Below are 56,616 nucleotides of genomic sequence, written 5' to 3' on the forward strand. Positions count from 1 at the left end.
AAACAACTGCCGCACCTCCTTGGCCAAGGCGACGCCGTTCATCTTGCCCGGCATGACGATGTCGGTGAACAGAAGGTCCACCCCATCCGGCCCTTTGAGATAATCGAGGGCCGCCGAAGCGTTTTCGCGCGCCACCACCTCATAGCCATCGGCCTCCAGTATCGCGCAGGCCAGTTCGCGCACTTCGCGATTATCCTCGACCAAAAGCACGCGCTCGCCCTTGCCCCGCGTCTGAGAGGTGCGCTCAGGCACCAGAGCCTTGTCATCGGCGCCCGACACCACCGGGAAATAGAGGTGGATCGTGGCGCCCTGACCCGGCGTGCTATCGACCTCAAAGCCGCCATCAGATTGCTTCACGAAGCCATAGACCTGAGCCAGCCCCAACCCCGTCCCCTTGCCCACCTCCTTGGTGGTGAAAAAGGGTTCGGTGATGCGGCTCAACACTTCCGGCGGCATCCCTTCGCCGGTGTCGCTGACCGACAATTCGACCTGATCGCCCTCCGGTCCGGAGCGGTTGGCGGTGCGAATCGTCACGCGCCCCCCTTCGGGCATGGCGTCGCGAGCATTGGCGAGAATATTGATCAGCGCCATTTCAAGCTGCACCGTATCAATACGGGCATTGGCCAGATCAGGATCCAGATCAAGCTCGATCTCGATAAAGCTGCCCAGGGTACGCGACAGCAGGTCGTTCAACTCACTAACCACGCGGTTGAGGTTGACGACGCGCGCCTCCAGCGGCTGCTTGCGCGAAAAGGCCAGCAATTGCTGAGTCAGGACGCGCGCCTTTTGCGCCGCCTGCATCACCGCCTCGTGGTAGCGATTGAGCTTGTCCGGCTGCTCCGTGACGGTGCGCGCCATCTGAAGATTGCCGATGATCACCTGAAGCAGGTTGTTGAAATCGTGGGCAATACCGCCGGTCAGTTGGCCGATGGCCTCCATCTTCTGCGCCCGGCGCAGCGCCATTTCCGCTTCACGCCGACGGGTGACATCGAGCTGCGAGCCGAAATAATAGAGCAGCTTGCCGTCGCGGTCGAAGATCGGACTGACGAACAGCGCGTTCCAGAAGGCCGTGCCGTCCTTGCGGAAATTCTGGATTTCCACCGCAATGTCGGTGCGGTCGCGGATGGCGCGGCTGAGGTTGGCGATCATTTGGGGGTCGGTCCCCTCGCCCTGGAGAAAGCGACAGTTACGCCCCAGCACCTCATCCATCTGGTAGCCTGTGGTGTTGAGGAAGGCCTGATTGGCAAAGACGATGGGGTTGTCGGGCCGGTTGGGATCGGTGACGATCATCGGCATCCGCGTCATTTCGATCGCGGCAAAAAACAGGTCGTGGCGGTCGCTCGACCCCACGACGCCGTGGCGGGCCGCTATGCGTACAGGCGAATCCGAAATATCGCCTTCGGTGTCGCGCCTATCCGCATGTGCCAGCTTTTCGAACACAAAGCTCTGAACGTTTTCCAGACTTTGCAACGCTGTCTCGGCAATACGCAGGCTTTTCGGGTCGTCCTTGTGCCGCATCTGCATCAGTTGCAGGCTGCCCTTGGCCGCACCGAACATATTGTTCAGATCATGCAGGGTCTGACGGTCTAAACCGGCGTGGGGCGCGTTTTTGGGGGTATGATCGTCCGACATATATCCATCCGCCGGACTCCAAACAAATCCGGGCGTTACACTTCTTCCAGTGTTCCGTTCTGACCGGATGGAGATAAGGAAAAAATATGAGTCGCGGCTGCTGAGATGTGGATCAGGGCAGAGGACGACGGCTTCGTTCCACTGCCCACAACACACCACTGACCAGAAGCCACCCGAGGAACCATGGCCAGGCGGTACCACGACGGCCCTCGCCGTTTGTCTCTGCCGGTCGCGCGTCGTCAGCCACCAGCGCCTGAGTGGCTTCGCGCGCCTCCAGCGCCTGCACGCCCGGCAAGGCCTTGTCCGAAAGGACGTGGAAAGGCACGGCCTGCACCGTATCCGAGGTCGTCACACGCAGCACATGCCAGCCGGCCTGTGTGGACCAGACGGCCGCGCAACGCGCCTCCCCCGTGGCCGTATCGACGACGGGGTGGCTAACGCCGCCTTGCGGGTCCAGCACCTCAGCCGCGCCGCTCAGGCCGCACAGGCTGACGCGCTGATGCACACGGGCATGGCTCACGGTCGGCAGGGCCGCGGTTGAACGGCGAACCAGAGTCGAGAAAAGACCGCTCCACAGGGCCTGATGCCGCCCGGCCTCGCCGCTGAGCGTCAGGGCGAAACTGTCGGTCACGCTCCACAGGCCGACCCGCCCACGCCCTTCGGCCCGCCACAATCCCAACGACTGCCCTTTATTGTCCACGGCCAGTGGCACCGCATCGGCGCTGTCGAGGCGCAGGTTGAGCCGCGTCACGGTGGGGGCCTTGTCCTTACTGCCCGAGGGCACGGGCAGGGTCACCGTCTCCGGATCACCGGTGCCGCTGAGCCGCAGGCCCAGCGCGGCCCACTGGGCGCGCGTCGCCTCCGACGGCAGGGCTGTGGGCCGCAGCAACAGGCCCATACCGCCGCGCACAGCGCTGATCACCGCCGCCCGCCCGCCATCGCCCAATCCGTCCCACCCACGCTCATCTATGACCAGCAGATCGGTCTGGCTCAGCGTGGCGGCATTCAGGGGCTGCGGCGCATCGCCCGCCGCCACACCGCCGCCCAGCGCGAATTGCGCCTGCATGTCGATACCGGCATCGGCGGCCCAGCGGCGCAGATATTTGATCTCCGGCCCCGGCGCGCCGCCAATCACCCGCACCCGCGCCGTCAGCGCCTCATCGACCCACACCGGCGCTTCGGCGGTTTCCACCACAGCTTTTGTGGCATCACGCACCCGCACAGAGAAAGACACCGGCCCTGCCGCCTTGGCCGTGCCCGTGAGGACGGCCAGACCGCTGGCATCCGGCGTTTGCGTATCGACCACCGCGCCCGCCGGATCGAGCAGTTCGACCAAGCCCCCCTTCACCCCATTGACCGTCACGCCGATCTGAAACGCGCCACCGGGGGCCACCCGCTCCGGCGTATCGAGGCGCACCACGCCGCGCGGCAGGGCTGATGGCACAAAACGCAAGGCTCGCCCTTCGACTGCCGGGCGGTCGCGCGGCGTCAGCCCTTCACCGACTACGGTCAGCCGCGTCGCTTCGGGGTGCAGACGCAACGCTGTGGCCAGATCGGGCACGCGCTCAGCCCCCGGCACATGCGCTTCCGGCAAGGCGACGACGCGGTCGCCCGCCTGCGCATCGACGGCCTGCGCCCCGCGCGTGGCAACGATCAGCGTGCCGGGCGCAGCGGCCAGACGCGGCGGAAACAGGGTCAGATACAGCAACAGCGCCGACAGCGGCGTCAGGGCCAGAAGGATCACAAGCCGCGGCAGGGAGCGTTCGGCCGCCTCGGCCTTTCGCCACCACAGACCCAGCCGTGCCGTGGATAAAACCACGGCAGCCAGAAGCATCAAAGCCACGATCACAGACGGGGTCATCTCGGTCGCTCCAGGGCATCCAGATAACGGCCACCGGACGCCGTCACCGCTGGGCTGCGCGTGACACCGGCGGGCGGGCGGGTCAGGACGCGCCACAACTGCCCCCGCAGCGTCTGACGGCACGCGGCACAGCCGGGATCGGCGCGCACCGCCTCGACCGCCGCCAGCAGCGACAGCGGATCGCTGACCCGGCCTTCATTGGCACGCAGCCAGCGATCGAGCGCCTCCAGCGGCAGATCGGTCTTTGCCCCCGGTGCCTCGCCCAGAGCCGTCCACAGGGCCACGACGGGGGCATCGGGCGACGGGGCCGCCGTCACCGCGAAGGGCACGGGCGCAATGCCCTCACGCTTGCCCGTCATGCGGCGGTTGTTGTCGATGGGCGGCAGTTCCGGCCCGACGCGCGACAGGAAGATGCGCGTCGCCTGCTGCACCTCCTTGATGTAGCCCAGCGCCTTGTAGGCGTGCGGTAGGGCGGTTTGCGGATTCCCCTGTCGCAAATGCAGTTCCGACTGCCACATCTCATCCAGCGCCTTTTTCAGCGTGGCGCGCGTTTCCGGATCGAGGAGGGTCGCCGCTTCGGGCTCATCGTGCGTATGGCCGTACTCCGCCGTCACATTGCCACCATCGCCAAACACCGGTGCGGCATCGGGTTTGGCGGCCTGCCCCCCATGATCATGTCCCCCATGATCGTGGCCGTCGTTTTCGGAATGCCCCTCTTCAAGGCCCGGCGGGGCTTCGCGTTCGCCCTCGGCCTCTTCGCCCAGAAACTGCCCGTAGCGCAGGCGCAGCAGGCGCTGATCGACGCCTATGGAGTCCGAGCGGCTGAGGAAGGTATCGGGTTTGAGGCGCGGCTTCTCCTTCAGCAGGGCTTCGATGTCGATAATGATCTGCCTCTGGCTGCGGAAATAGGCCGGCAGGGTCTGGCGCGCCAGCGCCTCCAGCCCCGTGCTTTCGGCCCCCAGATCGGACGGCCAGCGCAGGATCAGGCTGGGGGAGCGCGCCTCCTGCGGCGACGGGGCGCGATTGTCGTGCACGGTCAGTTGCACGATCAGGTCGTCGCCCACGGCAAAACCGAGTGATTTGAGGTCGAGCCGCGTGGCAAAGCGCTTATCCGCCGCGCCGCCCGTGCCGCTTAGGGACATCGTCCGCTCGCGGAAGGTAATGTTTTCGCCCTGCCCCTGCGCCTGAATGATGCGCAGTTCGGCGGTGGGGGCTACGCCGTAATCATCGCTGGCGGCAAAGACCAGCGGCCACTGGGTCTGGCCCGGCGTGACCAGAGTCAGGGCGCGATCGGGCAGCACGGCCTCGACCTTTGGCGGCGCATCGGGGGTGACTTCCAGCCGGTGCAGCGGTTGCGGCGGCATACCATCGGCAGCAAGGCGATAGAGCCGCGACCGCTCCGCGCTCAGGGTAGCGGTCCATGCGCTGCCATCGCGGCGCAGGGCCACGCTCTGACCATCGTGGAAGACCAGCCGCACATTGGCAGCGTCCGGCGCAAAGCGCAGTCGCCAAGTCAGCCGGGTGTTTTGCGGCACCTTGAGATCGAGTGTCGTTTCCTTATGCGCCGCCTGCCGGGTATAGGCGGGTGGGGTGACGGTGACCTCGGCGGAGATCAGTTTGGGCGCGCCCGCTTCAGCGTGTCTGGACGCATCCGGCGTCACGCGAATTTGCGGCCACCAGACAAGCGTCGCCGTCAGGGCAGCGATGGACAGCCCCGCCGCCAGTGAAAACCCCAGCGGCTTCCAGCGCCAGGGGGGCGTCAGCACCGCCGGAGACGGCAGACGCTCAATCAGGCGTTGCCGTTGCAGGGCCTGCAAGGGATTGAGGTCTTCGGCGGGCGCAAATAACAGATCGGCACTGTCTTCCATATCCACGCGGCGAGCATTGAGCGCCGCAATCACCCACGCGCGGTCAAAGCGCTGCAATCGCCAGACCGCCAGCCCGAAGGCGACGAACAGGCCGAGGCACAGGGCCATCAAAAGCCCCACCTCTGCGCCTACGGCCCAACCCGCAAAGGCCGCCGCAGCGATCAGCGGCAGGGCCGTCAGCCCGTCGTTCAACAGGCTGCGCAAACGCGCCGGGCCGGTAAAGCGCTGAGGCGTCATGGCGCGGCCCTCCTTCGGGCGGCGGTGGCCAGCAGGCGCTCAACCCCGAACAAAATAGCCACCAACAGGGCCAGCCACGGCGTCAATTCCTCAGACGGGCGGGTGAAAATAGAGCGCCCCACGACCGGGATCAGGTCGCGCGCCTCGACACGCGCCGGTGACGGCGGCGGACTAAGGACGGCGGCCAGTTGATCCGGAAAGGTCGGCTCTAGCAATTCCGGAAAAACCGCCGGATTCAGAGGCCGCGTCAGGCGCAGCCACTGTCCCCGCCCCTCGCCCTGCGCCTCCATCAACGGTGCGCCGGTGGCATCGCGCCACACGACACGCCGCTGCGGTGACGCGGGCAAGACCGTCTGCGCCCCCACGAGGACCGTTCCGCCGGATTTAACGCGCGCCGTAACCGGAGGCGGGACGTCACCTCTGCCCAGCCACACCAAAACCCGATCTTTCGGCGGCAGGGCAGCATCCGCACCGGCGGCTTCGAACGGCGTCTGCCAAGCGGCAGACACGGCGCGGAACCAGCGCACATCGGCGGCGCGGTCCGGCGCATAGCGCACGCTGAGAACGGGCAGTTTCGTCGCCGTCGCCTGAGCGGCGGGCATGGCCCCGGCCACGATGCGCCAATCGACGGTGCGGCTGAGTATCGGACGCTCGGCGTCCACCCCTTGCAGGGTTTGCGGCACCACCACGGTCAGCTTTACCCCTTGCGGCAGTTGCGCATCCAGTTCACGCAGCAGGCTGTTGAACGATGCGGTCGTTTGCGGTGCCGGACGCTCGGTCGATGGGAAACCGGGTGCCAGCCAGTGCAGTTGCACCTCATCATCGCCTTCGCGCACCGTCGCCAGATCGAGACCCGGCGTCACGGCAATGAAAGGCCGCTCGCTCATCTGCGCGGTCAGAACCGGCCGCGCCAACAGCAGGGCCAGCATCGCGATCAGCAGCAGCCGCACCAGCAACAGCGGCCATTCGCTGAACCGAATACGCTGGCGCGGTTTGGGGCGCGGATCGAGCCAGCGCAGGGCGGCGAAGACCACCGGACGCAGCTCGTCACGCCGCATCAGGTGGATGACCAGCGGCATGACCACGGCCAGCAGGGCCGCCAAACCTAACGGGAACAGAAGCGCGGGCATCAGGCCGTCTCCTTTCCTGATGGCTTTTGGCCAAAGAGTCGCCACAACGGTGCATCCACCGGCTCATCCAGCCAGTAGTGCGTGTGCCGCACCCCCGCCGCGAACAGCCGCGCCTCAAAGGCCTGACGGGCGGCGGCAAAGCGCTTGAGGAAATCAGCACGCAGGGCCTTGCCGTCGCCCAGCACCTCAGCCCCGCCTTCCGGATCATCGAAACGATAACCGCCCTGAAACGAAAAATCGCGCTCCTCTACGGTCAGGGTCTGCACCATCAGCACATCGCGCCCGGCCGCCGACAGGCGCGTCATCAACTCAGCGCAGCCCTCGTCAAAGCCGTCGCTGAACACCATAACCATGTCCTGCGCGCGGATGCGGCCCCACACCGGCGACAACTGCGCCAGCGACGGAAACCCGCCCTCGGGCTTCAATTTGAATAGCTCCAGCCGCAGCCGGTCGCGCGCCTTCAGCCCCGCCGCAGCCTCGACCACCGCCACGCCGCGATCGCTGAGGGCGATCAGGCCAAAGGCATCCCCCTGACGCAGGGCCAGTTCGCCGACACAGGCCGCCATAGTCTTCGCCGCCTCAAGGCGGCTCCAACCGGGTTTGAGGGCTTTTTGAGTGGTCGCATTTCCGGGCGAAAAACCGGTACCCACTTTTTCTGGAAATGCGCCGTCGGTCTGTCCCATCGAGGCCGACAGGTCGAGGACCATCCATACCCGCAGTGGGCTTTCGCGCTCGGATTCACGCACGAAAAACTTGTCAGAGCGCGCATAGAGCTTCCAGTCGATCTGACGCAGTTCGTCGCCCGGCTCATAGGCGCGGTATTGCGCAAACTCCAGCCCCGCCCCGCGCGAACGCGACGCGTGCAGCCCGATCCCCGACGCCCCGGACGCGCGGCGCGCGAACAGGCGCAGGCCTTTCAGCCTGTGGCGCACCTCCGGAGGGATCGGGTCATACACCATGTGCTCAGAGCTTTACGGCGCTCAGAATAGCGGCCACGACCGTATCGGGGGCCACGCCCTCGGCCTCAGCCGCAAACGACATCAGCAGGCGGTGGCGCATGACGGGGGCCGCCAGCGCCATAACGTCTTCGCGCGTCGCCGCCAGTCGCCCCTGCAACAGGGCGCGCGCCTTGGCCGCCAGCACCAGAGATTGCCCGGCGCGCGGCCCTGCGCCCCATTTGATATAGGTGTTGACGGCCTGAGGGGCGCCCTCACCCGGCCGCGTGGCGCGCACCAGCCGCGTGATCCAGCGCAGCAGGTCTTCGCCCACATGCACATCGCGCACCAGCTTTTGCAGCACCAGCACGTCCTCGGCCCCCATCACCTTGGGCACGGCCCCGCCGCCCGCGCCTGTGGTCTGGCGCAGGATATCGTGTTCTTCGGATTCCGTCGGGTAATCGACGCGGATATGCAGCAGGAAGCGGTCAAGCTGCGCTTCGGGCAGCGGATAGGTCCCGGCCTGCTCCAGCGGGTTCTGCGTCGCCAGCACAAAGAAGGGCGACGGCAGGGTGTGCGTCACCCCGGCATAGGACACGGTGCGCTCCTGCATGGCCTCCAGCAGGGCGGCCTGCGTCTTGGGCGGCGTGCGGTTCAGTTCGTCGGCCAGCAGCAGGTTGGTGAAAACCGGCCCCGGCTGGAAACGGAAATGGCGGTGACCTGTGCCGTGATCCTCCTCCAGCAGTTCGGTCCCTAAAATGTCGCTGGGCATCAGGTCGGGGGTGAACTGCACGCGGCGGAATTGCAGCTCCAGCGCCTGCCCCAATGAGCGCACCAGTAGCGTCTTGCCCAGCCCCGGCACGCCCTCCAGCAGGCAATGCCCGCCGGCCAGAAGCCCGATCAGCAGTTGCTCGACCACATCGGCCTGACCGACAATGGCCTGAGCAATGGCCTGACGCAGGTGACCCAGGCGGGCCAGCCTTTCCCTGATCTCGGTTTCACTGATCGACATGGTATCCGTAATCCCCATATTTGAGCCTCATCCCGAAAAGTGCCCGCTCGGACCTTGAGCCGCAGCACTTTTCGGATCAGATGAGGCGATCAACTCGTCAAAGCATAAATCACAATATTGACGCCGAATTTGGTATTGTCTTCGGCCAGAAAGCGCTTGTTGCGCCAGTCGTAGTCCCACTCGCAGCCATAGTCCTTGTTGGAATAGAGGACGCCCAGACGGCCATTGATCTCTATGCCTTTCAGATAGTCATGCACCAGATCATCGCCCCAGCCGTTCAACTCAAACGAGGTATTGGGCGGGCCGTCGAACTGGAAAAAGCTCTTATAAATGGCGTGCGTATTGGGCAGTTTTTTCAGCGCCTGCGGGCCGAAAATCGTCGCCATCTGCCGCTCGAACGACTTGGCGAACAGGCCGTCAATGTCGTGATTGCAGTCATCGACAAAGACAAAGCCGCCATTTTTCACATAGGTCTCGAAATTGCGCCGCTCCGCCGGGCTGAAATCGACCAGCTTGTGCCCGGCCAGATAGCAGAAGGGCGCGCTGAGCATCTTCGGATCGGACAGGTCGATCACGTGCTCCTTCGGATCGACGCGCAGGGTCGTGTAGTCGATCAGGGAGGTGATCAGATTGGCCGGCATACGCTGATCGACGTCCCAGTCACCGGAGGCGTATTTCAGGCGCGTGAACCAGAAATCATAGCTGGCCGCCTGCGCCGGACGTGCCAGCGCCGCCGCCAGCCCCCCGGCCAACAGGGACAGAAACGCCGCACGATTCAGCCCCCGCTCCCTTGGGGGAGAGGGCTGGGGTGAGGGGGGAGTCACAGACGGCATACCGAGTCTTTTGACCTCCCCCTCACCCGGCGCGTTGCGCCACCCTCTCCCTCAAGGGAGAGGGGATGTTTGCAACTACACCGCATCCGACAAGGACGTGAAGGTAAAGTCACGCAGCTTCATCGGCGGGATCATCATCACGAACGGCGATTCATCGTCACCGACGCGCACCGGTTTACCCAGCTCTTCGATATTGTTGAGCATGATGACCGGCGACTCGTTGAAGCGGAAGTTCTTGATCGGATACTTGATCTGGCCGTTTTCGATATAGAAGGTGCCGTCGCGCGTCAGGCCGGTCAGAAGGACGGTCTGCGGATCGACCATACGGATATACCAGGTGCGGGTGACCAAAATCCCTTTTTGCGTCGAACGCACAAGGTCCATGGTCGATTTGGTGCCGCCTTCCATGATCAGGTTGCCGGGCGAGGCCTCAGCCGTCTTGCCCTGCTTCTGCGCCCAGTAGCGGGAATATTCCAGATTGACCACCTTGCCCTTGTCGATGATGGGCAGGCGTTTGCGCGGCAGACCTTCGCCATCCCACGGCAACACGGCGGCTTCCGGGTGCGCCGGATCGGCATAGAGGGTGACCCGCGGGTCATAGACCTGCTCACCCAGCTTGTTGCCGCCGCCCTTTTTCGACAGGAAGCTGCGGCCTTCGTCGGCCGAACGCGCGTCAAAATAGTTCATCATGAACGAGATCAGGCCCGCCGAGGCGGCCGGTTCCATGATGACGGTATATTTGCCGGGCTCCAGCGCCTTGGCGTCGGCGGACTCGGCGGCCTTCTTCATGGCGATCTGGATTTCGGTGTCCGGCTTGAAGGCCGTCACGTCCTGAAGGTTGCGCGCCACCCAGCCCGAACCGCGACCGTCTTCGGTGCGCACCGTGCAGGTGTAGTCCATCGAGGTCGATTTCTGATAGCCGAAATTGCCGTTGGAATTGGCAAAGGCCTCAAAACCCTGACCGTCCGACAGGAAGCCCGCGGCGATCAGCTTGGCCTGCTTGCACGGGGTGATCGACTTGGCGGCCACCTCAGCGCGTTGTTCCGGGGTAACGGCCGCCGTCGCTTCGCTGAAGGTCTTGGTCGGCGTATAGGTCTGCTTGCCCACGGCCGGCATGAATTCCGGGTTTTCCGGGGCCAGCTTCGCCAGGTCTTCGGCCCGGCGCACCACCCGCTCCAGAGAGGCGTCGTCAAAGGCGTTGATGGTGGCAATGCCGACGCGCTTGCCGAAGGCCACCTGAACCCCCAGCTCGGTATTGGTGATGATGCCGCTGGTCGAGACGTTGTTCAGCGCAAAGCGGATATTGCCGTTGATCGATCCCGACAGGGTGGCGGTGCATTCGTCGGCCTTCGACAGCTTGATAACCTTGTCGAGAATGGCCTTGGCTTCGGCTTCGGTAAGGATGCCCATATCTGTAATCTCCCAATCGGCCGATTAACCGAGCGAACGCGCGGTGTTGATGACATTGATGCCGTTGAAACGGCTGGTGGAGGAACCGTGCGACACCGCCGACACCTGACCCGGCTGCCCCTTGCCGTCGAAGAAGGAGCCTCCCAGACGATAGTCGCTTTCGTCGCAGACCGCCGAACAGGCGTTCCAGAATTCCGGCGTGCGGATCTGATAGGCCACGTCCTCGATCATTTGGGTGATCTTGCCGTTCTTGATCTCATAGAAGAGCTGCCCGCCAAACTGCGCGTTATAGCGCTGCTGGTCGATCGAGAAGGAACCATCGCCCACGATATAGATGCCGTTTTCGACGCCCTTGATCATGTCGGCGACGCTGAGCTTTTTCTTGCCCGGCTCCAGCGAGATATTGGCCATGCGCTGGAACTGCACCGACGACCACGAGTCGGCGTAGCAGCAGCCGTCCGATTCCGTCTTGCCCAGAATGTGGGCCTGATCGCGGATGGCCTGATAATCGACCAGCTTGCCGTCGCGGATGATGTCCCACTTCTTCGTCTTGACGCCTTCATCGTCGTACCCGACGAAGCCCAGTGAGCCGAACTGCGTCTTGTCGGCGACGATATTGACGTTTTCCGACCCGTACTGGAACTTGGCCTCGCGCTTGTCCAGCGTGGCAAACGAGGTACCGGCGTAGTTGGCCTCATAGCCCAGAACGCGGTCAAGCTCGGTCGGGTGGCCCACCGATTCGTGGATGGTCAGCCACATATGGCTGGGGTCGAGGACCAGATCGTACTTGCCCGGCTTGACCGACGGCGCTTTGAGCTTTTCGCGCGCCTGTTTGGCACCCGCGATGGCGTCTTCCTTCATGTCATAGCTGAGGCCATAGCCTGTGACGCCCGCCGGATCGGTGAACTTCTGCTTGGCATCGCCATCCAGATATTCGTAGCCCAGCCCCATCGGCGCCGACAGGCCGTCGCGCGTGCGGAACTTGCCCGATTCCTTGTCGATGGCGGTGACCGTCATCGGCACCCAGATGCGGTGCACGTCCTGATCGATGTAGGAGCCGTCGGTCGAAGCAAAATACTTCTGCTCATTGACGAGGAACATCATCGAATTGACGTAGTCGGCCCCGGCCTTCAGCGCGGCGGTGTTGACGTCGATCAGGCGCTCGGCCTTTTCCTTGATCGGCACTTCCATGCTGTTCTTTTTGATCGGCGTCTTCCACGACACCTCACCGACGCCCTTGACGGGGGCCAGCTTGACCGGAACCGTTTGTATCTTCGCATTGGCCTTGGCGATGGCGACGGCCTGTTTGGCGGCCTGGGCCACGGCTTCGGTGGTCATGACATTGGTGGCCGCAAAGCCCCAGGCCCCATCAGCGATGACGCGGATGCCGACGCCCAGCGACTCGGTATTGACCACGTTTTCAACGCGATCTTCGCGGGTGATGACGAACTGACGCAGATAGCGCCCGACGCGCACGTCGCAATAGCTGGCCCCGGAGGACGTCGCGGCGTTCAGACCGGCATCGGCCAGAGTCTTCTTCACCTTGACGTCGATCGTCTCCTGAAGCACTTCGGCGGCGACGGCCCGCCCGTAAAGCGACGGCACGAGCAGGCTGCCCGCCGTCAGGCCGGTCAGGGCCAGAAAGTTGCGTCTGTGCACGGCGTATCTCCTTAAAAGATGTCCGGAATGAAAGGATGCTCCGGAACGCCACGCATCGCGCCCGCCCCGTTACGGCTGAGACGATCACCCCGTCAAATGAGCGTCAAGTTGCTTTTTGGTAATATAGGCGGATTAGGGATATTTTATACAGATTTTTAGACCTCACACCCGTGGCGTGGGGGAAGGCTCAAAAAAACGGCGAGGACGCCGCCCCCTAATTCAGCCGCTTAGCCGAGAGCACCTTGACCGGGTTTTCGAGATTCTGCCCGTCCCAGCCGCCTTCGATCTTCTTTTTGGTGATCTTACCGTTGAGGATTTTCTTCACCACGTCCATGCCCGACACCACCTTGCCAAAGGCGGCATAGCCCTGATTGTCGCCTTCCGGATCACGCCCAGCGTCCATATAGGACATGTCGCCGACCGAGATGGTGAACTGGTTGCTGGCCGTGCCCACCGCATAGCGCGCCGTCGAAATCGTGCCGTCGGTGTGCGACAGGCCGGTCTGAGAGGTCGGCTCGTGCGGGATGGGCGTAAAGCGATGGCCCGCCGCTTCGACCTGAACAAAGCCGCCCTTGCCCGACTTCATGGCGCGCCAGAACTGCGCGTCGGTCATCTTGCCGGAGTCCACATATTGCAGGAAGTTGGCGGTTGAAATCGGCGCGCGCTTGCCGTCCAGCTCAACCACAATATCGCCCTTGGTCGTCTGGATCAGGACGCGCACCGAATCCGGCGGCACCGGCAAATCGCGATAGAGCGGCTTGGGCTTGGCCGGGGCTTTCGGGGCTTCGGTGTTTTCGGCGGGCTTTTGTTGCGCCGGGAAACAGCCTTGCAGGAGTGTGGCCCCCATCAGTGCCACCATACCGATCATCCATTGCCGCCTCTGCGTCATGCTGTGCTCCCTTTACACAGGTAAAACTATCGGAAAGCGGCCGGGCTTGGCAACCGGGTTCAACCCGACGATTCCGCTTTACCTTCGGGCAATCAGTGGTAACGCTTAGAGATTATAACACCAACGACCGAAGATGCTGACCGCATCGGGTCGTTGGGATAGGAGGAGCGCGCCATGATCCAGGGCCCCAAGCTCGATAGCCTGCTACCGCCCCTGTCGCCGGAAGACGTCGCCGGGATGGATGACGAACTGACGCGGCTGCGCCGACTGATGGAGCGCGGGGAGTCGGCCGGTCTGGCCGGTGGCCCGATCCTGTTGTGGTGGGGTGGCGTTCTGGGCATAGGCCATCTGTGCCTGAGTCTGGCCTATGCTGGCCTTCTGCCTGCCCTGCCCTATGGCCTGTTCTACTTCATCGCGGGTCTGGTCGGCACGGTGGTAATCGCCGTGCGGGTGCGCAAGCACAGCCTGTTGTCCAACTGGCGCACGGAGGCCGTTTCGGCGGCCTGGCTGTTCGCCGCGGCGGGCATCTTCGTCTATTCGGTCGGCAACGTGGTCGCCGGGACCTATAACCCGGTGTCCAATATGGCGTTTCTGGCCATTGTTTTTGCTCTGATCAGCGCCGTGACCGGGGCCGCCTGCCGCCGCGACTGGATGCTTGTTCCCTCCGCCGGATGGCTGCTGATGGCGGCCTTGAGCTTCACCTTCGGCGATAACGGGGCGTTGCGGACGCTGGTCTTTGCGCTGGCGTCGATCCTGCTGATGGGCGTGCCGGGCTGGGCCCTGACGGATCAGGCGCGTCAGGCCCGGCAGGTGAAACAGGCATTGGGCCTGCGGCTCACCGGCTCTTGACTTTAAGTCTAATTTAAATTTATATACCCCTAACATTAATTTGTCAGAGGGGTTGTTCACACATGTCTGCACACAAATTGCCGCTCGACCTGATCGGCATTGGCACAAAAGTGGCCGTCGTAGGGCTTATCGCCGGATTGGTGGCTGAAAAGGCCGCCCCCCTGAACGACATGCACCCGGACCCGTCCGTTCAGGTGTCGCTTCTGTCGATCAGCATGGTGTTGCCGTCCTTCTGGATCAGTCTGCTGGCCCCCATCTGTTATCTGTGGGCCCTGTGGTCGGCCTCGGATGTCTTCATGCGCCTGCATAAGGGCGAAGGCTTCGGCGCTTCGGTCGTCAAGGGCCTGAAAGATGTCGGTTCAAACCTGATATACGGGGCCATCGCCGCGATCCTTATTATGCCAACCCTCACCGCGCTGACTGAGGATCGCTTCCGCGGCCTGCGTTACGATTTCGCTATCGAGCCCCTGACCATCGGCCTGATCGGCCTGATGCTGTGGCTGATTACGCAGGCCGGGGCGAAGCTGCAAACCGATATGGACGCATACATCTGATATGCCGGTCAATGTAACGCTTGATGTGATGCTGGCGCGGCGCAAGATGCGCGCCAAGGATTTAGCCGCACAGGTCGGCATCTCGGAAACCCAAATGTCGCTTCTGCGCACCGGCAAGGTGAAGGGGATGCGGTTCGATACCCTGTCGAAACTCTGTTTCCTCCTCGGCTGTCAGCCCGGCGACATCATGGAATACCTCCCCGACGAAGCCGATCTGACGGCAAAGGGTGTTGACTGAACGCGCGTGCCCCATTGCGGTCACGGAGTTAGGGCTTAAATGACTCTCCGAAGAGGAGCCCGCCATGTTCAAATCCGTTTGTCTCGCTGCGCTGATCCTGAGCGCGCCCGTGGCCTTCGCGCAGGACACGATCAGCGAAGGCACTCCCGTCAAGGATGGCGATGAATGGGTCACGGACGTGGTGGTGACCGCGCGCCTGCCCGGCCCGGCCCTGTGGCGGGTGCGCAAGGGCGACAGCGAGGTCTATGTGCTGGGGGCCATGCCCGTGATGACCAAGCGTATTCCGTGGGATTCGAAGCGCGTTGAGCGCGTTATCGGCCTGTCCAATGTGCTGCTCACCGCGCCGGAGGCCAAGGGCGGGCTGATCGGCGGCGCGCGACTGCTGATGGACCGCCGCCTGCCGCTGGGCAAAAAGCTGGATGAGGTCCTGCCGGCCGATCTGTCGAAGCGCTTTTATACGCTGGCCGATGCCTATGGTCTGGACCGCGAAAAGTACAAAAAACTGTCGCCCATCTGGGCCGCAGCCACCCTGCGCGAAGACGTCTATGACAAGGCGGGGATTGCCACGCGCGACCCCGAAAAGACGCTGCTGCGGTTTGCCAAGGCGCAGAAGCTGAAGGCCAGGCCGTCGGGCAGCTTCTCCGTGGCCAAGACGCTGGGCCGTATCGACGATTTCAGCGCTCAGCAACAGGCGCATTGCGTCGCCGCCACGTTGGATGAGATCGACTTCGCGGTCAAAAACGCTCGCGCCGCCACCGAAGCCTGGGCCATTGGCGATCTCAAGGCCGTGCAGCGTTTGTCGCCGGATTCGGCGCTACTGGCCTGCCTCGAAGGCGCGCCGTCCACCAAGGCCATGCTGGGGCAATCGGTCGAACAGACGGTCAGCGCGATCAACACGGCCTTAGGAACGCCCGGTAAGTCGCTGATTGTGCTGCCTTTGTCGGCGCTTCTCACCCCCGGCGGGGCCTTGCAACAACTGGAGCAGCAGGGCGCAACCGTAACCACGCCCGCGCTATGACGTCATATGAATGTCATTGGACCCCGCGCCTGCCGCGCCCTAAACTGACCCTATGAAACTGCTGCCCCTCCTCGCTGCCGCCCTGCTTGCCGCCGCTCCGGCCTCTGCTGAGTCCCTGCGCCTGATGAGCTACAATATCCGCTACGCCAATCCGCAGGACGTGCCACCGTGGCCGGAGCGCGGCCCGCGCATGGCGGCGCAGATCGCCTTCCTCGCGCCCGACGTGCTGGGCGTGCAGGAGGCCCTGCTGCCGATGGTCGATGACCTGTCGCAGGCCCTTGAAGACTATGACCATTATGGGGTCGGCCGCGATGACGGGGCCAAGGCGGGCGAAAGCACGACCGTCTTCTGGCGCCGCGACCGTTTCGAGAAGGTCTCAGCGACGACTCAATGGTGCGGTCAGACGCCTGATACACCGTCCAAGGATGCCGATGCCGCCTTCCCGCGCACCTTTACCCGCCTGATTTTAAAGGATAAACTCAGCGGGCAGGTCTTTGACGTGCGCAACGCCCATTTCGACCATGTCGGCGTCAAGGCCCGCGAAAACTGTGCGGCGCAGATCCTGAGCCTGCCGACAGTACCGGGCGCGCACCTGATCGTGCTGGGCGATTTCAACACCGGTATGGACAGCGCGCCCTATAAGCGATTCACCGCCGACACCAGCCCGCTGAAAGACAGCCGCGTGGCCAGCGCTCGCCGCTTTGGCCCGATCGGCACCTTCAACGGCTTTGATATCCGTCAGACGGACGGCGAGGCCATCGACCATATTTTTGTGGATCGCGCCCTGAGCGTCACGCGCTTTGCTACCCTGACCGACAGCTTTTCGGGCAAGGTCATTTCCGACCACTTCCCCATCGTGGCCGATATCGAGCTGAAATAGGGGTATAGGGAACCACAGATGACACAGATTGCACAGATGGGCGCTTCGCGCCTGTGAGGTGGCAACCGAAGGGCTTTCGGCCCGAATACCTTAATCTGTGCCATCTGTGAAATCTGTGGTTTGACCTTCGCATTTCACCTCAAGCCCGGCGAAAAAATTTCACACGAATTCGCTGCGGCGCTTCTTGACTCTCTCCGGTACCAACCCTAACTCAGGGTGCGTTAGCACTCGGATATGCTGAGTGCTAACATTCATCTGAATAACATCGGAGACATCATATGAGCTTTCGTCCGCTGGGCGACCGCGTTCTCGTGAAGCGCGTTGAAGAAGAAGCCAAGACCAAGGGCGGGATCATCATCCCTGATACGGCCAAGGAAAAGCCGCAAGAAGGCGAAGTCGTCGCTGTCGGGCCGGGCGCCCGCAACGAAAAGGGCGAGCAAGTCGCTCTGGACGTGAAGGTCGGCGACCGCGTTCTGTTCGGCAAGTGGGGCGGCACCGAGGTCAAGCTTGACGGCGAAGACCTGCTGATCCTCAAAGAATCCGACATCCTGGGTGTGGTTGAGCGCTAATCCGCTCTGTCCCTCCCTATCCTGATAATACGCAACCAAAGGAACACCCGAAATGGCTGCTAAAGACGTACTGTTTTCCTCGGACGCGCGCGACAAGATCCTGCGCGGCGTCAATGTCCTCGCCAATGCCGTGAAGGTCACGCTTGGCCCCAAGGGCCGCAATGTCATCCTTGAAAAGTCGTTCGGCGCCCCGCGCTCGACCAAGGACGGCGTCTCGGTCGCCAAGGAAATCGAACTGGCCGATAAGTTCGAAAATCTGGGCGCGCAACTGATCCGCGAAGTCGCCTCCAAGACCAACGACAAGGCCGGTGACGGCACCACGACCGCCACGGTTCTGGCTCAGGCCATCGCCGTCGAAGGTCTGAAGTCGGTGTCTTCGGGCCGTAACCCGATGGACCTGAAGCGCGGTATCGACAAGGCCGTGGCCGTCGCCATCGCCGAAATCAAGGCCTCGTCCAAGCCCGTCACCTCGAATTCGGAAATCGCTCAGGTCGGCACCATCTCGGCCAACGGCGACACCGAAGTCGGTCAGATGATCGCTGACGCCATGGCCAAGGTCGGCAACGAAGGCGTCATCACCGTCGAAGAAGCCAAGACCGCCGAAACCGAGCTGGACGTCGTCGAAGGCATGCAGTTCGACCGCGGCTACCTGTCGCCCTACTTCGTCACCAACCCGGACAAGATGGAAGCGGTCCTCGAAGACCCGTACATCCTGATCTTCGACAAGAAGATCTCGACCCTGCAACCCATCCTGCCGATCCTCGAAGCCGTGGTTCAGTCGGGCCGCCCGCTGCTGATCATCGCCGAAGACGTCGAAGGCGAGGCTCTGGCCACGCTCGTCGTCAACCGCCTGCGTGGTGGCCTGCGCGTCGCCGCCGTGAAGGCTCCGGGCTTCGGCGACCGCCGCAAGGCCATGCTGGAAGACATTGCCATCCTGACCGCCGGTCAGGTGATCTCCGAAGACATCGGTATCAAGCTTGAGACCGTGACCCTCGACATGCTGGGCCGCGCCAAGAAGGTGACGATCACCAAGGAAACCACCACCGTGGTCGATGGCGTCGGTGAAAAGGCGGAAATCGAAGGCCGCGTGGCTCAGATCAAGCAACAGATCGAAGAAACCACCTCGGACTACGACAAGGAAAAGCTGCAAGAGCGTCTGGCCAAGCTGGCCGGCGGCGTCGCGGTCATCCGCGTCGGCGGCTCGACCGAAGTCGAAGTGAAGGAAAAGAAGGACCGCGTCGATGACGCTCTGAACGCGACCCGCGCGGCCGTGGACGAAGGTATCGTTCCGGGCGGTGGTACGGCTCTGCTGAAGGCGTCGAAGAAGCTGGCCGACCTGACCGGTGACAATGACGACCAGACCGCTGGTATCGCCATCGTGCGCAAGGCTCTGCAGGCTCCGATCCGTCAGATCTCGGAAAACGCGGGCGTCGAAGGCTCGATCGTCGTCGGCAAGGTGCTGGAATCGAACGATGCCAACTTCGGCTTCAACGCTCAGACCGAAAAGTACGTGGACCTGGTCGCCGATGGCGTCATCGACCCGGCCAAGGTTGTGCGTACCGCTCTGCAAGACGCCGCCTCGGTGTCGGGCCTGCTGATCACGACGGAAGCCGCCGTGGTCGAAGCCCCGAAGAAGGAAGCGGCCCCGGCTATGCCCGGCGGCGGCATGGGCGGCATGGGCGGTATGGACTTCTAATTTGGCTCACGTCCCGATCCTGCGGATCGGGACGTGGACAAAAGTCCATAACGAGAAAATTTTTCTCGAAGCGGTTCTTCGAAAAATTTTCGAGTCTTATGTGGAAAGAGCGGGTCTCACGACCCGCTCTTTTTTTTATTTCTGAAGCACGTTCGACTATCAGTAAGGTACGTCTTAAAACAAGCGGACCTACTTCAACCGATCGAAGGTTGACGTAAAAATAGCTACCTGCCCCATTAAGATATCTTTCTGAGGCATTACCAGTTTAGAAAATGCGTTTTCAGAACTTGGACGGACGCTTCCTAAATTTTGGCATACAAATTCAATGGCATCCAATATTGCGTCTAATCTCCTACCATAAACGGGTTCATGGTGGGCAAGTCGGTTTCGCGTTTCGTATATAACTTCTAAGCGTATGGCTATATCAGCTCGGCTCATTGTCTTATTAGGGAAGACCTTCTTCAATCCCCTTTTCCATAAGGCCTTCTCGTAATCTTCAGAGAACAATCTTTTCCAAAAATGCATAGTGAGCTGTGCAACAATTTGTCCGTCACTTACGTTAATTGTCGATTGGCGTCGCTCCGCTACTTTTCTATGTTTTATATTTGGCGGCAATCCATGAGGAAATGCAGCGGCATCTAAAGCCACTTTTTCAACGCCCGACATTTTAGAATATGCCGCGCGTTGCGCCTGCTTCGCCGCCTTTTGGATAGCCAAAACTTCTAAAGCTGACCACTTAAGCGAGGGAGGTGGACTCCTTAGCCAATCATTTACTCCAAGCACAGAAGTCAACTGCTCACAAATAGCGTTTCTTAGTCCAATCTCAATTAGTCCCGCTACCGCCATCAAAGCCACGCCTAAGCTCATGGTAGCCTGATGCAACTCTATCGCATCCTCAGGTTTTTGAGATTGGGTGATTTGCAAGTAGGTGCTCAATCTCGGCTCAGACAACAATAAGGTTATCTCAGCCACGTCCTGACCGTTTAAATATCTTGACATCCACCCCCCTTTTGATATGTTTAAATCGAAACGTCGGGATTTAGGTCGGCAGCACGCTTGTTCGTGACGGACCCCCGGCGCTATAGAGAGGCCGCTTCAAAGAAGCGGCCATTTCTTTTGCTAAAGCAATCTCAGCGTCCAGACGTGCCATAACCTCGGTATGCGGTGCATTCGGGCGCGGGTCGTCGAGCGCTTCCTGCACCTGAGCGGAGACACATTCCTGATAGACCGTGTCTTCAGCCTGCGACCGTAGATAGCCCTGAATAACGTCGCTAAGCACATCATCAACCGCGCGCCCTTCGGCTTCAGCAGCCGCGCTGAACGCCGCCTTTAAATCGGTCTCTATCTCGAAACTGAACGTGGCCTTGCCCATACCGGTCCTCGCAACCGCTAACATTGCCCGTACAGGCTAACACAAAACCGGACAAGGCCAATACCGGTTTCAACCTGCCCTCACTTGCCAACGGTTCGCAGAGGGGCCTAATTCCCCAGGGCCATAAAGTCATAGACATTGGCCGGGCGGGTCACCACGATCGAGATCTTCTCTTCGAAAATCTGGATTTCGCCGCGCGCCACGGGGTGGTTGTTGGCCAATATCCACACCTCATCGTGCTCACGCGCGTCCAGCGGGATGACCGCGCCGCGGCCCATGCGCAGAAGCTGCTGCATCGGCAGGACGGAACGCCCCAGAAGCACTGAGATTTCCACCGGTACGGAATTGACCTGAGACGACACGCTCGACTTGATCCCTTGAATACCCATATAAGGAAAGACACCCTACCCCATCCGCCGCAGAATGGCCGAACATGCTGAACGACAGGTTAAGCCCCGCAGATTCCGATGACACTCAGCCCGATTTTGTGTCGCCGGAGTTTTTCCTGAAAGACCCTGAGAACGGTCTGCCGGAATGGCGTGTGTCTGCGGGTCAGGTGGCCTATCCCGACGCCGTGGCCGCGATGGAGGCGCGCGTGGAAGCCATCCTCAAGGGCGAGGCGCGCGAACTGATCTGGCTGATCGAACACCCGCCCCTCTATACGGCCGGCGTGTCGGCCAAACGCGAAGACCTGCTGGAGCCCGAGCGTTTCGAGGTATTCGACAGCGCGCGCGGCGGGCAGTTCACCTATCACGGCCCCGGTCAGCGCGTGATCTATGTGATGCTGGACCTCAACCGGCGTACCAAGGACATCCGCGCCTTTATCAAGGCGCTGGAAGGCTGGATCATCGGCACGCTGTGGCAGTTCAATGTCGAAGGCCATATCCGCGACGGGCGCGTCGGCGTGTGGGTCGAACGCCGCGACCGGGGGGTTACCCCTATTCCCGAAGATAAAATCGCGGCCATCGGCATCAAGCTGCGCCGCTGGGTCAGCTTTCACGGCATCAGCCTGAATGTCGAGCCAGACCTCAGCCATTTCAAGGGTATAGTGCCGTGCGGCATCTCGGAACACGGGGTGACCAGCCTGATTGATCTGGGCCTGCCGGTGACCATGGATGAGGTGGACTACGCCCTGCGACAGCAGTTTATCGAACGCTTTGGGCCGGTGGACTTGCGCGAATAACCGTCAAACCGTCTCGAGGGGCTCGGCAAATCGCGTGGAACGCCCATAGCGGTTCGCCCCGCGTTCGCCGGGCATCGCGCCTAAGTCAATGGCCGCCCACAGCAGCACCAGCGCGCCAACAAAGTCGAGGAAATTATCCGGGCGCGGCCACACCATCATAAAGGCGATCAGGATAATCGCCGCCCACCAGCCGGAGCGCCCCCGGTCGTGCAGGCGCTTCGACAGAACACATGCGGCACAAAACAGCAGCGCCGGATAGACCACCCACCCGGTCAGCACGCGCGGTGCGCCGGTAATGGCCGAGTCATAGATCATGAACAGCCCGACCAGCACCGCCAGGGCGATCAGAAACGGCGTCTGACGCACCCGTCCGGTGGACGAAAAGAACAGCTCGCTCCAGTCGATTTTCTGGTTCATGACCCATCCCACAGCAAAAAAGCGGGAACGTGAAGTCCCCGCCTCTTCGCTTAACACCGTCAACCGCTTGAGAAAAGACGCTTACTTGGTCAGGCGCGTCTTTTTGATCGCTTCGAACACGTCCTTAAGCGCCTGATTGAGCTGAGTGGCGTTTTGCAGGTCGTAATAGTACTCGGTTTTCGACGCACACTGGCTGAGCAGATCGGAATTGCCTTCCATCACGCGAATGACGAAGACCGTAATGCCCTTATCCTTCGCCGCCTGACAGGCCAGCTTGGTGCGGGCATCAATGGCCGACTGAGACGTGGACCAGCGGTTCTGCGTGTTCGCCCCATCGGTGACGAGGATCAGGTATTTGAATGTGATATCGTCATTAAAGGCGACCCCACCCGTCATGGGTTCTGATGGCGACAGGACCTCCATGCCCCATTGCACACCGATGGTGATATTGGTGTTGCCCGACGGCGTAAGACCTTTGACATAGGTCCGCATGGAGGCAATATCCTCAGTCAGCGGGCGCATGGTCAGCAGGTTGTTGCCATTGGCACAGGGGCGGGCCGGATACTTGCTGGCCGCCAGCGTTCCGGGAGATTCCGCCGACACATCATAGGGTTGTGTGCGGTCGATCACGCAGCCCGTCCATTGGTCCCGCTGTGACGGTATGGCCGGCATATAGGTCGTCTTGGGCAGGCCATTGGTGGTCGAGGTCGTGGTGTAGGCGTTGCGACCATCATAGCCGTTGGAGTAGCCGTAGCTGTATGTCAGGACGCTGGAGGCCACGCTCCCGAAACCCGAAGGCACATTGCTGCTGCTGTCGTAGGCGGTTTTGCCGGAAGTCGAAGTGCCCGACTGAGAATCGAACACGGTAACCGTCGAAGTGACCGCCTGTCCGCCCTGCGTCGTCGTACACACCCCTGTTTCGGCGTTACAGGAGGTCCCGCCCGTCGACGTCCTGGTTGTCGTGTAGGTATAGCTTTTTTCGGTATAGGTGCGGCTGGTGTTACTAGCCGCATCATAGACCTTCACATAGACTTCGTAATAGGTGTTCGCGCTGGTGCTGCCGGTGCCCTTATAGGTCTTGGTGTACAGTTTGGACGTGGACTTACAGGTCAGCGGACTTGTGCTCGTCATACAGGCCCGCTCAAGGGCGTCGATCATCATGGTGCAATAGCTGCCGCTCAGACCAGAGCAGCTTTGCGAACTGGTCGCCGTACCATAATCAACCCAGTTATAGTTGATACCCTTATCGACCCGGACCTGTGTATCAAAAGGAACCACGGCTACCTTGGTGCCCGTGGAGTTTTTACCAGAGGTATCCAGCAGGCTGGCCAGAACCGTATCTACCGACGATTTGAGATTGGTCATCCGACCGTCTTTCGACATCGAGCCCGTGGAGTCGAGAACGAACACAATCTCCGACTTGCGCATCTGCGCCTTAGCCTCGGATTCGACCGTGATATCTAAATAGTTGATACCGACAAGCTGAAGCATGAAGGTATTTACCTTGGCTGAAGCTGTGTAGGTCAGAGTGGTATTGCTGCCTTCCACCTTGCGCACCAGGTCTTTGGCGACCACCATGGCAAAGATATCCGAGGTAAGATTCCCCTGAAACGCCTGATGGGCCGAGGTCTTTTGCACCGCATCCGTCGTCCCTGACGACATGGTTGCGGCGCGCAGAACCGCAGCATCCGCCGCATCTTGCAAGGCAGACTTCGTGGCAATAACCCGCGCGAAGTCTATGCTGCCTCCTACAGCCGGCAGAATTGCAAACATGGCAAACGCGAATATTACGAATGTATTGCCACGGCGATTTGCAAAGAAGGACTTAAACTTCGTCAACATGATGGTCCGCATCTCCGATCCAAGCGCCACGAATAAAGGAAAAAGATTAACAATCCGACTTAAAATGGTTTGCGGATATTAACTTTTCCCTTGTTCCATAACGGTATTTGGCGAATTTTCATGCAAATTTAGCGCCAACCTATTATGGAAATGAATAGAGCGGAATGATTTATAGTGGAATCATTCCGCTCAAGCCGCCATTGAGGCGGCGGCCAAGGTGGCGAAGCCACCGCCCGGCGAGGCGGTTAGAGCGAAATGACTTTAAGAGAAAGCGCCATTTCGCTCTAATGATTTGTTTTGTTACGCATTTAATTCCAAAAACCGTTGCACACTTTTCGGAATGCGCTCTAACTCATCTGTCAAAATACGAACGGTAGGTGGGGGATGATTACTTCGTCAGGCGCGTGCTCTGGATCGAGTAGAAAACCTTGGCGAGCGTAGAGGTCAACTGGCTTGCGGCCGTTACATCGTAGAAGTATTCCGGACGGCTGGCGCAGGATTTGAGCATGTCGGAATTACCCTCCATGACGCGGATCGTATAGACGGTGATCCCCAGATCCTTGGCCGCCTGACAGGCCAGAAGCGTGCGGGCATTGATCGTGGAGGCCGAGGTGCTCCAGCGGTTCTGGGTGTTTTCACCGTCGGTAATGACGATCATGTACTTGTAGTTGGTCTTGTCACTGTAGGACTTGGCCGTATTGAACGGCAGTTCGGGTGACAAAAGCTCCATACCCCACTGCACACCGATGGTGATATTGGTATTGCCGGCCGGCGTCAGCTTCTGGGCATGGGCCCGCACTGCGGCAATATCCGTGGTCAGCCCCATCACCGGCAAGAGGTTATTGGTGGCACATTTGGCCGCCGGATAAAGCGTGTCAGCATCAGACGCGATAGGAGATTGTCCCGACACATCATAGGGCTGCTTGCGGTCAATGACGCAACCGTTCCAGCTATCGGTGCCGACGCCCAGAAGGTCCGAATTGGCCGTAATGGTATCATTGTCCTTGATGGTGGTCGTCGATCCAGAGCCGTAGCCTCCGGCGCTGGCGGGCGTCGCGGTAATCGTGCCGGTATATTGTGCATAGCTGGAGTTGGGGGTGCCGTAATAGGCGGCATTGGGCCACGCGGTCGAATTGCTGGCATTGTTCGTACGCGCCCAGGTCGTGGCCGCGTAATAGTCGGTCCGTGAAACCACGGTGAAACCACACGAGTTGTAATAATAGTAACCGACCCAGCAAGACCCATTGTTTTGAGAATAATAGGAGGTCACAAACACGCGGTAGGTGCCACCACTGGTCGTATAGGCATAGATGCGGGCGTTGGCTTTGCAGGCGGCAACATCCGCCGCACCGCTGCACATCAGATCGCGCGTCGTTCCCACGGAATTACAGCGATTAGCCGTCATGCTGCTGCCCGTGCAGCTATAGGTATAGGCCGTCTCGCCGAACTCCCCGGCGATACCGGCGGCCGGAACCCCCTGAATATTGACCTGGGTGTCGAAGGGCACAATCCCCACCCGGGCGTCCCACACATTCTGACCATTGACCAGCAGCGAGGCCAGAACGCTGTCCACGGCCGCCTTCAGGTTGGTCATGCGTGAATCCCGCGACATGGACCCCGTTGAGTCCAGCACAAGCGCGATTTCGGATTTGCGCATCTCGGCTTCGGCGGTTGAGGTCGCTCCAACGGTCAGCGTCTCGATGCCGGCCAGCTTTAGAAAGGTGGTCCTGATCTGGGCCGTGGCGGTATAGATGGCGGTCTTGTGCGATCCGCTGGTTTCAAAGTTCAGACCTTTGGAGGTCGGTGTAATGCCGCTGTCTGTCAGGTTGAGAGTGAACACGGTGTCCGCGGCGGTCTTGGCAGCGGTCTCGTCCTTGGCCATCAGGGCCCCGCGCAGCGCCGCTGCATCGGCAGCGTCCTGCAGGCGAGCGGTCTGTTCCTGCGCCTGACTGAACTCGACACCGGCACCGGCGGCGGCGACCAACGTCGCCGCAATCAGGCCGAAAGCAATCACGGTGTTGCCCCTGACGTCACGCCAGAAACCCGCCTTTAGCGGATTAAGCCAGACCTGACGCGGACGGCCGCCGGATTGCCTGCACATGTCTTGTTCTGCCCCAAAGGATAAACATTCGGGACAAATCTTATAGGAAACACATTAATGACGGAGAAAAAAGCATCCCTAACACGCCGTTAAGCCCAATACGTGTTTACCGTAAACGGCGGGAAGCCTTACGGCCTTTTTTCGTGCGCCAGCTCAAGAGCTTCACACAGGGCCTGAATATCCGGGCTCAGAGGTGCCTCCCAGTGGCGGCGACCGCCATCGGGATGCGGAAACTCTATGGCGCGGGCGTGCAGCATCAGGCGGGGCACGCGCAGACCGTCCAGACTGAGCGCGCCGCCATAGCGGACATCCCCCGCAATCGGGCAGCCCAGATGCGCCATGTGCACGCGGATCTGATGCATCCGGCCCGTAAAGGGCTCACACTGCACCAGCGCCGAGGTGTCGGTGCGGCTGAGCACACGATAGGTGGTGCGGGCGGTAAGCGCGTCCGGATGATCGGCGGCGCAAACGCGGCTATAGGCCTCGCGCCCGATCTCTTCGCGGCGCAGAGGCACGTCGATGACGCCTTCGTCTTTCAGATTATGCGGATTGGCGACGATGCAGACATAGGTCTTATGCACATCACGCGCGGCAATCGCATTGCCGACAAAGGCCGCCGAGGTGCGCGTCTTGGCCGCCAGAATAATGCCCGACGTGTCGCGGTCCAGCCGGTGTAGCAGGCGCGGCTTGTTGCCATTCGAGCGCGCGAAGGCCCACAACATGTCATCGAGATTATGAAAATTGCCACGCCCGCCCTGTGACGACAGGTTCGAGGGCTTGTTAAAGCCCATAATCACCCCGTCTTCGTGGCTCAGCATGGATTTGACCCACACGATCTCTTCGTCGGACAGTTTCAGCGGCCGGTCGATGGCCTTTGGATTTTTGGGCGTCTGTACGGGACGCGCCCAACCTTTGGATTCGCGCTCGGCAAGAGCGGCCTTGTGCTGCGGCGATTGACGCGAGGCCTTTTTACGGTTGAGCTTGTCCTGCTTTTTCGGGGTCATGCGCGGCTCTTACAATATCGCCCAGCGCTTGCCCATAGGCCTTTCAGTCCTCACGTCGTTTGCCCGCCCCGCGACGGCCCCGAAAGCCGGACCCGCTCAGCGAGCCAAACAGGGCCACCAGAATGATCAGCGCCCCCAGCGCAAAGGCGGCCCAGACGGCCAGTCCTTGCCCGCTGATTCCGATATTGAGGGCGCGCAATACCTGCCCGGCCTCATAGGGCGCATAGAGGGCCAGTACCACCACAGCCGCAAAGACGGCAGCGACGATCCCCGCCCCTATCTTCAAAATCCGCACGACCTGGCTCATCCATCACCTCACTTTGGAGAGCCAAGCCTATAGCCTCTCGTTAGCGATGACCAGCCATACGCACCGGCCCGACCGGACGGCGCAGGGATTGACGCAACGGCTGTGCTGACGGCTGCGCCAGCAGATAAAACAGCACGAAGATACCCGCCCCCAGGGCCAGCAACTGCCACCAGCCGGAGCGGTTCAGGTCGTGCAGACGGCGCGTGGTGACCGCTATATAGGGGACGAGCAAGGCAAGGGGCACGATATAGAGCCCGTCCAACCCAAAGGCTCCATCCACAAGGGCCGCGACCACATAGCTTCCCATGAACAGCAACAGGAAAGCCCCGTATTCGCCACGCGACGCCCGGCCTTTGAAGTCAAAGGCGCGCGCAAAACCGCTGAGCACCGCGGCCTCAAAGCCTTGGGTGCGGTGCGGCGCACCAAAACGGTTCGGTCCGGTGGGGTGAATGACAAACGGCAGAAAGGCCGGCGCGATCCACAGCAGTAGAACGGCCAGTTGTTGCAGGGTTTCCGGTGACATAGCGCGTCTCCTTTATAAAGCTGACACACAGTCTGGAGGGCAAATGGGCCGGAAATGGGGAGCGATTATCACAGAGCTGAGAGGCGAGTGTGACTATCCCCGCAGGTTCGGTAACGCCTTGACCAGTTTATGAGGGATGAGAACCAACACCAGACCGAGGATGGCACTCACACCCATCTGCCAGCCTTGGGCAACTATCGAGCTGCCTGATGTATCGGTGGCGATCATGCCCAGCCAAGGCCCCAGCCGGATCATGGCGGTATAGGCAAGATACAGACCGAAGAGGCGAAAAACCACAGCCTGCCACGCCTCGACTCCAGCACCGCTCTCAGAAGCCGCCTGCTGGGGCGGGGTAATTTGCCGGGCAATCCAGCTCGCCATCAGCCACAAACCGAGAATGAACGTCAAAAAAACGGCTATGGTCACAAGCGCCACGCCCCTCGACTGCGCATCCATTGTCGGCAAAAGAGGAAACGCGGCCGAAAACTCAAGCAATCGGCTGAATACATATATCGCCAACAGGCGGGCAGATATGAAGGCAATATCATAAGGCGTCACGCCTTTGGCAGATGTCTGATCGGTTTGCATCCTTATCCCCCCCTTTGCTGCTGTTTCTTTTCCCGCAATTGTGCCCAGTATTCAAGCCTTTGGCGCGTCTTGCCCTCGTGCCCCTCGCCTTTCGGGTCGTAGAAGCGCGGGCGTGCCATGCCGTCCGGAAAATAGTTCTGCCCTGAAAACCCGTCGGGGTCATCCGGGTCGTAGATATAGCCTTCGCCGTAGCCCAGTTGCTTCATCAATTTGGTAGGCGCATTGCGGATGACTTCGGGCGGGTCGAGCGTCGCGGTGTCCTTCGCCGCCTTCATCGCCGCCTTGAAGGCCGTATAGACGGCGTTCGATTTAGGGGCCGAGGCCATGTGGACAAGCGCCTGAGCAATGGCCAGTTCGCCTTCCGGTGAGCCCAGCACCTCATAGGTTTCGCGCGCCGCATTGGTCATGATCAGCGACATGGGATCGGCATTGCCGATGTCTTCGGAGGCCATGCGCTGCATCCGTCGCACGATGTACAGCGGGTCTTCGCCCCCCTGAAGCATGCGCGCAAACCAGTAGAGCGCTGCATCGGGGTCGGAACCGCGCACCGACTTATGCAGGGCCGAGATCAGGTTGTAGTGGCCTTCGCGGTCCTTATCGTAATTGGGGCGGCGCTTTTGCAGGTTTTGCAGCAGGGCCTCGCTGTTCAGCGGGGCCTCAAACCCCATCGAGGCCAGCGACTCGATCAGGGTCAGCAGATAGCGCCCGTCGCCGTCGGCCAGCCCTTTCAGCGTCTCCTTCGCCTCGTCCATCAGCGGCAAGGCGTGCCCCAGATGCGTTTCGGCGCGGGTGATGAGCTTATCCATCGCCTCGTCATCGAGGCGTTTCAGCACAAAGACCTGACAGCGCGACAAAAGCGCGCCGTTCAGCTCAAATGACGGGTTTTCCGTCGTCGCCCCGATCAGGGTGACCACGCCGGCTTCGACATAGGGCAGGAAACTGTCCTGCTGGGCGCGGTTAAAGCGGTGAATTTCATCGACAAACAGGACACTGTGCACCCCCTGATTGCGGCGGGCCTGCGCGTATTCAAAGGCCTTTTTCAGATCAGCGACGCCGGAAAAAACCGCCGAAATCTGCTGAAACTCATAGCCGACGCTGGCCGCCAGCAACCGCGCAATGGTCGTCTTGCCGACGCCCGGCGGCCCCCACAGGATCAGCGACGGCAAAAACCCACGATCGACGGCGCGCGCAATGGACCCGCCTTCGCCCAGCAGGTGGTCCTGCCCCACGATCTCGGACAGGGCCTGCGGCCGCAAACGCTCAGCCAGCGGCTTGAACCCTTCGGGGGCGGCGGTCAGGGTCGGAGCGGACGGCGTCAGGCCAGCCGCCTGAAACAGGTCATGGGGCGCAGAAGACATGGAACATGTATAGAACAAACGTAGGTCAGGTCAAACAACAAATGACAAATATTCAGCCCTTTGTTAATGTGATTTGCGACCGGAGGGGACAATGCAGCGCCGGATATGGTTCAAGCCAATCAGGGTTTACTCAAATTATTGGTGGGTGCGTACATTTTCCCGAAAGCCCGTCGAACCGGACGAAGTGTTCCTCTTTCCCTGTAGCTGGCAGGGGGCTTTAATTTACCTCATCGCCGGAGGTCTATGTTTCGGCACGGCTCGCCTCGCCCTTTATCTGCATACGATCAAACCGGAATACGGCCTCGCCGGATGGGCAGGCTTTGGTGCGATCCTTCTGGTGACCATGATGGTGGCCATACATTTTTCAGAACGACGCTGAGGCGCATGAGGGCGGCCTAAAAGCCTTTCAAAGCCGGTTGAACGCTCTCCTCCCTGTCGCATCAGCGATGGGGAGGAGATATCAGCCGGACTTCTTATACGGTGTGCCGTCGGGCCATTTGCCGATGCGGGCGGCGCGTTGTTCGCGCATTTGAGCCTGTTTGTCGGCCCAGGCCTTTGACCACTCACCGTGCGGAGAGGCCGCGGGCGTTGCCTGTGGTTTCGCCTCTTCTGTCCGCTCAGTGGCCGCCGCCCCTCCCGTCACGGGGGTGCCTGTCTCCTCCCCTGTAAGCCCGTAAGAGCGCGACGGTGGCGGTGGATCAGCGCGAAGGCGACGAGACGCAGCGGGCGTTTCGGTCGGAGTTGCCTCATTGACCGGCTTCGGTTTCGCCTTCAGCAGTGGCGTGTATATCCCCCGCAACATCCGCTCGACGGCCATGATGGCGCGGGCGGTGCGGCCAATCTCTATAGCCGTCGTCGGGCGCGGGGCGGTTTCGAGCGCGGTGAGGAGTTGATCGGCGAGACGCATCAGGCGATCATAGGAGGCGGTGTGGGCGGCGGGGATGTGGGGAGCGATCTGTGTCATGAGCCCAGCATGACAGAGGTTCACGCGGCGGGGACAGATGTCTCGAAAACGCGCTTAAGCGGTTGAAATTGTGTCTGTCTCAGCGGGGATAGATTTTTTTGCCACGGATAGACACGGATGGCGGGCTTTGCCCGCCGAACACGGATGATCCGCGCTCCGGGCTTCTCAGACGCGCAATGCATATCCGTGAGGCCGCGCCAGCGGCCATCCGTGTCTATCCGTGGCCAAAAAACCTCAAAAGCTCTCGAAATCCTCAGACAGGCGCATATGTTCGATGATCGTTTCGCGCGCCTCATCATCGGCGTGCGACAGGTCAAGCACCGCATCGCCGGAATCGAGCACCCGCAAGGACAGTACCTCACCCATATAGGCAAAGCGCGGTATTTTGGGCCCAAACAGACGCTCGCGCCGCGCCTCAACCTGCACGTCCAGCGTTCGTGCCAGCGCTGCCTCGATGGGTTTCAACGGCACCAGGGTCTGACCCTTGTCACGGGGAAAGCGTATCACACCGAAATTCCGGCGATCCAACTCAAAGCGCACGCGCTGCGACATGTCTTAATCAGCCCGAAGAATACCCATATACGCCCCTCAGCCCCCGTCAGGGTTCGAGCAGCGTATCCCAATACAGGTAATCTACCCAACTTTCGTGAAGATAGTGAGGCGGAAAACGCCGTCCCAGCTCCTGAAGCTGATACATTGTCGGGCGGTGTGGACTTTTGGCCAGTGCCATCTGTGCCTGTTGGGGAGTTTTTCCCCCTTTACGCAAGTTGCAGGGGGCGCAGGCGGTGATGATATTGGTCCAGGTGGACTTACCGCCCTGCGAAACGGGCAGCACATGGTCAAAGGTGAGGTCGTGGCGGCAGCCGCAATACTGACAACTGAACTGATCGCGCAGGAAGACATTATAGCGCGTGAAGGCCGGCGGCCGGTTCTGGTCGATATAGGTCTTGAGGCTGATGACGCTGGGCAAACGCATGGTCATCGAGGGCGAGCGGATTTCGACATCATAGGTCGAAACCACATCGACGCGACCTTCGAACACCGCCTTGACGACATCCTGCCACGGGCGGGTCGAAAGCGGATAATAGGAGAGCGGCCTGAAATCGGCATTCAGGACCAGGGCCCGCCAGTCAGAGGGCGGATTTTTCAGGACCTGCATGGACGCCTCCATGCGATCGGGGATGCAACGGGATAATCGTACCGGAAGACCGAACTCCTTCTTGCTGAGAAGCTTATCCACAAGCTCAGTAAGAACCCGATTCCGCAAAAAGAAAACAGTGAACTTTGCATGACAGCGTTTATAGGAAGGACTTATGACCTACCGCACTCGTTTTGCCCCCTCGCCGACCGGCTACCTGCATCTGGGCCATGCCTATGCGGCCCTGACGGCGTTTGAGGCGGCGCGTCAGGCGGACGGTGACTGCCTGTTGCGGATCGAAGACATAGATCGCACGCGCTGCCGCCTGGAATACGAGACAGGGATTTATGAAGACCTGCGCGGGCTGGGGCTGGCGTGGCCTGAGCCGGTATTGCGGCAATCCGATCATCTGGCCGACTATGAGGCGGCACTGGAGAGTTTGCGGGCGCGCGGGCTGGTCTATGCCTGTTACAAGACGCGCAAGGAACTGGCGCAGGCGGCGCAGGGCGCCCCCCAGGAAGGGGATGCTGTAGCGGAGAATGGACCGGCTGAGCGCGAACCCTCATGGCGTCTGTCCTTGGCGGCGGCGCGCGAAGCGCTGGGCGCAAAGTGGGACCGGCTGGGTTTTGTCGAAACGGGTCAGGGTCCCAACGGTGAAACCGGCCCGCAGAGGGCGCGGCCTGAGGTCAATGGCGATGTGGTGCTGGGGCGCAAAGACATCGGCGTCGCCTACCATCTGGCGGTGGTGATTGACGATGCGCGGCAAGGTGTTACCCACATCCACCGCGGCCACGACCTGTTTGCCGCCACCCACACGCAGGTTCTGCTGCAAGGTTTGCTGGGTTTGCCGACGCCGGTGTATCGCCATCACGCCTTACTGCTCGACGATCAGGGAAGGCGACTTGCCAAACGCAAGGGATCAAAAAGCCTGCGTGACTACCGGCACGAAGGCATGGACGCCGAAGCGATCAAGGCCCTGATCGCCGCGACACCGAAGGCGTGAAAAAGCCGCCCCGCGAACGGGACGGCCTCTTTAAAAACCCTTGAAGATAAGGGAATTACAGCAGTTGCAGATTGACAGCGGCGGTCTTGCCGCGCTCGGTCTGAAGCTCGTAGGAGAGCTTCTGACCGTCCGCCAGCCCTTGCAGGCCCGCGCGCTGAACAGCGGTGATGTGGACAAAGACGTCGTTACCGCCTTCGGCCGGTTGAATAAAACCAAAACCCTTGGTGGCATTGAACCACTTAACCGTACCTTCGGCCATGTGCTCTCCTTAGTCAAAAGCAGTATCGAGGTGTTCGGGAGCAAATCTCCCCACAATCGTCGGTCTCGGTAGCGCAGTTTGAGTTCAGGAAAACAGGAAATCCCGTCTCCGAGCAGTCAGCAGCCAGATCACGAATTGCGACAGAGAGTAAGACGCAGCTTTTGAGAGCGGTCAAATAAAAATCCCATATAGACCACCCCCTGCGGCAATAAATCATCGTTACCGAATTGTGATCTCAAAATTCATTATTAATACTTACTGCGACTGAGCCGAAGTTGCTTGTTTAGTCAGGGTATTATTGTGCCAGATGCGACGACCCGGCGGGCTCAGTCGTAACCTTCGGGATAGGGCACGTCCGGCCGGTCATCGGCATTCAACCGCCTTGCCGTTCCGACTGATCCGACCTAACACTGTACTAAACCTCTGTCTATTCAGGTCACCCATGCGTTTGTCGCCCCCCCGTCAGTCCGTCCTGAGACGCCTCCTTCTGCGTCAGGTGTTGCGCCTGCCGTTTGCCGTGCTGAAATTCCTCTCCGGCGGCGGCATTGTGCACGTGGACGGGCGCACGCTTGACACCCAGATCACCTTCCTGTGGAAGACCTTTTTCGCGCGTCAGGATCAGCGCACACCGCTCAGCCTGACCGGCACCTCGGTCGAAGGGGCGCGCGAAGACTGGCAGGAGGCGGCGGCCCTGATGAGCGCGGGGTCTGAGGTGCGGGTGAAGGTCGAAGCCGCCGGTGATGGCGGGCTGGTCAATGGCCAACTGATCCGGCCACAGCGTATCGACCACAATTCCCCGCTGCTGGTGCTGTTCCACGACGGCGGCGGTGTGCTGGGTGGCCCCGAACTGAGCCTCGCCTTTGCCAGCCTGCTGGCGCATGAGGCGCGCTGTCCGGTGTTTTTACCCGCCTACCGACTGGCCCCCGAACACCGCTTTCCGGCGGGGTATGACGACGCGCGTCTGGCCTGGGACTGGGCGCTGGCCAATCTGGGTCGGTTGGGCGCGACCTCGGGTAAGGCGGCCATTGGCGGCATCGGCATGGGCGGCAATATGGCGGCGCGCCTGTGTCTGGATCTGCGGCGTGATTTCAAGCCCTTGCCCGTGGCGCAACTGTTGGTCACCCCCCTGCTCGACCTTGCAGACCCTGACCTGAAAGCGAGCCGCTTCGCCCGAAGCTGGCCGATCAGCGCCGCCGATCTTGATATCATGATCGGCCACTATGCCGGCGCGGGCACGGGCCTGAGCGACGTCGCCCTGTCGCCGCTACGCGAAGAGGTGATCAATGGTCAGCCCCGGACCCTGATCGTCTCTGGCGGGCTTGATCCGCTGGCGGCTCAGGCCGAACGCTATGCGCGGCGTCTGATAGAGGGCCGCACGCACACCCTCTATCGCCGCTATGACACAATGCCTCTGGGCTTTCCGCTGTTTGCCGGAGTGGTCGATCACGCTGAGGCCGCCGTGCGCGATATGGCGGCCCTGTGGAGTGAACTGACCACCTCACCGGATCAGGACGCCGGGGTGTAGTGCACCTGCGCGCCCGGCCCCAGCGGCAGGTCCAGCGCCACCCAAGCTGCCGTCAGACCGATCCCCGCCACCATGAAGCTCAGCGCATAGGGCAGCATCAGGGCCAGCAGCGACCCTACCCCCATGCTCTTGTCCCACCGGCGTGTGAAGGCCAGAATCAGCGGGAAATAGGACATCAGCGGCGTCATGATATTGGTATAGCTGTCGCCCATGCGGTAGGCCGCCGTGGTCATTTCCGGTGAAATACCGACCAGCATGAACATCGGCACCACCACGGGGGCCAGCGCCGACCACTTGGCCGAGGCCGAGCCGATAAACAGGTCGAGAATCGACGAGAACAGCAACACGCTGACCAGAAGCAGCGGAGCGGGCAAATCCCACGCCTTGAGGATTTCGGCCCCATTGATGGCGGTGATCGGCCCCAGCCGTGACCAGTTGAACATGGCGACAAAGTGCGCGGCGAAGAAGGCAAAGACCAGGTAGGGCGCCAGCGAGCGTATCCCCTCGCCCATCATCTTCACCACATCATTGTCGGATGTGATGGTCCCGGCCGCCGTCCCAAAAGCGATCGCCGTGGTGATAAACAGCAGGAAGAAGCCAGCGATCAGGGCGGCATAGAAGGGCTGAAGCTGCGCCGGGCCTGTGGCCTCCTCGTTGATCAGGGGCGTATAGCCGGGCCACAGGGCCAGAGCCGCAAAACCGGCGACGACCAGCACCGCGACGATCCCGGCGCGTTTCAGACCTGTTTTCTCAGCGGGTGTGATTTCGGACTTGGCCAGTTCGGCCTGAAGTTCGGTGTCCGGCGAACCGCCCCATTTGCCCAGACGCGGTTCGACCACCTTATCGGTGATAAACCACGCCACCGGGGTGAACAGGCCGACAATGGCGAGGATGAACCACCAGTTGCCGAGCGGGTTCATCGTCCATGCCGGGTCGATGATGCGGGCAGCCTCCTGCGTGAAGCCGAACAGCAACACGTCGATCTGCCCCGGTGTGATATTGCCGGCATAGCCGCCCGACACAGCGGCAAAGGCCGCGGCGATCCCCACCAGCGGGTGCCTGCCGACCGAGGCATAGATCAGCCCGGCCAGAGGGATAAACACCACATAGGCCGCATCGGACGCATGGTGCGACACCATGCCGGTGATGATCACGCATGGGGTCAGGATGGCGCGCGGGGCATTGCGCAGCGAGGAGCGGATCAGCGCCGAAAACAGGCCTGAGCATTCGGCCACGGCGGCCCCATACATGACCACGACCACCACGCCCAGTGGCGCAAAACCGGTCAGGGTCTTGGGCATATCAACCAGCAGCCGCCCGATATTTTCGGCAGTAAACAGACTGGTCGCCGTATAGGTCACCACACCGTTGTCGAGCGTCGCCCAGTGCGGGGCTTCCTCGCCGCTATAGGGGATGGAGGCCGACCAGCCGAAATGCGCGCCGATGGTCGAAAGCACCATCAGCCCAAGGATCAGCCAGACGAAGATCATCACCGGGTCAGGCAGCAGATTGCCGGCCTTTTCGACCAGCCCCAGAAACCCTTTGGATCGCCGTATGGCGTCTTGCGATTGCGGCTCGGTCACCCTGCGCGTCCTTTTACTTTAAAAGCTTAGGTTAGCGAAGCTTTTACGTCTGTAAACCGGGGCCAGGGCGTGCAATCGATGGCAATTCACAAAAAACAAAAATGAGATAAGGACAGAGATGCTTTGCGAGCATCACTCAACGTCTCCTCACGTCTTTATCTTAATGACGTGGCGACTGAATACACTCGCCACATATCCGTTCATGCGCGGTTCAGGCAGGCAGGGTTAGTCTGTGAGCATAGGGATGGGGCAAGACAGGAGACCGTTATGAAACGCATAATGACTACGTCCTTGCTGGCTATGATGGCTGGCTCCCTGCTGATGGCCGACGTCGCGGCGGCGCATCCGCGTGACCACGACCGTCATGATCGACACGAGCGTTATGACCGCTACGACCGCTATGACCGTTATGACGACCGGCGCGGGCGTTACGACTATTACCGCAGCTATGACCGCGGCCGCCATTATGGCTGGCGTGAGCGTTCTGACTGGCGTCGCGGGGGTTATGTCGCCTATCGCGACTGGGACCGCGGCTACGCCATAGATTACCGCCGCCACCGCCACCTCTACGCCCCGCCGCGCGGCTATGAGTGGCGTCAGGTCGATGACCGCTACGTGCTGGCGGCCGTCGCCACCGGCCTGATCGCGGCCATTGTGCTCAGTAATTAGAATGGTTTAAGTCAGCGCAATCAGGATCACACCCTGAGCGGGTTTCGTTCCATCGGAATGAAACCCGTTTTCGTTGTGTCTGCTTACCCCCTACAGGGGTAAACCACATGAATATGCAGTCCAACCCAACCCTCCCGCCTGTTAGGCTCCGGATGAAATAGGCAAACATGGGAGACTGATCATGGTAAGGCTTGCAAAATGTGTTGGGGCATTTTTATCGATGGGGGCCCTGATGTCCGTGCCGGTCGCCGGGCACGCGCAAAACGTCATTCAGGAACTGGAATTCACCGTAAAAACAGGCAATGACGACCTGCGCAGCGGCGGCCTTCTGTTTGGGCAAATCGTTCTGGAAAACGGCAGCGAGCAACCCCGCTTCCGGATTAATCTGCGCGACGCCCAGCCGGTCGGCTTACCTAACGGCAGCGAGCAGGTATTCAAAATCAGGCTACCTCAGGCATTGGCGCCCGCCCTGCTGGCCAAATCAAAATTCATCCTGACCCATGACGGCGAACCGCGCAATTTTGGCGAAGGCTACGATAACTGGGATCTTCAGGGCTTTCGGATATCCTCCCCGCCCGTATGCAAGGCCGGAGAGACGGTTGCCGAGTCTAGCGGGACATCGGGTTGGGCCCGCCTTACGGGCGCGGAAACCGATCACATCCTGACCGTCCCTCAGTCGCGGCCCCGCGCGGTTTTTCCAAAGTCTCTGGTCTTGAAAATCACCACGGGCACCGATGACCGACGCAGCAATGCCGACACCAAAGCCTTTATCACGTTGAGAGGGGGCAAACGGCTTGCGGCGGTTGCCGTTACCGGAAGCACGGGGCCGTTGCCCTGGGTGAGTCTGCCCCTGCCCAAAGGGACCCCCTTAGCGTCCGTTGCCAGTGTGACGATCACGCACAATGGGGCGGGCGGTCGCAATATTACCGAAAGCTATGACAATTGGGACGTGGCCAAGGTGGTGCTGGCGGTGCCCACTGAGTGCTCGCGATACGTATGGTCGTCGGTCAGCGGTTCACCCTGGAAACGCTTTACCGGTTCCGATCGCAGCGCCACGCTTTCGCTCCGCCTCCCACTGGAAGCGGTTGTTGAAACGTCTGTGGAATAAGAATACTCGTTTGGTAGACCACACAAACGGCGCTCCAACGGGACGCCGTTTTTTATCTGATTGCTGTCATTCAGAAATCCTTGGCAAGCCAATGGCCTCACTTATACAATCGTCAATACCGAGATAACTGGTAAGCCCCCAACTGCCGCGAAATTTTGTATTCAAAACTCTTTGGAGCCATGAACATCTCACGCCTGTTTCGCTGAGGTACCTTTTTCGTGCAACACTCCAGAAGCAATGGCTCCTCAGACGCTGTGATGAGGTTACCTCCATACGCCCTACCGGCACAAAATAACCGCGTGTCCAAGCCATTCTGTTGGTCCAAACGGGCGGGATCAGTAGATTATGAGGGCGCAGATTTTCAAACTTCGGTTCAATGTCGTCTGATTGATCTTTATAAATATAAAGTAGGTTGGCGCCCGGCATCGGGCCAGTCTTCGCACCGCAGATAATGATGCAACCATGCAAATATTTGCCGCCTGGTAACTGTAGGGCAAAGACGTCACCCACAGCTAGTGGTTTACGATTGCGCCTTATGAACTGAAAGTTCGTTGGTGGATAATTGGAGATTACCACCACAAGCCCTCTACTGCACCGCCGCCCTAGCGATATCGGCCTCGCTGAACCCCAGCGCCTTCATGGCCGAAGCCGCAATGCCCTGCGCGTCAAGGCCCGCATCGGCGTACATCTTCTCCGGCTTGTCGTGGTCCTGGAAGCGGTCCGGCAGGGTCAGGGTGCGGATTTTCAGGCCGTTATCCAGCGCGCCTTCGGCCGCCAGATAGTGCAGCACGAACGCCCCGAAGCCGCCCATAGCGCCTTCTTCGACCGTAATCAGGCACTCATGGTGCCGCGCCAGTTGGAGGATCAGGTCCTTATCCAGCGGCTTGGCAAAGCGCGCATCGGCCACCGTGGTCGAAAGCCCGCGTGCCCCCAAAAGATCGGCGGCCTTCAAAGCCTCCGGCAGGCGCGCCCCCAGCGACAGGATAGCGACCTTTGAGCCTTCGCGCACGATGCGCCCGCGCCCGATAGCCAGGGTTTCCGGCACGGCCGGGATTTCAACGCCGACGCCTTCACCGCGCGGATATCTGAACGCCGAAGGGCCATCATCATAGGCGGTGGCCGTGGCGATCATGCGCGCCAGTTCCGCCTCATCCGAAGCGGCCATGATCATCATACCGGGCAGCGTCCCCAGATAGCCGATATCGAACGTCCCGGCGTGGGTCGCCCCGTCGGCCCCGACCAAGCCGGCGCGGTCAATGGCAAAGCGCACGGGCAGGTCCTGAAGCGCCACATCGTGCGCCACCTGATCATAGCCGCGTTGCAGGAAGGTTGAATAGAGCGCACAAAACGGCTTCATGCCGTCTGCCGCCAGACCGGCGGCAAAGGTCACGGCGTGCTGTTCGGCAATGCCCACATCGTAGCAGCGCGTGGGAAACACCTCGGCAAAACGGTCAAGCCCCGTGCCCGACGGCATGGCGGCGGTGATGGCCACCACCTTCGGGTCGATCTGCGCCTGCTTGATCAGCTCGGCGGCAAAGACTTCGGTATAGCTGGGGGCATTGGCCTTGGGCTTGGCCTGTTCGCCCGTAATGACGTCGAACTTCGCCACACCGTGATATTTGTCAGAGGCAGCCTCGGCGGGGGCATAGCCCTTGCCCTTTTGCGTCACCACATGCACCAGCACCGGGCGGTCGGTAATGTCGCGCACACGCTTTAAGACCGACAAAAGGTTGTCCATATCGTGCCCGTCGATGGGACCGACATAGTAGAAGCCCAGTTCCTCAAAGAAGGTGCCGCCGGTCACGTAGGTGCGCGAAAACTCCTCGCCCTTGCGCACCATCTCAAACAGCGGACGCGGCAGGCGTTCGGCCACGCTCTTGCCGAAGCGGCGCACCGCCTGATAGGCGCCGCCGGAGACCAGATTGGCCAGATAGGCGCTCATGCCGCCCACCGGTGGCGCGATCGACATGTCGTTATCGTTGAGGATAACCGTCAGATTTTTGGTCGTTTCGGCGGCATTGTTCATCGCCTCATAGGCCATGCCGGCCGACATCGAGCCGTCGCCGATGACCGCCACGACCTTGTTCGTCTCACCCTTATGGTCTCGCGCCGCGCAAAAACCCAGCGCCGCCGAAATCGAGGTCGCTGCGTGCGCGGCACCGAACGGATCATAGGGGCTTTCCGAGCGCTTCGTGAAGCCGCTGAGGCCGCCGCCCTGACGCAGGGTGCGGATACGCTCACGCCGTCCGGTCAGAATCTTGTGCGGATAGCACTGATGCCCGACGTCCCAGATCAGAATATCGCGTGGCGTTTCAAACACATGGTGCAGCGCCACGGTCAGTTCGACCACGCCCAGCGCCGAGCCCAGATGCCCGCCCGTCTTCGACACCACATCAATGGTTTCGGCGCGCACCTCATCGGCCAGCGTCTTCAGCTCAGCGGCGGACAGATGGCGGATCGCTTCCGGGACCGTCAGCGTGTCCAGAACCGGCGTTTCGGGTTGGGGCATAAGCGGTGCACTCACAGGCCGGATCAGAACCGGCAATGGTTTTGTTCGTCTCTAGTGTCCTGAATCTGAAATTCGCATGCGCTTGATATCGCTCTCTGGCGAATTTCAGATTCAACAGGACACTAGCAACTCATTGTATCTGGTATCGTGTTGCATTTGAAGTTCGCACGGCTGTCGATATCAGACTGAAGCGAACTTCAAATTCACGATACTAGCGTAACCGACATAAAACTGCGGCAAGGTTTTGTCCAGTTGCGTGTTTTATCCGTCCCTATACGTTTTACCCCTCGGCTCCTATTTCGCCTTGGGCTTTTTAACAGGTCGGTTGACCGTGCACAGGTCTGACGACATCTCGCGCGTCTGGGCGATCATGGTGCCGAGTTGTTTCAGGCTGCCGTCCAGTCCGGCCTTATCCGCCGCGCTCAGATTTTCGGCATCCAGCACCATCGCTTCGCGCATGACCGTATCGAGACGCGTCAGGCTTTTCAGAGCGCGCTGACTGGCGGCACACGCGGCCACACGATCGTTCGCCTTCATGGTGCTCTGCAAGTCGGCGATCGCGTTTTCGTAATCCTGCATCAGTTGCTCACCTTCGGCCATCAGGGCGGTGGTGCGCGCGTCGTTGGTCGAGGTCTTGCAGGCTTTTGTCCGGGTTTCCGTCGTCTTTTCCCGCATCTCGGCCGATGAGGTCATCAGAGAACGCAGCGACGCCACGTCCTGACCTTCCGCTTCGAGGCGAGCGATATCGGCCTTGAGACCGGCGTCAGCCTCTTCTATCAGACGGACGCTATTTTGGGCGGCCTCGCACATACTCGCCGCGTCCCCTAGGGTGAACGCCATCATGGCCGAGCTGGCCTTGAGCATGCGTCCGGTATAGGCGTCCGCCGCGATCTGGGCCGGCGTCTGCGGAATTGGGGGTAAGGGCGGCGGTTCGGGCGCATTGACTTTGGCACAGGTCTCGCCGCTTAGGCGCGCGAGTTCGACCGCTTCGGCCTTGGCGTCGGCGTATCCGTCTTTGAACGGCGCCCACGACGCCGGCAGGGTCAGGCTATAGACTTGCTCCAGAAGCTTGTATTCTTCCAGCCGCGCCGCATTCATCCGCTCGGCGCGGCGGATATCGGCGCAGGCGTTCAGATCGTCGCCGCGCGCCAGAGATGCCGTGTAATCGGCGCGCGCCGCGCTCAGCGCCTCAGTCAGAACCTTGAGTTCGGCACGCGAACCGCCCAGCCCGTCGGGACCTTCGTCGACGCGCTTTTTTGCGCAGGCATCCGCATCGGTGATCACGCGGCCGTCGGCGGTCCAACTCAGGCTCAGATAGGCGTGATGGATCAGGTCCGTCGACTTACCTTGAGCTCTAAGCGCCGTCAGGGCCGCGAACGCCTCCGCCTTCGCCTGACGGTACCAGGCGATATCTTCTCCATTTATCCGGCAATAGGGGCCCGTGTCCCCCGCTTTGAAGCCGGCACTTATCTCGGCCTGTTTGGTGCGCGACGGGCTTTCGGTATAGTAGCGGTCGATGCGGTCGCTATAGGTCTTGACCTCGTCCGGCGTCAGCGGCGTTTGCGCCTGCACACCGGTGCTCAACAGCGCGCTAAACGACAGCGCAAGAATTCCCAAAATATGTTTCACTATTCCCCCCGCTGTTGCGATTAGCTCTGTCGTTTCAGCACAAAATCCACGCTGTCGCGCAGGATGTCGGCATCGGTCCCGAAAATATCCAGTCGCGCCTTGCACTGTTCGGACAGGAGCCGCACCCGCGCCTTGGCCTCATCCAGCCCCAGCAGCGTAACGAAATTGGTCTTGCCCTTGGCCGCGTCCTTGCCACCCGCCGCCTTGCCCAACAGGTCCGGATCGCCTTCGACATCCAAAAGATCGTCGGCAATCTGATAGGCCAGCCCCAGATCCTGCGCGAAATGGATCAGGGCATTGGCCTCCTTCTCAGGTGCGTCGGCAATAATGATAGGAATTTCAAAGGCATGAACGATCAGCGCGCCGGTCTTCATACGCTGCATCCGCGCCACACCGCCCAGATCGTCTGACACGCCGATCAGGTCGATCATCTGACCGCCGGCCATGCCCTGCGCGCCCGACGCCAGAGCCAGCCGCGAGATCAGTTCCACCCGCACGCGCGGGTCTTCGTGGGTGTCTTCGGAGGCCAGAATCTCAAAGGCCACGGTCTGAAGCGCATCCCCGGCCAGCACGGCCGTCGCCTCATCATAGGCGCGGTGCACGGTCAGTTGCCCGCGGCGGATATCGTCGTCATCCATGCACGGCAGGTCGTCGTGGACCAGCGAATAGGCGTGGATACATTCCAGCGCGCACGCCGCCCGCAGCACGGCCTGCGCATCGGCATCGAACAGACGCCCGGTTTCGAGCGCAAAAAATGGCCGCAGACGTTTGCCCGGCCCCAGAGCCGCGTAGCGCATGGCCTCGGTCAGGCGCGATTCAAACCCTTCGGCGCGCGGCAAAAGCTCATCGAGCGCCATCGTCACCAGATCGGCGGTCTCCTGCATCCGTTCATGCAGCGGCGGCAGGTCGGAATTGGCGGCGACCGGCATCACCTCAGTTGAACTCCGCCGGGGCCGTGCCTTCGACCTGACCGGTCTTGGACAGGGTGATTTTTTCGACCTGAAGGCGGGCGGCCTCAAGGCGGTCTTCGCACAGGGCCTTCAAAGCCGCGCCGCGTTTATAGAGTTCGAGAGACTTCTCCAGCGGGGCCTGACCGGACTCAAGCTCTGCCACGATGCGCTCAAGCTGGGCCAGCGCCTCTTCGAAGGACAGGGTCTCGGCAGGTTCGGTCATGATGGGCCTTTCGTTACGCAATCAGGTTACGGAGGGGGGCGGCGTTGAGCAAGGGCGGCTCAGGCGCGTCGCTCATAGCGGCGGCAGCCCCAGTACTTAAACCCCTGCTCGCAGGTTTGGCTATAGCCTAATTTTCCCAATTCGAGCGAAATCATCCAGTTGAAATAGCCGTGCGCCAGAAGCAGCACGTCTTCGCCGGTCTGGGCCTTGTCGTGCAGCAGGCGCGCGGCTTGCGCGGCGCGGGCCTCGGCCTGTTTGCGCGTTTCCTCGCCTGCGTGGTGGTTGAACGCCCACCACCAGAAGCGCGAAATCCCGCCCCAGTATTTGGGAGAAAAGGTCAGGAAGGTCGGGAAATTGGGCGGCGGCAGCGGCGCTTCGATAAACAAATCGAGCGATTCAAACGGCTTGCCCCTGCACACCGCGCGCGCCGTTTCGATGGAGCGTTGCAGGGTCGAGGAATAGACAAAGCCCGCTTGCTCGGCCCATTTGACCAGTTGCGGCGGCGGAATCTGACCTTCGAGCAGACCGGCCAGCGTATAGCGCCCCCACCAGTCGCGATAGCCCGCCGCCGTCAGCTTGACGCGCCGCGACAGGGCCGGTTCACCGTGCCGCACGAGGGTAATCGCCCCGTTTCGTGTCTGCGCTGTGCCGCCCTTGGCCAAAGCGTTGCCTCTCTAATACCAACCCAGAGTCATTTTCAATGACACTGGGTATAACAGGAATCGCAAACGATTCCGGCTCCGTTTCAATGAGAGGTTTGGTAGCCCGCCGCATGGGGGGAGACAAGTGATTAAATTCGCCCTGCACAGGCGCTGGCGGGCGCAGGGGGACGCCACCGTGACAGGTGTGTCAGGCCTTCTGAAGCGCGAAATGCACAACGTCGGTGCGCTCAGTGCGGAAACCCGCCTCGCAATAGGCCAGATAAAACAACCACATCTTGCGGAAGGCTTCATCGAAGCCGCTGATGCGCCCCTCAGCCCACGCGGCATCGAAGCGACGCGCCCACATATTGAGCGTGCGGGCGTAGTCATGGCCGAACGACTGATCCGACAGCACCGACAGACCGGCCTTGCCGCTGTGGCTGCGTAGCTTCGACGGCGACGGCAACATACCGCCGGGGAAGATATAGCGCTGGATGAAGTCCGGGCGCTGACGGTAATCTTCGAACAGCTCGTCGCGGATCGTAATGATTTGCAACGCCGCCTTGCCACCCGGCTTGAGGCAGTCCGACACCTTGCGGAAATAGGTGTCCCAGTATTCCATCCCCACCGCCTCAAACATCTCGATGGAGACGATGGCGTCGTATTGGCCCGTCACATCGCGGTAGTCGAGCAGTTTGATTTCGACCTGATCAGACAGGCCCAGCCGCTGCATACGTTCAACCGCATAGTCGTGCTGTGACGGCGAAATGGTCAGGCAGGTGGCCCTGGCGCCCATTTTCGCCGCGTATTCGGCAAAGCCGCCCCAGCCGCAGCCGATTTCCAGCACGTGCTGCCCCGGCTTGAGATCGACCAGCCGCGCCAGCGCCGCATACTTCGCTGTTTGCGCGCGCTCAAGGTCTTCGGTGCCTTTGAACAGGGCGGACGAATAGGTCATGGTGGCGTCCAGCCACTCGGAATAGAAGGCATTGCCCAGATCATAGTGGGCAAAGATGTTGCGCCGCGACCCTTCCTTGGTGTTGCGATTGAAGCTGTGCAGCAGACGGCTCATCATCTGCATGAACGGATTGCCGATAAAGAAGCGCGTCAGGCGATCGATATTCAGCGTGAAGACTTCGAGCAGATCCGGCAGGTCGGGTGTGTCCCACTCCCCGGCGACGTAACCATCGGCAAACCCGACATCACCGGCCGACAGGACGCGACGCAGAAAGCGGAAATCATTGACCTTTAGCACGCCGTGCGGGCCGGGCTCGCGGCCACGGATTTCAAACGGCGTGCCGTTCGGCAGGATGATGTCGAGATTGCCGCGGTGCCAGTTGTGGCGCAGCGTCTTCAACGGCTGCCGCAGGGCCTTGGGCACCACATGCAAATCGGCGCTTTTGGCTACGAAATGGGGTCCAAGGGATGTCGAGGTGCTGGACATAGGGCCGCCTCCGTCTGAGTTTTTTAGTATAATGAAAAAGCGCGCTGCAAAAAATCTATATCTTGAGCAGCCGCCCGGCAAACACGACCAGATGTGACGCGACGGTCGTCAGCACCGCCCCCCAGATCATGTCGATCACCACCAGTTTGAGGGACCAGTCGCGGATTACGGCCATCGCCGTCAAATTATAGGTGCCATAGGCCATCAGCCCCAACAGCGCCGCACTGATCGTCAGTGACCAGCCGGCGGGCAGGCCATGCAACGGCAACTGTCCCGACAGGGCCGGGAAGGTCACAAACCACGTCACCCCCAAGCCGTAAAGCAGATAGAAGGCCACTGCCGCCGCCATATTGATGCGCGTGGCCATCAGATCGCCCATCAACGGCTTATACAACGGACCGGCGGTGAGGGTCAGCCACACGGTGTCAATCACCGCAAAGGCGATCAGGGTCAGGACGAGCGCGCTCAGAAACATCTTCATGCCTCACCTTCAGCATTGGGGGGTCGGATCAGATACGCGCGAAAGGCTGCAACAGTTTACCCAGAAGCGTCTTTGGCGCTATGGGCGCGTTCGCCGCGATCAGGCACAGGCAATCGTCCGCCGCGATCAGGGGCGAATGATGATCGCCTTCGTCGCACGACACGCAATCGCCGGGATGATAGGCCCCGCGATCGTCGCTGAAACAGCCGGTCAGAACCAGAGTCATCTCCAGCCCCTGATGGTCGTGGACCGGCATCTGCATCCCGCCCTTGACGTGCATCAGATAGGTCAGACCGCGCCCGTCCTTGGGCGCGTCAAGATGCGCCATCCACACGCCCGGCGCGCCCCAGTAGCGCGGCTTGAAGGCCGCCGCGCGCACGGATTCCGGCAGGTCGATACCTTTGAGATAGGCGGGCAGTTCGGGTGCCACTCGCGGCTCAGGGGCCTCTTCGGGGCGCTCGATACGCGCCAGCGCCAGCTCCAGCGCGTCGTCGGCCATATCGACCGGCACGATGTCTTCGAGCATGGAGGCACCGATGGCGTCGAACAGGCGCAGCGACGTGCGGCAATGCGGGCACATTTCCAGATGCGTTTCGACCAGCAGGGACTGACCGGCGTTCAGACGGCCACGGTGATAGTCGAGCAGGATAACCTCATCGAGGTGGTGATTAATGGCAGTCATACGCTTTTACTCTCGATCTTGGCGCTTTTACTCTCAGCACGGGTTTCAAAGGCCGCCCGCAGCCGCAGAAGCGCCAGCCGAAGACGTGATTTCACGGTCCCCAGAGGAATGGACAGGGCCTGAGCAATGTCGCCATGCGACAGGTCTTCAAAAAACGACAGCCGCACCACTTCGCGCTGCTCCGGCGACAGGGTCTGCATCAGGACGCCAATCGTCTTGGCATCCTGCACCCCGATCAGGTGCGTATCCGGGGCCTGTTCCGGTTCCGGGGCCCACAAATCTTCCGGCAGGGTTTGTGCCCGCTTTTGCTTGCGCAAGCCGTCGATATGCAGGTTGCGCGCGATGGAATAGATCCACGTCGTCGCCGACGCCTTGGACGGGTCGAAATAAGAAGCCTTGCGCCACACATTGAGCAAAGCGTCCTGCGCCAGGTCTTCGGCTTCGATGGCGGTCAGGCCGCGACCCATCATGAAGGCCTTGAGTTTGGGCGCGTATTGACTGAACAATTGCGCATAGGCCGCACGGTCACGCCCTTCGGCGATACGTAAAATCAGGGCTTCGGGCACACCCACGGGACGCCCTCCCCGGCTCAGGCCAGTCTCTGCGACGATCATCCGCGTAGAAGACCCGATTAAATCGTCGCGGTCAAAGGACATTTGAGGCCGCCCGTAAAGAGTCGATGTGGACTTAGCTGTGGTCATGAGGTTTCTACGACGCCGCCACAGGTTTGGATTTCCGCCACAGGCTATTTGAAAATGACTTTTTGAGAGGCGTTTCGGCCGGAGGCGGTCAGCCTCTTTGGCCGTTGATATTATAAAGCATGTCATTTCCGGAAAATCAGATAGGCTGATCCAGCGCCCGACTCCCGGCGTAAGCGTCTTTATATAAGCAAGGACATAAAGAATGTACGACGCCAGCCGCGCCACCCCGGACGCTTCCCGCCGCCCCCGTATCGCCATTGTGGGCACAGGGATTTCCGGCTTATCCGCCGCCTGGCACCTCCATCCGCACGCCGACATCACGGTGTTTGAAAAGGAAGACCGCCCCGGCGGCCACAGCCACAGCGTCAATATCGGTAGTGCCGAGACCCCTCTGTGGGTCGATATGGGCTTTATCGTCTTCAACACGCCCTGCTACCCCAATCTGACGGCTCTGCTCGACTATATCGGCGCGCCGCATCAGTCTTCGGACATGTCGTTCGGCGTCTCTATCGACAAGGGCCGGCTGGAATACGCCTCGGTGTCTCTGGCCGGGCTTCTGGCGCAATGGGGCAATGTGGTGCGGCCGCGCTTCCTGCGCCTGATGTGGGACCTAGTACGCTTCTACAAGACCGCCCCGCTCGATCACAAGGCGCGTCAGGATGAGACCCTGACCCTGGGGCAGTATCTGATCAGCCGGCGCTATTCGCGGGCCTTTATCGAGGACCATCTGGTGCCGCAGGCCGCCGCCATCTGGTCCACCTCCGCCGCCGAGGTCATGGACTATCCGTTCCGCGCCTTCATGAATTTCTTTGAAAACCATGGCCTGCTGAAGCTCAATCTGGCCGAACGTATCCAGTGGCGAACGGTCACCGGCGGCTCGCAAGCCTATGTGGAGCGCCTGATCGCCCCGTTCAGAAACCGCATCCGCAATCACTGTGGCATCGCGAAGGCTGAACGCCACGCCGAGGGCGTCACCCTGACCGATACGCACGGCGAGCGTCATCATTTTGACGAGGTGGTGTTCGCCACCCACGCGCACGACACGCTGCGCATATTGGGGGACAATGCCACACCGCACGAGCGTGAAGTCCTTTCGGCCTTCCGCTACACCGACAACGAGGTGGTGATGCACACCGACGCCAGCCTGATGCCGCGCCGCCGCCACGCCTGGGCCAGTTGGAACTATATCGGCCGCAAGGATGAGATGACGGCGGGGCGTATGCTGTGCGTCACCTACTGGATGAACCTGCTGCAAAACCTGCCGGGTCGGGACGTGTTCGTGACGCTCAACCCCGTCACGCCGATTGCCGAAGATAAGGTGATCAAGCGCATGATGTTCGACCACCCCCTGTTCGATCAGGCCGCCATCGCCGCCCAGACGCAACTGGGAGACTTGCAGGGCGTCAACCGCACCTGGTTCTGCGGCGCCTATTTCGGCGCGGGCTTCCACGAAGACGGCCTGCAATCGGGTCTGGCGGTTGCCGAGGCCATCAGTGGCGTTTCGCGCCCGTGGGCCTTCGACTGGAGCCGCTCGCGCATCTTCTGGCAACCGGCCCGCGCTCTGCTGGAGGCGGCGGAATGATGCGCCCGGCCCTCTATGCCGGCCCCGTCATGCATCACCGCTTTGCGCCCAAGGTGCACCATCTGGAATATTCGGTGTTTCAGATCCTGTTCGATCTCGACCACCTCGACCAGAGCCTCAAACCCTTAAAGACGCTCGGCCTCAACCGTTTTAATCTACTGGGCTTTTACGAACGCGATCACGGTCCGGTTCGGGGCGACACGGCCACGCCGCTGCGTGAACGGATCATTGCCTTTCTGACGCCACAGGGCCTTTATGAGGCGGGCGACCGGCTGTTCCTGCTGGCCATGCCGCGCGTTCTGGGCTTCGTCTTCAACCCGATCAGCCTCTATTTCGTCGAAAAAGCCGATGGCGACCTGCGCGCCGTGGTCTATCAGGTCAACAACACCTTCGGCGATCGCCATTGCTACGTCCTGCCGGTGCAGGACAAGGGGCGGCTGCATCAGGCGGCGGACAAGCGGCTGCACGTCTCGCCGTTCATGGATATGGACATGGCCTACAGCTTCGACCTGACGCCGCCGGAAGCGCGTTTTGGCCTGCGCATCCTGCTGGAGCAGGTCCGCCCCGAAGGCCGCGAAAAGATGCTGGTGGCGAGCTTCAACGCCCAACGCGAAGCGCTGAATGACCGGGTACTGATGAAATACTTCCTGACCATGCCGTTGATGACCTTAAAGGTCGTGTGGGGCATCCACTGGGAAGCGCTGAAAATCTGGCTCAAGGGCGTCAAATACCGCCCCGGTCCCAAACAGACGCCCGATGTCTTCAGTGTGGGACAGCCTCTGCCATCTTACGCCCCCGGCGTGCCGGTAGAGGTGGCACCCCGCGAAGCGCGGTGACCGAGGGGCTTAGCGGCTGATCAGCCGCGTTTCAGGTTCCACCACCGCGCCCTGCGGCAGCGGTCCTCCCCGGCAAGCCGGGGAGGTATAAGGAATGGTGACCTAAGGCCGCTTCACCTTCACCGCATTGCCCGAATAGGCGACGCTGATGGCCGGAGCGTCGAAGTCGGTCGTCTTGTCGCCCGCCTTCAGGAAGCGCACCTTGAAGGTCCGCGCCGCCACCATCTTGTCGTACTGGCCCGTGCGCGCCCCGATGGTCAGTTCGCCGGTCTTGTCATTATAGCTGAACGGGATACGGGTGAACTTGCCCTTCTCATAGCCATTCGACACGCCATCGTCCTCATAGAGGCTGTAGCGGCCATCGGCACCCGTATAGACATTGATCGTCAGCGGGGCGTCCGGCTTTTCATCGACATACTGCATGACCGGGCCCATCGGCAGGATCGCCCCCGCCCTGACGAACAGCGGCAACTGATCAAGCGGCGCCGCGACGGTCTGCGTCTGACCGCCCTTCACCGTCTCACCGGTATAGGCGTTATACCAACTGGCTCCCGCCGGGAAATAGACGCTGCGTGAGGTGGCCTGATACTTGGTGACCGGCGCAACGAGGATCGACTTACCGAACATATAGGCGTCCTTGACGTCCTTCCCCCTGGCATCTGTCGGAAAGTTGAGCGCAAAGCCGCGCATGATCGGGGCCGACTCATAATGGGCGTCCGCGGCCGCCGAATAGATGTACGGCATCAGGCGGTACCGCAGCTCAAGGAACCACACCATATTGGCGCGCATGGGCGAACCCGGCGGCGAGATTTCGTGGATTTCGCGCTTCACCCCTTCGCCGTGCGAGCGGAACAGCGGCGAGAAGGCCCCGAACTGCCACCAGCGCTGGTTCAACTCACGCCATTCTTTCAGGTCCTCAGCCGTACCCGTGCCACCGGCGGCGCGGTTTTCCTGAAGCGCCCCGACATCCTTGCCCTGAAAGCGCGTTTCCTGCGCATAGCCACCGATATCGTGCGTCCAGTTGGGCACGCCGGAGAAGCCGGTCTGCACGCCCGCCGAAATCTGATCGTACAGATTGTCCCAGGTGCCGACGACATCACCCGACCAGAGGGCGGCGGCGTTACGCTGCACGCCGGCAAAGCCCGAACGGGTCAGGATGAACTGACGCTTGTCCGGCTGATCGGCTTTGAGGCCCTCATAGACGGCCTGAGAACTCATGGTCGAATAGGCATTGTGGACCAGCGCGCCCGGCCCCATCTGGGTCGGGGTGATCAGCTCGGCAAACTCCTCCGGGCTGGTGTTGGAGCGCACGTCCGGCTCGGTATTGTCCATCCACCAGGCGTCAAAGCCGTACTTGGCCAGACCTTCCTTCATCTGACGGTAGTAGATGTCGCGCGCTTCCTGATTATAGGGCGAATAGTGGCTGTTGAGATAGCCCGGCCCCACCCAGTCCTTGGCACCCAGTTCGACATTGCGGCGCCACATATAGCCCTTGGCGTCCAGCTCCTTATAATTGTCGGTATTGGGATAGAACTTGCCCCAGATCGAGATCATGATGCGGGCGTTCTGCTTGTGCACCTCATCGACCAGCTTTTGCGGGTCGGGGAAGCGCACGGGATCGAACTTGTGGCTACCCCACTGGTCTTCGGGCCAGTAAAACCAGTCCTGCACGATATTGTCGATCGGCCACCTGTTGTCGCGATAGGTTTTGAGCACCCCCAGAAGCTGATCCTGCGTCTCATAGCGCTGACGCGACTGCCAGAAGCCATAGGCCCATTTCGGCATCATCGGCGGCTTGCCGGTGACGGTGTGATAGCCGGAAATGACGCCTTCAAGGCTGTCGGCGGAGATGAAGTAATAGGTCAGACCCGTGCCCGCCTCAGACGTGAAGCGCAGCGAGTGCTTGTCCGCCGCCGGTTCCGGGTTGGAATGGTGCAGCGAGATCAGGCCGCCCGCCGGCAGCCACTCGACCTGGAACTTGACCGGCTTGTTTTTGGCGAAGGTCTGCTCGAAATTGTTGTACCAGGCGTTCCAGCCCATACGCCAGATGCCATGATCGAAGATCGTCTTGCCATCGACCTTCATCGTCACATAGTCCGAGGCAAACAGGCGCATCTTGTGCACGCCCGGCGAGTCCGAGGTGGCCGAGCCTTCCCAGACGACCTTGACGGTTTTGCCCGTCGTCGCGGCCTTGCTCAGCGCCGGATCGGTCGGCCAGTACTTATCGACATCGCTCAGGAACTGATAGCGGATGTCAGGCTCAACGCGCGTCAGGATCAGCTTGTCATCGACATAGTATTTGGCGGTCAGGCCCTTGGAACCATCGAGCGCCGTCAGTTTCAGATCGCGGCTGGCCAGACCGAAGCGCACCGGATTGCCAAAGCGCGTGACCGAATTGTTGTCCCACAGCACGCCATAATTCTTGTCCGACACCACGAAGGGGATGCCGATATCCATATTGTGCTGGCGCAACTCGATGTCTTCGCCATTAAGGTTCATCTGGGCGTTCTGATGCTGCCCCAGACCGTAGAAGGCCTCGGTCGTGCCGGGGTTGAACTGGGCGCTGGTGGCCACATAGGGCTTACCCTCGACCGTTACCGGGGTGATGGCGCTCTTGACTTCTTTCAGCACCGGCTGGCCCTTGGCGTTGAAGAAGGTCAGGCGGCCAGTCGTCAGGTCCACCTGCGCCGAGGCGGCAGCGGCCTTAAGAGTAACAGTACCCTTGCCGTCGGACACGGTGAACTTGCCTTCCGGCTTGGCGATGGCCATCAGAGACGGCAGTTGTTCGCGCGCCGGATCATCGACGCCGACCACCTGAATGATCGAGTCGCTGATGACATTGAGGCGGATTTCCTTCGCCGTGCCGGTATCCGGCTTGACCACAATACCGGTATCGGTGCGGCTATAGGTCCCGGCCAGCGCCGTGGAGGCCATCAGGGCGACGGCCAGCGTCGAGGCGTAGATATAGGGTTTCATCTGTCTTCTCCCGAATATCTCTTCTCCCTTGAGGGAGAAGGTGGCGCGTCAGCACCGGATGAGGGGGGCATGCAGGACGGCCTGTGCGTCCCCTCACCCCGGCCCTCTCTCTGTATGAGCGAGAGAGAGGAAGTTCATTATCAATAGGTGGCCAGCTTGACCTTGAGCACGGCCGGCTGGCCGGTCAGGTTCAGGCCGTAGTCGGTCTGGTCGCCATTCCACACGAAATCGACAACCCACTGGCCGTTTTCAAAGTGCCCCTGCTCGACCGAACGGAAGATCAGGTTCTTGCCTTTGTTCTTTGGGCCCAGCCCGAAATTCAGCCGGGCGTGGACGCCGGTGACCAGAAATTCGTCTTCGGACAACTGCGCCACGACCACGCCGCCATTGGGCTTTTCACGCCCCGGCACCGGATCGATCTTGCCCAGCCACGTCCATTCGGTCAGACCGAACTGCCACTCGCCATAGAGCACGTCGAGCGTCCACTTACCGCCAAGGTCGATCTTTTGCGGCTTGCGGTCATCGGCCTCGGCGACGCCCCAGACGGGGTTTTCATAGGCGATCTTCGCCCAGTCGCGCATCATCGGCGCAAACAGGGCGTACTTTTCCCGAAACGGTTTCAGGCCTTCGGGCGAGATGTCCTTGCCGCCCAGCGGGTAGTTGGTATAGCCCGTATAGTCGATGCCAAACGGCGCAAAGCCGATGCCGCCGCGGCCGAAGACACTGAAAATATAGCGGGCAAACTCGGTATCAGAGCCCGTTTCCGGCACAAACAGCGGATTCTCGAACTTCGTGTAGAGGTTCAGCACCGCCTCGTAATTGGCCGAGTCGCGCTTATAGATATCGGGCGCGATGATATCGATGGCCGGGGCCGCCGCCTGATAGATGTCGATGACATTGTGGGTCGGCCCGCCCGACGAATAGGTCTCCGGCCCCACCTCGATCAGTGGCTCACGCAGCGCCGCATTGACGTACATGGGCAGGTCATAGACGGCGCGACCGGCGGCCGCGATCTCATTGATATAGCTGGCGATATGCCAGGCGTGGAAATATTCGTCGGCGTGTTTTCCGAATACCTCGCTCCACGTGCCACCCTTGCTGAGCCCCTTCTTTTTGAGCAGGGCCGGCGGCACCGCTCCTTTGAAGACCTTTTCCGCCTTGGGCGAATAGTCGCGCACGCTGCCATAGGTGCCGGACTCGTTCTGCGGCTGGATCATGATGACCGTGTGCTGGTCGCCGTCGATCTTTTTCAGGTGCGTCATCAGGGCGACAAAGGCCTTCTTGTCGGCCTCCAGCGTCGTGCGCTCCATCGGCGACAGGCAATAGGACAGGGTCCCGTCTTTTTTGGTGATCCGCGGGAAGCGCTTGTTATCGAGCTTCACCCAGTCCGGCGTATAGTTGGGCGAGGTGTTTTTCCACGTCCCGAACCACAACAGCACCAGACGCACATTGTTCTGACGCGCCTGCTTCACCAGCTCATCGACGTAGGAGAAGTCGAACTGGCCTTCCTTCGGTTCGATCTGCTCCCAGGCCACCGGAATTTCCAGCGTGTTGGCCTGGATCTCCTTGATCGCCGGCCACACCTTGGGCAGTTGCGCCACGTAGTTGGATGAATTATTGGCCTGCGCCCCCAAAATGAGGTAGGGCGCGCCATCGACCATCAGCGCCGCCTTGCCGTTCTTTTTGACCACCTGCGGCAGCGGCTTGTTTTGCGCTCGCGCCTCCGTGACAGGTACAAGACATATAGCGGCACCGAACACGGCGACCGACATCAACAAACGGCGCGGTAATCTCAAACTCATGCACGGCTCCCCTGACTGACCGATGCGACGCACCAGCCCTTATGGACGGACACACGGTCCACGTCTGACGTTCGGTTGAGGGATAACAGTCGCCCGCCTTTCCAGCGGTGCGCCTGCCCGGCACTGTTCCCTCGTTACGTATGCCACTCTCAAAAAGGCAGCATTTTTTATTATACAATTGTCTTAATCATGCTTGATTCACCGCGCAAGGGCAAAAATGATAACGCTATCATATTCAATCGTTTTCACATGTCTTTGCAGGAGTGACGGTCAAGCCGGCCGCATATTTGTCATTTAAGCTGGACAAGCGGCGGAAAGATCGGTGATTACTCATCTTATAACAAGACTCAGACATGCCTACAGGCAGCTTAGAGCGTGTTTCGTTCAGATGAATTCGAATCGACGCTCTAAATTTTTGGTTTAACGCGCTTTTTTGCCCGAAAAGTGCGTCACACGTTTCGGAAAGCGCTCTAATATGCGTACGCAGCACGGCGTCAGTCTCACCTACGGACTTCTGGAAACCCTCGGCCAATCCATTGTTTCCGGCCATTATGACGGTAGCGGTTTTCCGACCGAGGCGGAACTGTGCCAGCAGTTTTCAGCCAGCCGCACCGTCGCGCGTGAGGCGGTGAAGATGCTGACGGCCAAGGGCCTCTTGAGCGCGCGCCCGCGTCAGGGCACCAAGGTCGAACCGGTCAGCCGCTGGAACCTGCTCGATCCGGATGTCACCCGCTGGCTGATGGAGCGCCCCTTTTCCAACACCATCTACCGCGAATTTACCGAGGTGCGTCTGGCTATTGAGCCGGTCGCCGCCGCCCTGGCCGCCCAGCACGCCGACCGCAAGGACATCAAGGCCATACGCGACGGCCTGAACGGTATGCGCGACCACGCCGCCGAACACGATCAGGCGCTTGCCGCCGATATCGAATTCCACGTCGCCATCCTGCGCGCGTCGGGCAACCCCTTCTTCTGGCAGCTCCGCGAACTGATCAATACGGCGCTGCGCCTGTCGATCGGCGTCACCAACAAGATTTCCGGCCACACCGCCTCCATCCCGGCGCACGAAGCCGTGCTGATCGCCATTGAAAAGGGCGATGCCGACGGGGCCCTGCACGCCATGCGCGCCATCCTGCTGGAATCGCTGGAACTGATCAAAACCTACGACCCGGCGGTCGGAGAGTAAGCAGGGGCACGGCCCCTGCACCCGTTAGTGAGCGCTTGTGAGTCGGCCCCTTTTCTTTCCTTACACCTCCCCGCTGGCGGGGAGGGTGTCGGCGCAGCCGACGGGTGGGGTGGTTAGCCACCTTATCCCGATGCGCACGCGAACCGCGTAACTCAGAACACCCCACCACCATGTCCTCTGGAGGTGGTCCCCCTCCCCGCACGGTGTGCAGGGAGGTGTAAAACAGAAGGGCGCTTCATGGGTCTTATCAGCGCCAAACTCACGCCGCCAGTTGCGCCTTGACCCGTTCGGCCAGCGTCTTGATATCCAGCGGCTTGGGCAGGAAGGACACGCCCACCTCGTCTTCCAGAAGGTCCGAGAATTCGGCCTCGGCATAGCCCGAAATGAACATCACCGGCACATTGCCAAGGAAGGGACGCGCCTTTTTGAGCATGGACGGCCCGTCCAGCCCCGGCATGATAACGTCGGAAATCAGCAGGTCAAACTTGTCGCCGCTCTGGATGATGTCGAGCGCCTCTTCACCGTCCGACGCCTCGGTCACCTCATAGCCGCGCTGACGCAGCAGGCGGGCGGCAATACCGCGCACGATTTCTTCATCTTCGACAAACAGGATGCGCCCGGCACCGGACATGTCCTTCGGCGTGACCTTGGGCGGAGACGCTGGTGCCGCTTCGACCTTCGGGGCGTCAGGCTTTGCCACGTGCACCTTGATCGGCAGGAAGATTTTGAAGGTCGCCCCATGCCCCTCAGCGGGTGCCACGACTGA

The 56,616-nt window shown here is 60.9% G+C and carries 55 protein-coding genes and 1 pseudogene (2 of these 56 only partly in view); 16 read left to right on the forward strand and 40 right to left on the reverse strand.

The window, feature by feature from the left end; genetic code table 11:
* The 10 genes from EM6_RS03630 to EM6_RS03675 all read right to left on the reverse strand — a co-directional run.
* Window positions 1–1,632: the 5' portion of a histidine kinase famiy protein gene (locus EM6_RS03630; protein ID WP_126420366.1), read on the reverse strand. It extends 159 nt beyond the left edge of the window; the window shows 1,632 of its 1,791 coding nt (coding positions 1–1,632); the start codon lies at window positions 1,630–1,632; the stop codon falls past the left edge of the window.
* 112 nt (window positions 1,633–1,744) lie between these two features.
* The gene (locus EM6_RS03635; RefSeq protein WP_126420367.1) at window positions 1,745–3,493 is read right to left on the reverse strand and encodes a hypothetical protein; all 1,749 of its coding nucleotides are present in this window, start codon (window positions 3,491–3,493) and stop codon (window positions 1,745–1,747) included.
* Window positions 3,490–5,598, reverse strand: a complete 2,109-nt coding sequence (locus EM6_RS03640; protein ID WP_126420368.1) for a DUF4175 family protein — start codon at window positions 5,596–5,598, stop codon at window positions 3,490–3,492. Before EM6_RS03640 ends, EM6_RS03635 begins: the two co-directional genes overlap by 4 nt.
* Entirely contained in the window at window positions 5,595–6,728 is a 1,134-nt protein-coding gene (locus EM6_RS03645) for a BatA domain-containing protein (RefSeq protein ID WP_126420369.1), read from the reverse strand. The genes EM6_RS03640 and EM6_RS03645 overlap by 4 nt, the downstream gene beginning before the upstream one ends.
* Window positions 6,728–7,687 (reverse strand): DUF58 domain-containing protein, encoded by a 960-nt coding sequence (locus EM6_RS03650; RefSeq protein ID WP_172961117.1) that lies wholly within the window; start codon window positions 7,685–7,687, stop codon window positions 6,728–6,730. The genes EM6_RS03645 and EM6_RS03650 overlap by 1 nt, the downstream gene beginning before the upstream one ends.
* Before the next feature lie 4 nt (window positions 7,688–7,691).
* Entirely contained in the window at window positions 7,692–8,675 is a 984-nt protein-coding gene (locus EM6_RS03655; RefSeq protein WP_172961219.1) for an AAA family ATPase, read from the reverse strand.
* Window positions 8,676–8,764: 89 nt separating this feature from the next.
* Window positions 8,765–9,508, reverse strand: coding sequence for a DUF4159 domain-containing protein (locus tag EM6_RS03660; RefSeq protein WP_126420370.1), 744 nt, complete (start codon window positions 9,506–9,508; stop codon window positions 8,765–8,767).
* Window positions 9,509–9,583: 75 nt separating this feature from the next.
* Window positions 9,584–10,918: a TldD/PmbA family protein gene (locus EM6_RS03665; RefSeq protein WP_126420371.1), complete on the reverse strand. Its 1,335-nt coding sequence runs from the start codon at window positions 10,916–10,918 to the stop codon at window positions 9,584–9,586.
* Window positions 10,919–10,942: 24 nt separating this feature from the next.
* Window positions 10,943–12,577, reverse strand: coding sequence for a TldD/PmbA family protein (locus EM6_RS03670; protein ID WP_126420372.1), 1,635 nt, complete (start codon window positions 12,575–12,577; stop codon window positions 10,943–10,945).
* A gap of 214 nt (window positions 12,578–12,791) precedes the next feature.
* Window positions 12,792–13,466 carry a peptidylprolyl isomerase gene (locus EM6_RS03675; protein WP_126420373.1) on the reverse strand — a complete coding sequence of 225 codons (675 nt, stop codon included), beginning with the start codon at window positions 13,464–13,466 and terminating at the stop codon, window positions 12,792–12,794.
* Window positions 13,467–13,640: 174 nt separating this feature from the next.
* On the opposite strand from EM6_RS03675, the gene EM6_RS03680 reads away from it, so the two are divergent.
* From EM6_RS03680 to groL, 7 genes are all read left to right on the forward strand, one after another.
* Window positions 13,641–14,315 (forward strand): hypothetical protein, encoded by a 675-nt coding sequence (locus EM6_RS03680; RefSeq protein ID WP_126420374.1) that lies wholly within the window; start codon window positions 13,641–13,643, stop codon window positions 14,313–14,315.
* A 62-nt stretch (window positions 14,316–14,377) separates the two neighbouring features.
* Entirely contained in the window at window positions 14,378–14,869 is a 492-nt protein-coding gene (locus tag EM6_RS03685; RefSeq protein ID WP_126420375.1) for a hypothetical protein, read from the forward strand.
* Window position 14,870: 1 nt separating this feature from the next.
* Entirely contained in the window at window positions 14,871–15,107 is a 237-nt protein-coding gene (locus tag EM6_RS03690; RefSeq protein WP_126420376.1) for a helix-turn-helix domain-containing protein, read from the forward strand.
* A 64-nt stretch (window positions 15,108–15,171) separates the two neighbouring features.
* A complete protein-coding gene (locus tag EM6_RS03695) occupies window positions 15,172–16,125 on the forward strand; it encodes a TraB/GumN family protein (protein ID WP_126420377.1) in 954 nt (317 codons plus the stop codon).
* A 52-nt stretch (window positions 16,126–16,177) separates the two neighbouring features.
* The gene (locus tag EM6_RS03700) at window positions 16,178–17,005 is read left to right on the forward strand and encodes an endonuclease/exonuclease/phosphatase family protein (protein ID WP_126420378.1); all 828 of its coding nucleotides are present in this window, start codon (window positions 16,178–16,180) and stop codon (window positions 17,003–17,005) included.
* 278 nt (window positions 17,006–17,283) lie between these two features.
* The gene (gene groES, locus EM6_RS03705) at window positions 17,284–17,574 is read left to right on the forward strand and encodes a co-chaperone GroES (RefSeq protein ID WP_126420379.1); all 291 of its coding nucleotides are present in this window, start codon (window positions 17,284–17,286) and stop codon (window positions 17,572–17,574) included.
* Window positions 17,575–17,626: 52 nt separating this feature from the next.
* Window positions 17,627–19,270 (forward strand): chaperonin GroEL, encoded by a 1,644-nt coding sequence (gene groL, locus EM6_RS03710; RefSeq protein ID WP_013478703.1) that lies wholly within the window; start codon window positions 17,627–17,629, stop codon window positions 19,268–19,270.
* Window positions 19,271–19,459: 189 nt separating this feature from the next.
* Here the strand turns inward: groL and EM6_RS03715 are convergent, their stop codons facing one another.
* From EM6_RS03715 to EM6_RS03725, 3 genes are all read right to left on the reverse strand, one after another.
* Window positions 19,460–20,269 carry a hypothetical protein gene (locus tag EM6_RS03715; RefSeq protein ID WP_126420380.1) on the reverse strand — a complete coding sequence of 270 codons (810 nt, stop codon included), beginning with the start codon at window positions 20,267–20,269 and terminating at the stop codon, window positions 19,460–19,462.
* 40 nt (window positions 20,270–20,309) lie between these two features.
* Entirely contained in the window at window positions 20,310–20,642 is a 333-nt protein-coding gene (locus EM6_RS03720; RefSeq protein WP_126420381.1) for a hypothetical protein, read from the reverse strand.
* 107 nt (window positions 20,643–20,749) lie between these two features.
* A complete protein-coding gene (locus EM6_RS03725; RefSeq protein WP_013478892.1) occupies window positions 20,750–21,031 on the reverse strand; it encodes a FliM/FliN family flagellar motor switch protein in 282 nt (93 codons plus the stop codon).
* 44 nt (window positions 21,032–21,075) lie between these two features.
* Here EM6_RS03725 and lipB point away from each other — a divergent pair, with 44 nt between their 5' ends.
* Window positions 21,076–21,825, forward strand: a complete 750-nt coding sequence (gene lipB / locus EM6_RS03730) for a lipoyl(octanoyl) transferase LipB (protein ID WP_126420382.1) — start codon at window positions 21,076–21,078, stop codon at window positions 21,823–21,825.
* Window positions 21,826–21,828: 3 nt separating this feature from the next.
* Here the strand turns inward: lipB and EM6_RS03735 are convergent, their stop codons facing one another.
* The 9 genes and pseudogenes from EM6_RS03735 to EM6_RS03770 all read right to left on the reverse strand — a co-directional run bounded on the left by EM6_RS03735 (window position 21,829) and on the right by EM6_RS03770 (window position 29,965).
* On the reverse strand, window positions 21,829–22,242 hold the full coding sequence (locus tag EM6_RS03735) for a DUF805 domain-containing protein (RefSeq protein ID WP_126420383.1): 414 nt from the start codon (window positions 22,240–22,242) through the stop codon (window positions 21,829–21,831).
* Between the two features lie 81 nt (window positions 22,243–22,323).
* Window positions 22,324–23,946 (reverse strand): vWA domain-containing protein, encoded by a 1,623-nt coding sequence (locus tag EM6_RS03740; protein ID WP_232037087.1) that lies wholly within the window; start codon window positions 23,944–23,946, stop codon window positions 22,324–22,326.
* Between the two features lie 21 nt (window positions 23,947–23,967).
* A pseudogene (locus EM6_RS17715) lies at window positions 23,968–24,096 on the reverse strand (hypothetical protein); the annotation flags it as partial.
* A 376-nt stretch (window positions 24,097–24,472) separates the two neighbouring features.
* Window positions 24,473–26,185, reverse strand: a complete 1,713-nt coding sequence (locus tag EM6_RS03745; RefSeq protein ID WP_126420385.1) for a pilus assembly protein TadG-related protein — start codon at window positions 26,183–26,185, stop codon at window positions 24,473–24,475.
* Window positions 26,186–26,313: 128 nt separating this feature from the next.
* Window positions 26,314–27,189, reverse strand: coding sequence for an RluA family pseudouridine synthase (locus tag EM6_RS03750; RefSeq protein ID WP_126420386.1), 876 nt, complete (start codon window positions 27,187–27,189; stop codon window positions 26,314–26,316).
* 43 nt (window positions 27,190–27,232) lie between these two features.
* Window positions 27,233–27,496, reverse strand: coding sequence for a hypothetical protein (locus tag EM6_RS03755; protein ID WP_126420387.1), 264 nt, complete (start codon window positions 27,494–27,496; stop codon window positions 27,233–27,235).
* Window positions 27,497–27,536: 40 nt separating this feature from the next.
* Window positions 27,537–28,019, reverse strand: a complete 483-nt coding sequence (locus EM6_RS03760; protein ID WP_126420388.1) for a DUF805 domain-containing protein — start codon at window positions 28,017–28,019, stop codon at window positions 27,537–27,539.
* Window positions 28,020–28,112: 93 nt separating this feature from the next.
* The gene (locus EM6_RS03765) at window positions 28,113–28,607 is read right to left on the reverse strand and encodes a hypothetical protein (protein ID WP_126420389.1); all 495 of its coding nucleotides are present in this window, start codon (window positions 28,605–28,607) and stop codon (window positions 28,113–28,115) included.
* 2 nt (window positions 28,608–28,609) lie between these two features.
* A complete protein-coding gene (locus EM6_RS03770) occupies window positions 28,610–29,965 on the reverse strand; it encodes a replication-associated recombination protein A (RefSeq protein WP_126420390.1) in 1,356 nt (451 codons plus the stop codon).
* Between the two features lie 91 nt (window positions 29,966–30,056).
* On the opposite strand from EM6_RS03770, the gene EM6_RS03775 reads away from it, so the two are divergent.
* Window positions 30,057–30,344, forward strand: a complete 288-nt coding sequence (locus tag EM6_RS03775; RefSeq protein ID WP_126420391.1) for a hypothetical protein — start codon at window positions 30,057–30,059, stop codon at window positions 30,342–30,344.
* 81 nt (window positions 30,345–30,425) lie between these two features.
* Here EM6_RS03775 and EM6_RS03780 read toward each other — a convergent pair whose 3' ends face one another.
* From EM6_RS03780 to EM6_RS03790, 3 genes are all read right to left on the reverse strand, one after another.
* Entirely contained in the window at window positions 30,426–30,929 is a 504-nt protein-coding gene (locus tag EM6_RS03780; protein ID WP_126420392.1) for a hypothetical protein, read from the reverse strand.
* Window positions 30,930–31,163: 234 nt separating this feature from the next.
* Window positions 31,164–31,481 (reverse strand): hypothetical protein, encoded by a 318-nt coding sequence (locus EM6_RS03785; RefSeq protein WP_126420393.1) that lies wholly within the window; start codon window positions 31,479–31,481, stop codon window positions 31,164–31,166.
* Window positions 31,482–31,527: 46 nt separating this feature from the next.
* Window positions 31,528–32,088 (reverse strand): HNH endonuclease, encoded by a 561-nt coding sequence (locus EM6_RS03790; protein ID WP_126420394.1) that lies wholly within the window; start codon window positions 32,086–32,088, stop codon window positions 31,528–31,530.
* Between the two features lie 154 nt (window positions 32,089–32,242).
* Here EM6_RS03790 and gluQRS point away from each other — a divergent pair, with 154 nt between their 5' ends.
* The gene (gluQRS, locus tag EM6_RS03795) at window positions 32,243–33,070 is read left to right on the forward strand and encodes a tRNA glutamyl-Q(34) synthetase GluQRS (protein ID WP_126420395.1); all 828 of its coding nucleotides are present in this window, start codon (window positions 32,243–32,245) and stop codon (window positions 33,068–33,070) included.
* Window positions 33,071–33,125: 55 nt separating this feature from the next.
* Here the strand turns inward: gluQRS and EM6_RS03800 are convergent, their stop codons facing one another.
* Window positions 33,126–33,329: a cold-shock protein gene (locus tag EM6_RS03800; RefSeq protein WP_013478897.1), complete on the reverse strand. Its 204-nt coding sequence runs from the start codon at window positions 33,327–33,329 to the stop codon at window positions 33,126–33,128.
* Window positions 33,330–33,771: 442 nt separating this feature from the next.
* Between EM6_RS03800 and EM6_RS03805 the strand changes: the two genes are divergently transcribed.
* Window positions 33,772–34,854, forward strand: a complete 1,083-nt coding sequence (locus EM6_RS03805; protein ID WP_126420396.1) for an alpha/beta hydrolase fold domain-containing protein — start codon at window positions 33,772–33,774, stop codon at window positions 34,852–34,854.
* Here EM6_RS03805 and EM6_RS03810 read toward each other — a convergent pair.
* Complete coding sequence (locus EM6_RS03810; RefSeq protein ID WP_126420397.1) at window positions 34,836–36,437, reverse strand: AbgT family transporter; 1,602 nt, start codon at window positions 36,435–36,437, stop codon at window positions 34,836–34,838. The genes EM6_RS03805 and EM6_RS03810 overlap by 19 nt on opposite strands.
* Window positions 36,438–36,704: 267 nt before the next feature.
* Between EM6_RS03810 and EM6_RS03815 the strand changes: the two genes are divergently transcribed.
* Both EM6_RS03815 and EM6_RS03820 read left to right on the forward strand, forming a co-directional pair.
* Entirely contained in the window at window positions 36,705–37,106 is a 402-nt protein-coding gene (locus EM6_RS03815; RefSeq protein WP_126420398.1) for an RcnB family protein, read from the forward strand.
* A gap of 232 nt (window positions 37,107–37,338) precedes the next feature.
* Window positions 37,339–38,214 (forward strand): hypothetical protein, encoded by an 876-nt coding sequence (locus EM6_RS03820; RefSeq protein WP_126420399.1) that lies wholly within the window; start codon window positions 37,339–37,341, stop codon window positions 38,212–38,214.
* Between the two features lie 66 nt (window positions 38,215–38,280).
* On the opposite strand, the gene EM6_RS17720 is transcribed toward EM6_RS03820, so the two are convergent.
* The 10 genes from EM6_RS17720 to EM6_RS03870 form a co-directional block, all read right to left on the reverse strand.
* The gene (locus EM6_RS17720; RefSeq protein WP_420000734.1) at window positions 38,281–38,793 is read right to left on the reverse strand and encodes an Imm26 family immunity protein; all 513 of its coding nucleotides are present in this window, start codon (window positions 38,791–38,793) and stop codon (window positions 38,281–38,283) included.
* Between the two features lie 7 nt (window positions 38,794–38,800).
* A complete protein-coding gene (gene dxs / locus EM6_RS03830) occupies window positions 38,801–40,723 on the reverse strand; it encodes a 1-deoxy-D-xylulose-5-phosphate synthase (RefSeq protein ID WP_126420400.1) in 1,923 nt (640 codons plus the stop codon).
* A 294-nt stretch (window positions 40,724–41,017) separates the two neighbouring features.
* Window positions 41,018–42,352 carry a hypothetical protein gene (locus tag EM6_RS03835; protein ID WP_126420401.1) on the reverse strand — a complete coding sequence of 445 codons (1,335 nt, stop codon included), beginning with the start codon at window positions 42,350–42,352 and terminating at the stop codon, window positions 41,018–41,020.
* A gap of 20 nt (window positions 42,353–42,372) precedes the next feature.
* Window positions 42,373–43,281: a polyprenyl synthetase family protein gene (locus EM6_RS03840; RefSeq protein ID WP_172961221.1), complete on the reverse strand. Its 909-nt coding sequence runs from the start codon at window positions 43,279–43,281 to the stop codon at window positions 42,373–42,375.
* 4 nt (window positions 43,282–43,285) lie between these two features.
* Window positions 43,286–43,525 carry an exodeoxyribonuclease VII small subunit gene (locus EM6_RS03845; protein ID WP_126420403.1) on the reverse strand — a complete coding sequence of 80 codons (240 nt, stop codon included), beginning with the start codon at window positions 43,523–43,525 and terminating at the stop codon, window positions 43,286–43,288.
* 59 nt (window positions 43,526–43,584) lie between these two features.
* Window positions 43,585–44,187, reverse strand: coding sequence for a histidine phosphatase family protein (locus EM6_RS03850; protein ID WP_126420404.1), 603 nt, complete (start codon window positions 44,185–44,187; stop codon window positions 43,585–43,587).
* Between the two features lie 187 nt (window positions 44,188–44,374).
* Window positions 44,375–45,607 carry an SAM-dependent methyltransferase gene (locus EM6_RS03855; RefSeq protein WP_126420405.1) on the reverse strand — a complete coding sequence of 411 codons (1,233 nt, stop codon included), beginning with the start codon at window positions 45,605–45,607 and terminating at the stop codon, window positions 44,375–44,377.
* A 55-nt stretch (window positions 45,608–45,662) separates the two neighbouring features.
* A complete protein-coding gene (locus EM6_RS03860) occupies window positions 45,663–46,088 on the reverse strand; it encodes a DUF2177 family protein (RefSeq protein ID WP_126420406.1) in 426 nt (141 codons plus the stop codon).
* A gap of 28 nt (window positions 46,089–46,116) precedes the next feature.
* On the reverse strand, window positions 46,117–46,770 hold the full coding sequence (locus EM6_RS03865; RefSeq protein ID WP_126420407.1) for a ChrR family anti-sigma-E factor: 654 nt from the start codon (window positions 46,768–46,770) through the stop codon (window positions 46,117–46,119).
* Window positions 46,767–47,426: a sigma-70 family RNA polymerase sigma factor gene (locus EM6_RS03870; protein ID WP_126420408.1), complete on the reverse strand. Its 660-nt coding sequence runs from the start codon at window positions 47,424–47,426 to the stop codon at window positions 46,767–46,769. The genes EM6_RS03865 and EM6_RS03870 overlap by 4 nt, the downstream gene beginning before the upstream one ends.
* A 247-nt stretch (window positions 47,427–47,673) precedes the next feature.
* On the opposite strand from EM6_RS03870, the gene EM6_RS03875 reads away from it, so the two are divergent.
* Window positions 47,674–49,053, forward strand: coding sequence for an NAD(P)/FAD-dependent oxidoreductase (locus tag EM6_RS03875; RefSeq protein ID WP_126420409.1), 1,380 nt, complete (start codon window positions 47,674–47,676; stop codon window positions 49,051–49,053).
* Complete coding sequence (locus tag EM6_RS03880) at window positions 49,050–49,889, forward strand: DUF1365 domain-containing protein (protein WP_126420410.1); 840 nt, start codon at window positions 49,050–49,052, stop codon at window positions 49,887–49,889. The genes EM6_RS03875 and EM6_RS03880 overlap by 4 nt, the downstream gene beginning before the upstream one ends.
* Window positions 49,890–49,991: 102 nt before the next feature.
* On the opposite strand, the gene EM6_RS03885 is transcribed toward EM6_RS03880, so the two are convergent.
* On the reverse strand, window positions 49,992–52,865 hold the full coding sequence (locus EM6_RS03885) for a TIM-barrel domain-containing protein (protein WP_126420411.1): 2,874 nt from the start codon (window positions 52,863–52,865) through the stop codon (window positions 49,992–49,994).
* A 140-nt stretch (window positions 52,866–53,005) separates the two neighbouring features.
* Window positions 53,006–54,667 carry a DUF5597 domain-containing protein gene (locus tag EM6_RS03890; RefSeq protein ID WP_126420412.1) on the reverse strand — a complete coding sequence of 554 codons (1,662 nt, stop codon included), beginning with the start codon at window positions 54,665–54,667 and terminating at the stop codon, window positions 53,006–53,008.
* A 475-nt stretch (window positions 54,668–55,142) separates the two neighbouring features.
* Between EM6_RS03890 and EM6_RS03895 the strand changes: the two genes are divergently transcribed.
* On the forward strand, window positions 55,143–55,850 hold the full coding sequence (locus EM6_RS03895) for a FadR/GntR family transcriptional regulator (protein WP_126420413.1): 708 nt from the start codon (window positions 55,143–55,145) through the stop codon (window positions 55,848–55,850).
* A gap of 259 nt (window positions 55,851–56,109) precedes the next feature.
* On the opposite strand, the gene cckA is transcribed toward EM6_RS03895, so the two are convergent.
* Window positions 56,110–56,616, reverse strand: partial view of a cell cycle histidine kinase CckA gene (cckA, locus tag EM6_RS03900; RefSeq protein WP_126420414.1) — the end only. 1,647 nt of this gene lie beyond the right edge of the window; 507 of the gene's 2,154 nt are visible here — the last part of the coding sequence; the start codon falls outside the window, past its right edge; its stop codon occupies window positions 56,110–56,112.

This window comes from Asticcacaulis excentricus, from assembly GCF_003966695.1.
In the GTDB taxonomy this organism is placed as follows: Bacteria; Pseudomonadota; Alphaproteobacteria; order Caulobacterales; family Caulobacteraceae; genus Asticcacaulis; species Asticcacaulis excentricus_A.

Excerpts from the sequence above, each read along its gene's own strand:
- EM6_RS03885 (WP_126420411.1), bottom strand. The coding sequence starts at position 52,865 with ATGAAACCCTATATCTACGCCTCGACGCTGGCCGTCGCCCTGATGGCC.
- EM6_RS03655 (WP_172961219.1), bottom strand. The coding sequence starts at position 8,675 with ATGTCGATCAGTGAAACCGAGATCAGGGAAAGGCTGGCCCGCCTGGGT.
- EM6_RS03765 (WP_126420389.1), bottom strand. The coding sequence starts at position 28,607 with ATGCAAACCGATCAGACATCTGCCAAAGGCGTGACGCCTTATGATATT.
- EM6_RS03660 (WP_126420370.1), bottom strand. The coding sequence starts at position 9,508 with ATGCCGTCTGTGACTCCCCCCTCACCCCAGCCCTCTCCCCCAAGGGAG.
- EM6_RS03755 (WP_126420387.1), bottom strand. The coding sequence starts at position 27,496 with ATGAGCCAGGTCGTGCGGATTTTGAAGATAGGGGCGGGGATCGTCGCT.
- EM6_RS03785 (WP_126420393.1), bottom strand. The coding sequence starts at position 31,481 with ATGTCGCAGCGCGTGCGCTTTGAGTTGGATCGCCGGAATTTCGGTGTG.
- EM6_RS03855 (WP_126420405.1), bottom strand. The coding sequence starts at position 45,607 with ATGTCCAGCACCTCGACATCCCTTGGACCCCATTTCGTAGCCAAAAGC.
- EM6_RS03675 (WP_126420373.1), bottom strand. The coding sequence starts at position 13,466 with ATGACGCAGAGGCGGCAATGGATGATCGGTATGGTGGCACTGATGGGG.
- lipB (WP_126420382.1), top strand. The coding sequence starts at position 21,076 with ATGCTGAACGACAGGTTAAGCCCCGCAGATTCCGATGACACTCAGCCC.
- EM6_RS03680 (WP_126420374.1), top strand. The coding sequence starts at position 13,641 with ATGATCCAGGGCCCCAAGCTCGATAGCCTGCTACCGCCCCTGTCGCCG.
- EM6_RS03720 (WP_126420381.1), bottom strand. The coding sequence starts at position 20,642 with ATGGGCAAGGCCACGTTCAGTTTCGAGATAGAGACCGATTTAAAGGCG.
- EM6_RS03815 (WP_126420398.1), top strand. The coding sequence starts at position 36,705 with ATGAAACGCATAATGACTACGTCCTTGCTGGCTATGATGGCTGGCTCC.
- EM6_RS03780 (WP_126420392.1), bottom strand. The coding sequence starts at position 30,929 with ATGACACAGATCGCTCCCCACATCCCCGCCGCCCACACCGCCTCCTAT.
- EM6_RS03790 (WP_126420394.1), bottom strand. The coding sequence starts at position 32,088 with ATGCAGGTCCTGAAAAATCCGCCCTCTGACTGGCGGGCCCTGGTCCTG.
- EM6_RS03695 (WP_126420377.1), top strand. The coding sequence starts at position 15,172 with ATGTTCAAATCCGTTTGTCTCGCTGCGCTGATCCTGAGCGCGCCCGTG.
- EM6_RS03865 (WP_126420407.1), bottom strand. The coding sequence starts at position 46,770 with ATGACTGCCATTAATCACCACCTCGATGAGGTTATCCTGCTCGACTAT.
- EM6_RS03860 (WP_126420406.1), bottom strand. The coding sequence starts at position 46,088 with ATGAAGATGTTTCTGAGCGCGCTCGTCCTGACCCTGATCGCCTTTGCG.
- gluQRS (WP_126420395.1), top strand. The coding sequence starts at position 32,243 with ATGACCTACCGCACTCGTTTTGCCCCCTCGCCGACCGGCTACCTGCAT.
- EM6_RS03890 (WP_126420412.1), bottom strand. The coding sequence starts at position 54,667 with ATGAGTTTGAGATTACCGCGCCGTTTGTTGATGTCGGTCGCCGTGTTC.
- EM6_RS03800 (WP_013478897.1), bottom strand. The coding sequence starts at position 33,329 with ATGGCCGAAGGTACGGTTAAGTGGTTCAATGCCACCAAGGGTTTTGGT.
- EM6_RS03870 (WP_126420408.1), bottom strand. The coding sequence starts at position 47,426 with ATGTCCTTTGACCGCGACGATTTAATCGGGTCTTCTACGCGGATGATC.
- EM6_RS03650 (WP_172961117.1), bottom strand. The coding sequence starts at position 7,687 with ATGGTGTATGACCCGATCCCTCCGGAGGTGCGCCACAGGCTGAAAGGC.
- EM6_RS03875 (WP_126420409.1), top strand. The coding sequence starts at position 47,674 with ATGTACGACGCCAGCCGCGCCACCCCGGACGCTTCCCGCCGCCCCCGT.
- EM6_RS03775 (WP_126420391.1), top strand. The coding sequence starts at position 30,057 with ATGCAGCGCCGGATATGGTTCAAGCCAATCAGGGTTTACTCAAATTAT.
- EM6_RS03690 (WP_126420376.1), top strand. The coding sequence starts at position 14,871 with ATGCCGGTCAATGTAACGCTTGATGTGATGCTGGCGCGGCGCAAGATG.
- EM6_RS03845 (WP_126420403.1), bottom strand. The coding sequence starts at position 43,525 with ATGACCGAACCTGCCGAGACCCTGTCCTTCGAAGAGGCGCTGGCCCAG.
- EM6_RS03840 (WP_172961221.1), bottom strand. The coding sequence starts at position 43,281 with ATGCCGGTCGCCGCCAATTCCGACCTGCCGCCGCTGCATGAACGGATG.
- EM6_RS03805 (WP_126420396.1), top strand. The coding sequence starts at position 33,772 with ATGCGTTTGTCGCCCCCCCGTCAGTCCGTCCTGAGACGCCTCCTTCTG.
- EM6_RS03665 (WP_126420371.1), bottom strand. The coding sequence starts at position 10,918 with ATGGGCATCCTTACCGAAGCCGAAGCCAAGGCCATTCTCGACAAGGTT.
- EM6_RS03645 (WP_126420369.1), bottom strand. The coding sequence starts at position 6,728 with ATGCCCGCGCTTCTGTTCCCGTTAGGTTTGGCGGCCCTGCTGGCCGTG.
- dxs (WP_126420400.1), bottom strand. The coding sequence starts at position 40,723 with ATGCCCCAACCCGAAACGCCGGTTCTGGACACGCTGACGGTCCCGGAA.
- EM6_RS03635 (WP_126420367.1), bottom strand. The coding sequence starts at position 3,493 with ATGACCCCGTCTGTGATCGTGGCTTTGATGCTTCTGGCTGCCGTGGTT.
- EM6_RS03725 (WP_013478892.1), bottom strand. The coding sequence starts at position 21,031 with ATGGGTATTCAAGGGATCAAGTCGAGCGTGTCGTCTCAGGTCAATTCC.
- EM6_RS03750 (WP_126420386.1), bottom strand. The coding sequence starts at position 27,189 with ATGACCCCGAAAAAGCAGGACAAGCTCAACCGTAAAAAGGCCTCGCGT.
- groL (WP_013478703.1), top strand. The coding sequence starts at position 17,627 with ATGGCTGCTAAAGACGTACTGTTTTCCTCGGACGCGCGCGACAAGATC.
- EM6_RS03770 (WP_126420390.1), bottom strand. The coding sequence starts at position 29,965 with ATGTCTTCTGCGCCCCATGACCTGTTTCAGGCGGCTGGCCTGACGCCG.
- EM6_RS03760 (WP_126420388.1), bottom strand. The coding sequence starts at position 28,019 with ATGTCACCGGAAACCCTGCAACAACTGGCCGTTCTACTGCTGTGGATC.
- EM6_RS03715 (WP_126420380.1), bottom strand. The coding sequence starts at position 20,269 with ATGTCAAGATATTTAAACGGTCAGGACGTGGCTGAGATAACCTTATTG.
- EM6_RS03735 (WP_126420383.1), bottom strand. The coding sequence starts at position 22,242 with ATGAACCAGAAAATCGACTGGAGCGAGCTGTTCTTTTCGTCCACCGGA.
- groES (WP_126420379.1), top strand. The coding sequence starts at position 17,284 with ATGAGCTTTCGTCCGCTGGGCGACCGCGTTCTCGTGAAGCGCGTTGAA.
- EM6_RS03685 (WP_126420375.1), top strand. The coding sequence starts at position 14,378 with ATGTCTGCACACAAATTGCCGCTCGACCTGATCGGCATTGGCACAAAA.
- EM6_RS03820 (WP_126420399.1), top strand. The coding sequence starts at position 37,339 with ATGTCCGTGCCGGTCGCCGGGCACGCGCAAAACGTCATTCAGGAACTG.
- EM6_RS03745 (WP_126420385.1), bottom strand. The coding sequence starts at position 26,185 with ATGTGCAGGCAATCCGGCGGCCGTCCGCGTCAGGTCTGGCTTAATCCG.
- EM6_RS03640 (WP_126420368.1), bottom strand. The coding sequence starts at position 5,598 with ATGACGCCTCAGCGCTTTACCGGCCCGGCGCGTTTGCGCAGCCTGTTG.
- EM6_RS03880 (WP_126420410.1), top strand. The coding sequence starts at position 49,050 with ATGATGCGCCCGGCCCTCTATGCCGGCCCCGTCATGCATCACCGCTTT.
- EM6_RS03895 (WP_126420413.1), top strand. The coding sequence starts at position 55,143 with ATGCGTACGCAGCACGGCGTCAGTCTCACCTACGGACTTCTGGAAACC.
- EM6_RS03700 (WP_126420378.1), top strand. The coding sequence starts at position 16,178 with ATGAAACTGCTGCCCCTCCTCGCTGCCGCCCTGCTTGCCGCCGCTCCG.